Raw genomic sequence first — 57671 nt, 5'->3', positions numbered from 1 at the left:
GTTCTGAACTATAACAAGCAGAACGGAATAGTGTTTAGTAAACCTAAAACCTGATAAAATTTCTTCAGCCTAAACCGGATTTTTTTCAACTAGGCGAATCTGATCAGCCTTTGATGCTGATTTGTTGAAGTCTTTCGTAGTCAAGAATTTCTATTGTTTTACCAACTGTTGCTATCAGCTTATTCTCTTTAAACTTTTTGAGGATTCGCACAGCACTTTCTTCAGTCATACCCGAAAGTTCGGCTATTTCCCTCCGACTTAGATTGAGTTCAAAAGCATTTTTCCCAAAAACATTATCCGATAAGCATAGCAAAATATCAGCCAATCTACCATAAGACTGTTTTTGAGTCAAACAATAAAAACGCCCGTAAATTTGAGCAGCATGAGCGCTCTGAACGTTAAATACCTCGTTTGCAAACTCAGCATTTGTACGCATAATTCTTTTAAAAATGTTGATATCAATTAATTGAACCGTACTATCAACATAGGTTTGGGCTGAGTAGATAAATATGTTGTTTCCGTCCATCACTGAAGAAAGAGCCACAAATTTTCCCCCGGAAATGATCTTAAGGACAAGAATGTCATTGCAACCTTCAATATACGCTTTTACGAGTCCTTGCTTCAGGAAAATAACATGAGGGGATAGAGAACCCTGCTTACAAATAATTTCATTTTTTTTGTAGGAAAGCTCTACTTTGTTCTTTTCAATCAATTCTATTTCATCTGATGTAAGCTTTTCAAAACATAAACAACTACGACTGGCAATAGTACAACTATTCATAAAAAGGGGCTCAGTCATCTTCCTTAGTTATTTATAATTAATCGCTATTTCATCATTTTGACACTATCAAATGAGATGGTAAAAGTAGTAATTTCTGAGCTAATAACATGCTTAAAGAAAAATGGGTTTGAGTTCAATCATTTTCATAATTGATGTAGATCAACTTTATTTTTGTGTTAGATCATTCATTTCTATGGTGTTAAAACAATTATTCTGATATTGTTATATGGAATTAACTAATGACTTTTGTATTGTTAATTCATTAACAATAAAACTTATTGAAAATATGGAAACAAAATTTGATCTAACACTGGACTGCAAGGGACTTAGCTGCCCTATGCCTATGATGAAACTTGCAAAGACCATGAAGGAATTAAAGTCAGGTCAGGTCCTTGAAATGTTAGGAACTGACCCAGGAACCAAATCCGATTTGCCAAAATGGTGTGAGAAATCAGGCAACATCATGCTGCAAGAAGAAATGCTGGATGGAGGAGTATTCAGATATTTAATTAAAAAGAATTAGGAGGCAAAATGTCTGATACGTCAAAAGAAACGGGCATTTTTGGCCAGCTTTTCGGCACATTTTTTTCAAAACATTGGCCAGTATGGGTTGGCGGAATTACCCTTGGACTACTTAACATTATACTATTTTCAGTTCACAGTCCCTGGGGCGCAAGTGGTGGAATCAATAATTGGGGAGAAAATATTTATAAGGTATTGGGATTTTCTGCTTATTCAGAAGCAGCTTCAACCGGGACCAGTTTATTCGGAATGCTTTGTATCATGCTTGTATTAGGTTCATTTCTCGGAGCCTTATTCTCAAAAGAGTTTGCTTTTAGAATTCCACCAAAAGGAGAAATGGTAAAAGGATTCATTGGCGGTGGGCTTATGGCATTAGGAGCCACCATTGGCCTGGGTTGTACTATAGGATCTTTCTTCAGCGGTGTACCTGCGCTATCTGGTGGAGCCCTGATCTTTACCATCGGTCTCTTTGTTGGAGTTATTCTTGCACTAAAGTACCTCATGTGGGAAATGGAACATTACCCGCAGTTCAGTTCCGGAAAAAGCTATACTTTATTTGCCGTAAAACCCGGTAAAGGTTCCTGGCAGGTTTACATAGGCTGGATATTATTTGCTGCAGTATTACTACTAGCATGGTGGTACTCATCATTTAATCCGATAATGACCTGGTTCGTAATTATTGGTTTATTTATGGGGTTGATCTGCCAACGCTCACGCTTTTGTATCGTAAAAGCATTCAGAGATCCTTTCATGACAGGGGAATCAGATGGATCGGTTGGAGTTATGGCCGGATTGATCATCACCTTGATTGGTTTTACCGCCATCAAATATTTTGGCATCGGAATCAGCGGTGCAGAATTGCGTGCCCGCGAAATGGCGTGGGTGTTTCCACATTTCTGGGGCCGGGCATTATTGGGAGGTTTCATTTTTGGCCTGGGAATGACTGTTGCCGGGGGCTGTGCAGTTGGTACTTTATGGAGAGTCGGCGAAGGCCAGGTGAAATTATGGCTTGCAGCATTAGGATTTGTTCTGCTTTCTCCGCTATCAAACCGCTATATAGTACCTACAGTAAACGACCTTTTTCCACAGGAACTTCGATACAGGTCATTCCTGCCCGATTATATTGGTTATCCCGGAGCTGTAGCACTTGTCATCGGAATTATACTGCTTTGGTATTGGTTCGTAAAATGGAACGAGAAAACAGGAAAGTTTACCGCTTATTAAAATCCTTGCATTTATGAAAAGAACTTTTATAAACTATTTGATGCTGTTTGTGGCTATTACTTTTACCTCGTGCAGTGCTATTTATGAAAATGGAGAAGAATTGGCAGCTTCCATACAAAACAACATCGCTGAAATTTCAGCAGATGAACTGAGAACCAGGATTGAAAACGGGGAGGACTTTTTACTGATTGATGTGCGTCAATCAAACGATTACAAGAATGGTGCAATTCCGGGCGCATTGAACATTCCAAGAGGAGCTCTTGAAATAAGAATTCGTGATGATGAATTCTGGGAAGAAGAATTCCTCTATACTCCAGAGAATGATGCTGAGATCATTTTGTACTGTAAACTGGGCTATCGTGGTGCATTGTCTGCTTTTGCATTACAACAGCTTGGTTTTACCAATGTGAAAAACCTTCATGGTGGAATCCTGAATTGGGATCCCAATATTGACAATAACACACCTAAAACAGCCGGGGGTGGTGGCTGCGGCGAATAGTAAAATGACTTTATTGACGCTAAATAATTATTAATCAATTAAACTCTGATAACAATGAAAAAACTTGCGATTTATTTTTTGACCTTGATGCTAGCCACAGCTTTGCTATCCACAGGATGTAAGAAAGATGATGATGATCCATTCAATGCACAAAAAGCTTTGACAGACTACCTGGTAAGCCAACAACTTGACATTAACAAAATGCTGGATGGGTTTGTAATTGGCGCTCCTGCCGATGGAAACATGAGCGATTACCATTTGATTGATATCCGCTCGACCGAAGACTTTGCTCTTGGGCATATTACTGGTGCAGTGAATGTTCCTTTTACAGACATCCTAATTGAAGCAGCTAACGCAACCAAACCAATTGTAGTAGTTTGCTATACTGGTCAAACAGCTACCTATGCCGGAACATTACTCAGGTTATCTGGTTATGACACTGCCAAAGCCCTTAAATGGGGAATGAGCGGATGGAATCCTGTTTTTGCAAATAATGCTAAGGGTTGGAATGGTAAAACCGGAGACATTGCGGTGGGTAATGCAAACTGGACCACAGATTCGGCCCCAACCAATCTTACTTTCGAAAGCCCTACATTTACCTCCACCAGTACCGATCCAGCTGAAATTCTCCAGGCAAGAATAGCGCAGGTAGTTTCAGAGGGATTCAAAACGGTAACTCCCGATGATGTACTGACTAATCCCAATAGTTTCTTCATTAATAATTATTTTTCGGAAGCTCATTTCACGGGATTTGGCCATATTGACGGAGCTTACAGAATTAATCCAATGCTCGTTGGTGGTGGAGACAATGAAAAGGTTACCAACAACGATTCCTCTAAAAAAGTTGTAACTTATTGCTACACTGGTCAGACTTCGGCTGCTATCACATCGTATTTAAGAGTGATTGGATACGATGCTTACAGCATGGTATTCGGCATGAATAAACTCTACCATTCAAGCAGTGTATGGACGGCTAATCAATGGGGTGTAACTGACAATCCGAAAGAATTGCCTTACGTTACCGGTAACTAAGCAAAACCATTGAAGACTATGAAAAAAATTGCTTTAACACTTTCCATGCTGCTCATACTGGCAGCTGGAAAACTTGCTGCCCAAGGTTGTGGCGATGCCCCTTCAGATGAGGGAGTCCAGGTATTTGGTTTCCTGCAGGGACAATATGAAATGAAGTTCGAAGATGAAACGAAAAACAGTTTCACTTTCGAAAGAGCTCGTATTGGGGTTCAGGGTTTGATCCCATACGATTTTTCCTACTATTTTGTGGTTGAATACAGCCCCTTCATCTCAGCAAATCCATATTTGCTCGATGCTTTTATAACCTATGACCGCATTAAATGGGCGCGTGTTTCGGTAGGTTCATTCAAAACTCCTTTGGGATTGGAAATCAATACTCCATGTAATGGTTTGATCACAATTTACCGTTCAACTGCTTCATTGCAGATGGTTGCACCATTCCGTGATATGGGGATGGTAATTATGGGTGGTGATCAGAAAACCAAAATCCAGTATCAATTGGGTATTATGAATGGCAGCGGTTTGAAAACTTTTGATAAGAACAAAAAGAAAGACATCGTTGCAAGGGTGTTGTTCCGTCCGGTAGAATTCGTTCAGATTGGTGGGAATTTTCGTTACGGATACCCTTCATATAATAACAATGAAGATTCGCGAACCACTTATGGTGGAGAGATAAAGGCTAATTATAAAAATTTCACACTTATGGGCGAGTATATGATGGATGAAGGCGATTATAACCGCGATCTGGGCGGTGGCTGCGGTGGAGAACTGCTCAACCTGGGTGATCAAAGAAGTGGCGGTTGGGCTGCACTGGCCTATAAGACAAAATGGGACGTTGAGCCGGTTTTCAAATTCGACTTTTTCGACTCCGGCAATGCCCAGGAATATAAAGAGACCAATCTGACCTTTGGCTTTAATTATTACCTGAATGATTGGACAAGACTGCAGGCCAACTATATTTATCGTACCGAAGATCCAACTGAATTAAAGAACGACCGTTTTGTTGTTCAAATTCAGGCCAAATTTTAACTAAAATTTATAGACAATGAAAAGAATAGGCAAATATATAGGACTATTGTTGCTGATGCTGATGGCTTCCGGTGCCACAGCCCAATTTGATATTATTTCAGCAAAAGATGCCGTTAAACTGGTTGACGACAATAATGTGATCATCATTTCAACCCGTAAGGCTGAAGATTATGCAAAGGTACACCTCCAGAATGCAATTAATCTGGAAATGAAATCACTCTATGTTGAAGGACCGATTGAAGGACTCTTAAAAAGCGCTGCAGAAATGGCTAAGATATTTGGCCAGAACGGTGTTGACCCGTCAAAAACCATAATTATTTATGACAATGGTAAATACGTATATGCTACTTACATGTACTGGATTCTCGATTACCTGGGTTACACAAATGTTAAAGTTCTCGATGGCCATATGACAGGCTGGCGAGCTGCACGTGGTCCGGTAACAAAAACACCTTCCAGTAAATCAGCAATTACTGTGACCCCAAAACTGAGAACCGGGATTTTTTGCGACTACAACTATGTGAAAGGCAAATTGAATAATGCAGGGACAATGATCGTGGATGTTTCGAGCGAAAAAGAGTTCGGCGAAGGACATATTCCGGGAGCTATCAGCATGGAAAATAAACTGTTTTTCAACGAAGAATCATCAACCCTGAATTCGAAAGAAGCAATTGAAAAGGTACTTGCTGATCACAAAATTGACAAGAACAAAGAAATAATTCTGTATTGCGCTTCAAGTGCCCGTACCGGAACTGTGTATCTGGCAATGAAAGGACTGGGTTACAAAAATATGAAGATTTACGAAGGGGGATACAACGAATACAAAACCAATTAATCATAAATATAAAACGATGATTATGAAACGTTTAAATTGGTTACATGCGATTTTGATTCTTCCACTGCTTCTGGTTAGCTGTCAGCATATTGATAACACTGTGTATGGCTCAATTGATAAAATGGTTGCCGAAAAGAAAGTAGATGTAAGCTACGTTTCAGCCGAACAGTTGGAGGAATTGATCGCTACATCAACTCCAGGGCTTAAGATAATTGATGTTCGCGAACCTGAAGAATATGTTACGGGTCACATTCCCGGAGCCATTAACATTCCACGCGGAATACTTGAATTCTCAAGCCAGCTTACCAACCGCCGGGAAAAAATCTATTTATACAGCGATCTACACAACCGCTCAACCCTAGCTGTCCGAAATCTTGAATTGCTCAAGTTTGGTCGAGTATGTTTGCTTGAAGGCGGTCTGGACGCATGGAAAAATGCTTTCCCGGAAAAGATTGAAGAAGGCGGTGGCGCTGCTCAGACTGATGCCCCTGCCAAAAAAGCTTCATCAGGCGGATGTGGGGATTAAGAAAATTATATTCATTACCAATAAAGTAAAGCATTATGTCAAAAATGTGTATTGGATTATTCTCCGGAGGCCTTGACAGACTCATCTATGCCGGAGTGGTACTCAGCGGGGCTGCTGCTGATGATATGGATGTGGAAGTTTTTGTACACCTTCAGGCTGCACAATGGTTTGTTAAAGGCAATGAAGGACGCGAAACCTACCTAAGCGAAAATCCATCAAATAAAGCTGATTTTGTAAAAGCACTAAAGAGTGTAAACAGCCCTGAATGGCTCGAATATTTTCACATGGCTAAAGAAATGACCAATGTGAAAGTATATGTATGCAGCCTGGCCGGAAAAATCTGGGGTGGTTCAAAAGATGAAGATTTCATTGATATCGTGGATGGAATCATAGGCATCGGAGAATATATTGATGCAGCGAAAAGTGCTGATATTCATTTTCTTATTTAAAAATAATAAATCAAAACTAAAAGGAGATTTAACAATGACTTACGAAGAATTAAAAAACCTCAATATTGCAAAATCAGTAGATGCAAGAGGTACAGCATGCCCGGGACCACTACTTGCCGCAAAAAAAGCAATTGGTGAAATTGAAGATGGTGATATCATGGAAATACTTTCGGCTGATGCCGGAACAAAGAGAGATATCCCCAAATGGGCCGATAAGAAAGGCTATGAGTACCTCGGTGATATGGAAGAAGATGGCTATTTTAGGATTTACCTGAAAAAATGCTAAAGATGCCAGAGTCAACAACCAAAACTCCACCAAAAGTTCTGGTATTTTCCACCGAAAAAATTTCAGACCCCGCCATTGACCTGGCGGGGCTTCTGAAATTACATTACCCTCCCACGGTGTATGTAATAACGCTGCCTTGTTCAAGTGCAGTAAAACCTAAATGGATTATACATGCTTTCGAAAAAGGATATGACGGAGTGTTTATTGCTGCCGACGGCAGTGATTGTCCTTTTAGTGAAACCTGTACTGAGCGCACCTCAGATATAATAGCACAAACGCATAAGCTCATGAAAGAGAAAGGAATAGGTACAGCAAGGTTGAAAATGGCTGCTATATGTTCTGTATGTGCCGAACCATTTGCAAAACACATGAACAATTTTGTGGAAGAGTTGTCAAAAAACTGATTTATTTACCTAATCATTGAAAATTAATAACATGCCAGAAAATACCGTTCCTGCAAGTCAGTATGATGCACTTGTTATCGGAGGGGGTATTGCAGGCGAAGAAGCAGCACTTAATTTAGCCAACATGGGCTTTTATGTGGTGCTTGTCGAAAAAGATCTTTCGCTGGGTGGCAAAATGATACACCTAAGTAAAGTTTTCCCAACCCTCGACTGCTCAGCCTGTATCACAACTCCAAAAGTTTCAGAGACTGCACGACATTCCAACATTAAAATCTACACTTACAGCGAAGCCAAAGACATCAAGAAAGTTTCCAATAATCGCTTTTCAGTAAATATCATCAGAAAACCCCGATATGTAATAGAGGAGGAATGTACCGGTTGTGAAGCCTGCGAGAAAGTTTGCCCCGTAATTGTTGAGGATCAGTATCAATATGATCTTGTTGGTCGAAAGGCAGCTTATATTCCATTCAGCATTGCGAACCCGCGAATTGCAACCATTGACATAGACAATTGTATATTGTGTGGAGCATGCGAAAAAGCATGCCTCGCCGAAGCCATTGATTTTACTCAAAAGCCTGAAGTTATTCCTGTAGAGGTAAAATCTGTGATTCTTGCCACCGGTTACGATCTTTTTGATGCGCAAAAATTACCTAATTACGGGTTCAACAAGTATAAAAATGTTGTAACTGCCATGCAGATGGAAAGGCAGCTTGTACCCACCCGACCATTCAATGCCGTACTTAGGCCGGGAGATGGTAAAATGCCTTCAAATATTGCTTACGTGCTGTGTGCCGGTTCGCGCGATGCTACAGTGGGGAACCCAATATGCTCTCAGATATGCTGTATGTATTCTATCAAGCAGGCGCAATTGCTGATGGGTGCCTTGCCAATGGCCGATGTTACAATCTACTATCTGCATATCCGGGCTTTCGGCAAAGGATTCAATGAATTTTATATGCAGGCTCGTGGTATGGGTGTGGATTTTGTTAAAGGGAAAATTGCTAAAATCTCTGAGAAGGAAAATGGCAACCTGATTATCCGCTACGAAGATGTTTACAAAGGTAAAGTGAAAGAGAGCGAACACGATATGGTGGTTCTGTCAACGGGTATCATGGCAAATCAGGGAATCACTGGGATGTTTCCTGATCTGAATCTTGATACCGATCCTTATCACTATATCAAGCAAATTGATGAGCTGCGAAATCCAAGCAGAACCAGCATACCTGGGGTCTTTGTTGCAGGGGCAGTTTCCGGTCCAATGGATATCCCCGATTCTATTCTTTCAGCAGGAGCTGCATCATCCGAAACAGCAAGCTATATGAGGAGGTTACCATGAAACAAAAAGTAGGTGTTTATATCTGTCATTGCGGAGCTAACATTTCTGACTATATTGATGTTGAAAAAGTCAAAAAAGGCGTTGAAGATCATCCGGGTGTTGCATTGGTTCGCACCACCATGTTTGCATGCTCCGACTCGGCTCAGAAAGAAATTGAAAACGACATCAGAACCAACCAGCTCGACGCTATTGTTGTAGCTTCATGCTCACCCAAATTGCATTTGCAAACCTTCAGAAATGTTGCAATGCGAGGTGGGTTGAACCAATACAATTACGTTCAGGTAAATATCCGTGAGCAGGGATCGTGGGCTCATAGCGACACACCAGCCGCTGCTACTGAAAAAGCAATCCATCTTACAAAAGCAGGAATTGCGCGCGTTGCAGAATCAAGCGAGCTAACACCTCTCAAAATAAAAGCATTAAATAAGGTAGCAGTTGTAGGAGCCGGAGTTTCAGGATTAAGAGCTGCCATTGAACTTTCTGATATGGGGACAGAAGTTTACCTGATTGAACGTGAACATTTTGTAGGAGGAAGAACCTCACAGTGGGGTGAACTTTTTACGTCTGAACAAACAGGCGAAGAAATAGTAAAAAATCTTTTTAAAGACGTAGTAAACCACCAAAAAATAAGGCTGTTCACAGGTGCTGAGATCATCTCAAAGTCAGGCAGCGTTGGAAATTACAACCTTCAGATAAGAATTACACCACGATATGTTACCAAACCTTGTACACCTAATGCTTTTGATAAAGCTATTGAAGCATGCCCGGTTGAGGTTGACGATGAGTTTAATTTTGGCTTGAACAAGAGAAAAGCCATTTATAAGAACTATAAGTCCGAATTTCCGCAACTGCCTGCTATTGATATGGTAAGTTGTACCCGATGCGGCAAGTGCCAGGAATTGTGCGATAACATAGATCTAAACCAGAAAGAAGAAATTCAACAGATTACGGTTGGCTCTGTTTTGGTGAGCACAGGTTTTGATCCTTACGAACCCGCCGAAGGTGAATTTAGCTACAAAACCATTGATGCAGTTATCACCCTTCAGCAATTCAAGCGATTGATGGAACTGAATGATAAAAAACTCATTTATAATAATCAGGAGATAAAGACCATAGGCTTTATATATTGCGTGGGTAGTATGCAAATAAAGGGAGAAAATAAGTATTGCTCCCGTTATTGTTGTACCTCAGCCATTCATAGTTCTCTGAAAGTTTTCGAGAAGTTTAAGATCAAGTCCTATCATCTGAACCGTGGCATCCGAACTTACGGCAAGCAGGAAATACTTTATACTCAATCATCTTTAAACGGCGATGTTTACATAGAATTCGACCCAAAAAAAGAACCGGTTATCAGCAAAAACGGCAATGTAACAATCCTCAATGTGATTGATCTGCTTACCGCAAAGGAAGAGCTTGAGATACCTGTTGACCTCGTTGTGCTCGTAACAGGTATGGTTCCCCGTAAGAACAATTCAATCGCAGATATTCTTAAAATACCTATTGGCCGGGATAAATTCTTTAATGAAATCCATCCTAAACTACGCCCTGTGGAAACCGTGATTGATGGTGTTCTTATTGCTGGGGCAAGCCAATCGCCAAAAAATATAACAGAATCTCTAAAATCATCACTTGCTGCAGCTTCAAAGGCTAATTCACTGATCAGTAAAGGGGAAATTGAGCTTGAACCTACCCTCGCAATGGTTCATAAAAACGATTGCGTTTGGTGCGGTAAATGCGCAGAAGTGTGCCCGTTTGATGCAATTCAAAAAGTCAGTTTGAATGGCAAAGAGGTTGCCGAAATCAATGTTTCAAGCTGCAAAGGTTGTGGTATTTGTTTACCCGTATGCCCTGTTGATGCAATTGACCTGATAGGCTATACCAACCGTGAAATTGAAAGCATGATTGATGCTTTAATCGAATAATCAATTACTTAAAGCTCTAAAACATTAAAATCATGAGTGCTGAAAAAACAAGAACGATTGATGTAATCAAACAACAAAGGCAAGTGCCTGAGTTAGCAAAACAACGTCGTAAGGCTTTTGCAGATATGAGGAAAACGATTCGTACCGCTCTCGAAGACGAGCCTAAAACAATACCCGAACTTGCTGCTGCCACAGGCCTTCAGGTTGGTGATTTAACTTACTATCTGATGACAATGCGAAAATATGGCGAAGTTACGGTCGGGCAGGTTGACGATGATGACGAATATTTTTATTACGAACTGACAAAAAAGCAAACACATAATGACAAAAGTTAATCCCAACTTTTTAGCGGAACTAAAAAAATTCGGAGGAGTTGACTTCAGTGCCTGTTACAACTGCGGTAATTGTACAGCTATTTGTTCATTATCAACACCCGAGGAATCATTTCCCCGAATGATGGTAAGATCAAGTGTAGTAGGCCTCGAAGACAAGATTACAAGTTCCCTGGATCCCTGGTTATGCTATTACTGCGGTGAGTGTACCACACATTGTCCAAGAGAAGCCAATCCAGGCGAACTTATGATGGCACTCAGAAGATGGCTGACTGCGAAATATGATTGGACAGGTTTGTCTGGATTGCTTTACAAATACCTGCCCCTTACCATCCTGGCATTTGTTATCACTGCACTTGCAGTAATCGGGTTTGCATACAATCTGAATTTTGATGCAGAACGCATCATGCCTATCGGCCATCAGTTTGAATTCTTTGCCATTCTCTCTGTTTTTCTGGTAATTCTGGTTCCCAATCTGATCCGGATGTGGTATTTTCTGATTATCAAACCAGGACGAAAAGTCTCCCTTTCAACTTATTTCAAGAGTTTTGGTGAATTGATCGTGCACATGTTCACACAAAAGAGAACCCTCGGATGCGATGACAGCAAAACACGCTGGCTCGAACATCTCATCCTTGTTATCGGTTATCTCACACTGCTGTTCACAACAGTAGTACTTGATTGGTTTCATGCCGAGAACATCCTGTTAATCGTTTTCGGGTATCTTGTCAGTGCAACAGTATTCGTATTGACCTTCATCTTTATGAAAAGCCGTGTATTGAAAAATAAAGAAGTTAACAGGTTCTCACAGCCTTCTGACTGGTTATTTGTGACCTGGCTGTTTTTACTTGGATTTACAGCATTCACTGTCAGGTTTTTTATTGACCTCAACCTGCTTGAAAATAATTTCTGGGTTTATATACTTCATATGATCATCCTCGTGCAGTGGGCATTACTCATTGTACCGTTTGGAAAGTGGACGCATTTTCTATATCGCTCATTTGCGATGTATTTTGAGAAAATCCTACAAATAGAAAAAACAGTGGTTAAAAAATGACACCGCTTGCATTTTCATGTTTTTTGTGAAGCCTGGTAAGTACTTTGCCAGGCTTTATTTTGAAACCCAATAGCCAATGTATAAATGTTTCTCTTTGAAAATATGTACCTCAAAATATTTATTCGTTCGAATAAGTGTAACTCTAAAAGGGATTGGCTTGTGAACATGCTCCAGTGTGCAATCAGTAATATTGCAAGTCAGTTATTGAGTAAAACTTAGTCTTATTCGGCTTTGTTATTTCTATTCTGTGTTTACATTTTCTAGATGTATTCGCAAGCAAAATTACTAACACGAAGCTTTATGGCTTACTAGTAGTTCTACAAATTAACAGATCAGCACCCTCCCTCAACACTAACTACCTGCGTTTCGATAATTTTGGGTTGTGAGGCAGCAGGCTGTGAAGATGGTTTTGGTGTTGCTTTGAAAAACCTGTGATAATCGTAGCGCGCTTTTTCCTCGTGCGTAAACGCAGTTGATGGTTCAAATTTGCCAAGCACATTATCCTTTATGTAGCTATAATTGTTGGCCAAAACAAATACATTGCTGAAGCCTTCGCCATATAATAATAAGCCGGCAACAGACGATTGTGCCTCCCTACCTGAGAAAAGTAAAACCGGTTGATTGGTTTTCAATGATTTCATTGATTTTGTTTCAAGTAAATTCTCAAAAGGAATATTCACAGCACCAGGCAGACTTCCCTGGTTAAATTCTTCCCTTGGGCGAAGGTCAACGAGCAGGTAATTTTGTAACTGATCGTTTTCTATGATGCTGCGAAACTGGTGAGGCAACATCCATCTTTCAGAACCGCCTGCATTTGCAAGCACTTCGGTGTTGCTGGCTTTGTAGCCCGGTCCGGCAATATATTGCAAAAACATCACCAATAGTGTTACGCCAACAAAAATCAGTGCGCCGGTATTTAGCATTTTATGATCTGAATCGTTCATAATCGTTGATTTTAATTTTTAACATCCTCCACTTGCGGGCATTTCAATTTCCACAACTTTAATAACCGGAACCGGTGATTTATCTTCCATTTTGATCGCCTGGCCAGACTGAAAGTAATTCTTTGCATTTTCTCTGAACCGCACAGTATGCAACTCAAGGCAATCAGGCCGTTGTCTTTCAGGAACTACTTCCTCGATGAATACACTGTAAAGAAAGTTGTTCAGTCCGCCTTCAAGCACTTTTATGTTTTCATAACCTGCCCGTCTTGCAATTAACCAGGCTTCTTCAGCATGTGTATCAGAAAAAGAAAACAAAGCAATTTTGAGATCAGGATTTTCAAATACAGTTTCCCACTTGCGTTGCAGGATTTCGGCGAGCGGGATATTGATAGCGCCCGGAAGCGTAAATCTTTCAAATTCTGTAGGATCCCTTACATCCACAAGCAAAACGGGATATTTATCACCTTGCATAATGCTGAATGCAATCTCATCGGGGCACGTAAAATGTTGTTTTGAAGCCATTTCTGCAAGGATTTTATCAGCGCCTGTTTCTTTCCAGTTGCTTCGTGGCTGCGACGGCAGTATAAGCAGCACAAAACCGGCTAAAATCATAAGCATTGCCGGCATCATATGCGAGGGTCTAGCTTCACGCAAAACCCTGGGCGTATCATTTACACTGTCTTCAATTTTTTGCGTGATCACAAAAGCGAGCAAAGCCACCAGGATCAGTATCATTGCGAACCATTCGCGGCTCATGCCCAATGATTCGTAAACAAAGATTCCACCCAGGTTATTACCGAGATAAATTGCCTCGAATGTGTCGTAAAATTGCCCGAAAATAAAAATTCCAATAAACATACCGCCAATAAAGAACATGGCGTCAATTTTCCCGATAACGGCGGCTGTAAGACTGGTTCCCGGACAAAATCCGCCCAGGATAAAACCAAGGCCCATGATCACACCGCCAATAATTGCAGACCAAACAAACATTGGGTTGATGTAAAGCATGCTATAATCAATCCATCCGATGTAATTAAAAAGCAAGAGGCCGGTCATGGCGGTAGTGGCTGCGGTAAAAAACACACGTAACACAACAAAGTCGTAGCCATAAAACACACCGGCCAGTTTCCGCGATGATGAAAATCCTGCCTGTTCGAGCACATAACCAAACCCAAGCCCGATTACGAAAGCGAAGAAGAGGTTTAAATCAGGGTTGACGAATCCTTGAGGAATGAGTGGTCCCATAATATTATTCCTTTCTATTTAAGCCAAAGTTTACGGAAAAAATATGCAAACACATATCCTGACCCGAAAATGGCCATCATGGTTACGAACCCTGCGGTGGACAATATTGTCATCCCTGTAAGTGCTGCGCCACTTGTACATCCGCGTCCGAACTGGGCTCCTAGCCCAAACAACAATCCACCAAGAGTAGCAAAAATCAATCTTGTTCCTGAACTGATCTTGGGGCCTTTTTCTACTTTAAATCCCAATCTTCCGGCCATGGAGCCAGAAAAGAATGCGCCGGCCAGAACACCAAGGGTGAGGTAAACCAGCCAGTTTTTCATTGGACCTGGCCCTTCGCGAAAATATTCGGCATAGAAGGGATGCTCGGCAGCATATTCGGGTGAAGCAGTGGCCACGGTTTGAATAACCACGCTTTTTGCTGCGCCGCTTGCCCCCAGGCCACGCCCGGTTACAAAGAATGCCGCCAATAGAACCAATCCCAGCAGAAATCCAGCCAGGTAAGGGTTCATGTAGGGTTTAGGTTTGGTTTCCATATCTTGTTTTGTGTTGCAGTGTTTCAGTGATGCAGTGATACTGTAATGGAGCGGATATTGGTTAATTGGTTAATTGGTTGAATGGTCAATTGTTTATTCGTTTGTTCTTTGAATTTTGGTCTTAGGTCTTGGAACTTGGGTCTTGGGTCTTGTAACTTACTTCAGCATCCCCCTTGAACAGTTACCGTTTCAAACTCTTTTGCTTTTTGCTGTCCTGGTGCTGGCAAGCCTTGCTTCACTATCGGCAATTCCTGGATTAGCTTTTCAGTAAATGTGCGCGTTGGTCTTGGTTCGGTTCGGGCCATAACTTCATGGATAAACCCGTTGGCGCCATAGGAGAGGGATCGGGCATCGTAACCCAACATGCGCAGGTAAGCGGCAACATAGGTGCTGTGCTGTCCTGAGTAACAGTAAACAACAATTTGTTTATCCAACGGAAGCGTATTCAGTTGTGTATCGCGGCTGAGGGATTTCTTGGGTTCATATTGGATTGCACCCTGAAGATGGCCGTTGCTGGTGTATTTATCTTCGGGCCAGTAGCAGACTGTATAATAATCACCCGGATTTGCCGAAAGTTCTTTCAATGAAATATTATAATCTTTGGGATCGTGTTTTAAGACCTCAGCCGCACGCTCCAAAGCAACTTCAAAGCCAGAGGTTCCTGAAGATAGAATACCTGGATAATCTCCTGCTTTGTTTTTAGGATTGGAAGTGGTTTCGAGTTTCCCAACCAGGTGGCTGCTGATGTTAGCAAGCCAGAATTTTTCTGATATACCGCGATCCCAACCACTCATTCCAAACCGGATTGCTGAAACATTATCGTAACCCAGTATACGCAGTACACCACAAACATACCCGGAGATATTCAGGTCGTTGCAAACCAAAAAGATGCTTTTGAAGGCCTTGGGATTAATACTGTGGGTAAAATAATCCAGGATGTTTCCAGCCTGAACATTCACCGCATGCTCTATATGGCCTTCGCTGAATTCTTCAGGCGTGCGCAGGTCAATGATTTGAATGTTTTCCTCACGCATAGCCCACACATTCTGCGCATCCGTGATGGAGGGGATTTCGGGGCTGTTGATGTAGTTGCCGTTTTTTTCGAACCATTCGAGCAGAAGCCTGGTCTTTTCGGTTGATGCAATTGGCTCACTGGCTGCATTATCATTGCTGCCGCAGGAAAAAAACATCCCCGCAATGAACGCAATCCCAAATAATGTTGTTAGAATCTTCAGTTTCATATTGTTAATTGTCTATGCAAATAATCATTCCCTTAAAGATTGCAATATATCATTTTCACACCAACTCCTCCTTTACCTCAGCCTCAGCCTCATCTTCCAACTCCTCCCATCCTGTAATCATGGCTTTCAGGTTCGAAGTTACCGTATGCCCAGTGGTGATCAGATACAAATGAACAACCAGGAAAGCAATGAGCAGAAAGGCGCCTAAAGTATGCAGCAAGGCAATAATTTCAAGGCTTTCTATATTGGAAGATTTTATCATACCCGATTGTGGATAGCGATAAAACATAAATAGTAGCCCGGAAACAACCATCACCGGGATTATCAAAATCTTAAGCCCCAGGTAAACCAGTCTTTGCAATGGGTTCAACTTACTCAGAACCGTTTTTTTGGTTGGGTGCGGCGCATTACGGAATATTCCGGTTATGTAATATTCCAACTGTGCTCTCAGATTTTTTGTGGTTGGAAGGTATTGCTTCCATTCGCCGGTGGTGATGTGCCAGAAAATTGCAAAAATGATGAGCACGATAAATGCCCAGGCAGCTTTGTTGTGCAAATCAACAGCGGAATCAAAACCAAACAGTGTATAGCTGCTGTGAATTTCGAAACCGGTGAGGGCCAGAAACATGATCAGGAACGATTGCGTCCAGTGCCAGAAGCGTTCAAAACCTTTGTAAACGTAAGCTCTTTTTGTGTTTTCCATTTTTTTTGTGATGCCGTGTTACAGTGATGCAGTTATACAGTGTTGTAGTGTTGCTGTAAAAACAGAATTAGTGGTCTATTTTACTTTATCTTCTTTTCTCTTGTGAGTGATAAATCGTACTGAGCCATGCATGATAACTCCAAGAAGTGAAAGAATTATCAGCAATTGCCCGAAAGTTTCAATGCCGGCGTTGTAATCGCGTCCGGGCATATAAAAATCGGTAAGATTTTTCAGCCTTCCATCATAGCGCGTATGGCAGTCTTTGCATTGCAGGGATTCAGAAGCAAGTGAAACCATGTGGTTCACAGGTAAAAACATTTCGGTTGGAATAAAATCATGTTTTCCGCTGTAAGGTAATTCAGCATATTCCATTCCTCTTTTCAATGATTCTTCCCAGTCAAGGTCAATCCATAAGGCTCCCTTGCCGGGTTCTGCATCCCATAGTTTTGGTTGGATGATGGTTAGGTTCTCGGTATCATAAGGTTGTGTTCCCCTGTGAACTTTGGTGGGATAAATCTTACTATTACGATCGCGGTATTCGCCAAAGAGCGTATTGATCTTCAAAGGCAGATCGTTTAAATCAATTTTCTCCATACAAAGGTGATGATCAGCAGTTCCGTTATGCCAGACGTATTCAGGCTCGACCATACGCTGCCAGGTGAAATCGCCTTTGATAGATGTAAAAAGTTCGTTGCCCAGTGAGTCAAGCTCCTGGTAAGGCAAACCTTCTTTCCTTCGTGTGGCTGTTGACCAATCCCATGACATTTTGGTGGCATTTACTTTTGCGTAAACCGGGATATGGCAGGTTTGGCAAGCTACCTTTACCGTGTGTTCGTTAAGTTTACTACTTGTGTGTGGAACGGCGGTATGGCACTGCTCGCAGGTGGCTCGCTGCGTGTTCGAAGAGGAAACGCCGTAATACCTGCCCAGCATCTGATGGTTCTCAGCTGGATGACAGGCTACGCATTGCATGTTCATTCCATCTACGCCCATGTGCACATCAATAGTTCGATCCGCAGTGAGCAGCGCCATTTCAAGATCGCCGTGCTTAACATTGTTGCCTCCCCCGCCATGAAAATGACAATAACCACAATTGGTTCGGGAAGGCTTACCCACATTGGCTAAAATATTCTTGAAATCTGGGCCATCAGGTCCCATCACCGGGTAACCGGCTCCACCCTTTGCTTTCTCGTAAGTGCCGGTATTGTCGTGACAAACAAGGCAGTCAATATTGAATTCGTTGGTGAAATCGAAGCTTTTATCTTTCCAGCCATAGCCGATATGACAGCGGTTGCAGGAACCTTCATTGGAGGCAATGCCAGTGCAAAAATTGTTGATCAATGACTTTTTACCTAGGTAAGTAACGCCTTTACCCGGAATAAATGCCTCGCGTTCCCACTTCCAGTGGGCATTGCCCAACACTTCTTTTCCACGCTCGGTGTGGCAGCTAAGGCAGGCAGCAGTTATCAGATGCGGATTGGTAAATTCTTGCTGTAAGATCTCATGCTTTCCATGATCCACGCCCGGTTGTAGTATCGCGGAGTATTCTTCACGTAACGATTCCAATTTTGAATTGTCAGTATTGGCTTCGCGCAACACCACAGTGATGATGATGAGCGGTGCAATTACGGCAAGAAGGAAAGTGATAATGGTTCGAAAATTCTGCATGGCCTTGTTAATGTATGGTGCGATAAAAATAGGCAATAATATCTATTTTGGCCTGTTGAAAAGACAAGATTTATACCTTGTCAATTCGTATGCAAAAATATACATAAGAATCTACATGTCCTGTATAAAGTGTAAAAATTCAGAATGGTATAAGTGCCGCTCAATTCACTGGATAAGAATTAATTATATGGGTTTCATTATTTAGAATGCATCTAAATTGCATTGATGTTAAAACTAATGCAAAAAAGTTGATCATAGCTGATCAATAATGCCATTAAAATACTGAGAACCGAAAAATAAAAGAACCTCCGGGCTACTCCATTCCTGGAAGCTACCCGGAGGTCTAATTCCATGTTCAACAAAACTTACTGTACCATCAACTTGCGTCGCACACTGTATTCATTTCCTTGTATTACGGCAATGTAAATTCCGGACGGCAGATTGCCCAGGCTTAGCTGCACCCTCATTTTACCGGCAATGTTTTGCCTGCTTACTTCGTTCCCAGCGAGGTTTATAATACTGAGATTTGTAAAGCCATGATTCTGTTTTAGAAAATCTACAAAAACCAGGTCGCGGGTTATTGTCGGGTAGATGTTCACAAGGCTTTCGGCAAATATGTCATCGTCAATTCCAAAAGGTCCGCCACCAGCCATCAGGAATTGGGCTCCGGCAGCATCTGCATTGGTTCCCAATGCATACCAACTTAGCTTCAAATCGCCATACTCACGGTCAAGTTCGCCGGGAAGCTGGAATTGCGCTTCGAATTTACCGTCGGAAACCGCACCATCAACAGTAAGGATCACATCATCACGTCGCATTAAAATGAACGGGTCACCCTGGTTGCCCAACGTTGTGTCAGGATAAGCCCTTTCATAAAGCGTGAGATTTATGGTTCCTCCAAATCCTGAAATTACATTTCCATCATGGTCTATGACCGATCCTTTGATTACAACTCCCTGGGCTGGAGCCAATGTGTCAGCAAAAATCTGATAAGCGATCCCAATAACAGAATCAATTACCGTAATTTGTTCGGGAAGCGAAAGTTGGGTTGCCGGATCGCCAAGCAAGGCATGACGGCGGTTTTGCACATGCGACATTTCATTCTTAGCCTGCTTCATAACATTGCCGACTCTTGCAGGACCCGAATTGGTATGAATGAAGTTGGTGAGAGCATTATTGAATGAAAGATTTGGGCTTGCATAAACAGGGGCAGTGGGTGCAATAACCGCAATGGCTCCCTGTTCTTCCCGTAACATAAGATCGTTGCCCTGATAAAGTATTCCCGGATCAGAAATATTCACATACTTTGAACCCATCACAATAAACAGCGGAAGTTTGTCATGGTTATCCAGCGCGGAAATATCCTCGGCGGTCAGAACCCTTTCGGCAGCTAATCCTTCGGGGCCTGAGTGGCCAATATAATTAAATACCAGCGTGCCCTGGTTCAGAGCTTGTTTGATTGCTTCGTTCGCTTCGGGATAGCGAGGTCCATCAGGGGTCTGCTGTAGCTCAAACTGATCAAGATAAATCTTTTTTTGATTAAAAACCGGGTTGGATTGCTCCACAGTTTCGCCAACTGCTTCAGTTGCATTCATGTGCAGGCCGGTATCGCCATCATCTGCCACCAGGGTATAAACATTTCGCCACTGCCCGTATTTTTGATCATTGGTGGAGTAATGAATAATCTTGTCAACCATTGCTTTCGCTTCTACTGCATTGGTTGCCGGAAGCCGGCCTATGGCCACATCAAGCGGTTCGGAATTCATGTTCATATCCCAATCGCCATTGCCATCCTGCAAGGTGGCAAAGAAGTCGTCGGTGTTATAGCTTAAAATCGGATCGAGTGAATTAAGTGATTGGTACACCGGCACAAGGTTACTATTGGGTGTAATACGGTTCCTGTAATCATACGACCCCATCCCGAACATGAGCACATACTGCAGGCTTTCATTTTTTTCAGCAGCTTTATCATAAAAGAACCGGATCATATCACGGATTGCTGTTACATCCTGCTTTCCCGATGAAAACTCATTGTAGATCATTTTTACATCAATGGCGTGAACCGTAAGGCCTGAATGAGTAATGTGAAAAGTTGCTAATTGCTGTGCTTCAGTCAGCAGCGAAGGATGTGAAATGATAAGCATATCAGCGGCAGGAAGCCCTCGAATATTCTGATTTGGGATAGCGATCATTTCAACCGGGGCCATAAATTCACGCGGGCTGGTTGCAACAAATTCATAAAGTTCTTCAACTGGGATCACAAAAGACAATGATCTGGTTTCGGGAGAAAAAGTTGCATCAACCCTGGATGCGTTGTTATGGTCGGTGATGTCCCAAACCATAAGATCATCAGTGGCATCGGCAATAGTATACTCTCCAATAAGCCCTGAACCAACAACCAGGGGATCACGGAAATGGAACTGCTCACCTGCCATTTTCATTTCCCGGCGAAAATTGATGCTGATATAATCCAGCCAGCCTTTTGATTCCGGTGCAGTAGATTCATAATCAACGGAGAATAGCAGGTCAGGACTGAGATCATCAGAAGTAATGGTCTTGCTTGCAGATCTTATGTGGCCCAAAGGTAATGAAGCAGCCAGGTTGAGCGAATCAATCCACAGATCGTTGAGCATTAAATTAAAAGTGGATAAATCATCTGAAAGTGCAGCGACCTGCCACTTGATAGTAAGCGGTGTTAGTGGGTTAACATTAATAAGGCTGAAATTGAATTGTTGGGGATTGGCATCAGTAAATTCTTCTCCCAACCACTGTCGGCCCGAGTTCAACGGGTTCACAATTTCAGCTTCATGAAAAACATAGTCAGGATAGGTAAGGATTTTGTCGGTAGGGGTAAGTGATGATTGGTTTATCGTGTCAATTCGTTTTCCAGGCGAATCGGCAATAGTGAAATAATAAATGGTTGTATCGGCAAAATGATTAAGTTGGTGTTCGTAAAGTTGTGAGGTTTCATCATACTTAAGGGTAGTTGTGCTGCCACCATAAAATAAAATGTAATCGAAGAAGTTGAATACACCATTCTGCTGCCCGTTAACATATATGGCTATTTCTTCGAAATCCTGTGCCAAAGGGGCAGAAGCAGCATGTGGTAACATTCCTCCCCCATTTCCATACATTTTAATATTAACGGGGTTCAGAGTTGACATGTTAATGCCTAGTGAATTAAGATGTGAGAATGTGAGCCTGTAAATACCCGGCTCAACAGTTTTGATCTGGTACCAATCGCCTTCTGAAAGCAATGAAGGGCTCTGTGTGTAGGCCAGCAAAGTGAAAAATAATGCTGTGACTGTGACGAGGAACTTTTTCATGACATTAAGTATTTTGTTAATGGTAAGAACAATAAAAATTAACGCTGTAGGCTTTTACGATGACTGATTGCAGAGGATTTTAAAAAAAAATCTGAGCATTAACCCTGAGGTTTACAGTGGACAAATTTATCATTTATTTCCATCTGTTAAAAGAATGGTTTAGTTTTGTTACTGAAATAACACCCGGAACACAATGGTCAAGAGCATTCCAAATATTTTAACATTGCTGAATCTATTTAGTGGTTGTATTGCCATCGTACTTGTATTTAACGGGGCCTACACGCATGCATCATGGCTGATAGTGATAGCCGCGGTTTTTGATTTCCTTGATGGAACCGCTGCACGCTTGCTTAATGCCCGCAGTGAGCTTGGCAAGCAACTCGATTCGCTGGCGGATATGGTATCTTTTGGAGTGGCACCGGCAAGTATCATGTATGCTTTAATGGTGAACACAATGGGATATGCTGTTGGGGGATACGTGAATTTAAACGCAGTTCCGGCTTTCTTTATTGCGCTGTTTTCAGCCCTGCGCCTGGCGAAATTTAATATTGACGCTTCGCAAACCTATTCATTTCGCGGACTACCAACACCGGCCAATGCCTTATTCATCAGCGCATTGCCTTTTATACATTTACATGCCATATCAAAAGGCAGTTTTCATGCAATGCTTGGCAGTTGGTTTGATAGTTATTATGTGCTCCTTGGCTTGACTTTATTACTGAGCTTTCTCCTGGTTTCAAACCTGCCGCTGATGGGTTTAAAACTCAAATCAGTAAGCTGGAAGGAAAACCATTATAAATACATTTTTCTGATCCTTTCGGTAATTATGGGCATTTTGGTTGGCTTTTCGGCTGCGCCCTTTATACTGTTGCTTTACATTTTTCTATCGGTTGCGGAATATTACCATATGAAATTTGAAGCTGAAGAGGATGAATAGCTTTGAACCAGACTGGGTTGTTTTTACCGCGAAGGCGCAAGGTGGGTTCCGATGCTATCGCTTCCAGCGATAGTATCGGTAATAGATCCCGACAATAGTTATCGGCTAACGATAGCATCCGTCGCGGCGGATACTATCGTGAAGTTGGATCTACAGTTTGCACTCTTTTCCGAAAAAGCTGCTTAGCAAATCGCAAAGCTCCTCCGGCGCATCAGCATGCACCCAGTGGGCGGCGCCTTCAATGGTTTCAATGGTGGCATTGGGGAAATATTCAAAGATCAGGTGTTCATCCTTTTCTGTTATATAATCCGATTCTGAACCTCGCACAAACATGGTTGGGCCGGGATAAGCGCCATTGAAAACAATTCCCTTGGCGATCTGATCCATGTTGGCGGCAATATCACTGATATTGATGCGCCATGCCAGGCGCCCGCGGTTCAAACGATGCAGGTTTTTAAGAATGAACCAACGGATACGTTCGCTTGCGATATGTGATTTTAGTTTCTCTTCCACATCCTTCCTGTAATCCACCTCATCAAAATTCACCGATTCCATGGCTGAAATAATATCTTCATGAATGCTGCGGGTGGAATACGCCCTCGGACTAATATCAACAATCACAAGCTTCTGAACCATGTAAGGATGCTCGATGGCAAAATTCATAGCCACCTTGCCCCCCATACTGTGGCCGATGATCATGGCTTTTTCAAGCCCGTGTTCATTCATGAATTCCCTGAGATCGTCCACCATAGCGTAATAGTTAAAGGTGGAACTGTGAGGCGAATGACCGTGATTACGCAGATCGGGAACATATACCTCATATTTTTCGGCCAATCGTTTGGCATGTGTGACCCAATTATCGGAAATGCCAAACAAACCGTGGAGGATGATGACCGGCTCGCCAGATCCAAATTTTCTGAAGAAGAGTTTCAAAATTATGGAGATTTATGAGTTTGAACAGTAGAACAATAGAACATTAGAACAAAGAACATTTGAATCATAGAATTTTGAAGTGTTACAACGATCTTAAAACTGATCGCAACAAGCCCTACGCGGAACATCAAACCCGGAACATCGAACGCCAAACTTCGAACTTCAATACTTCAACCTTTCAAGATACAGTTGCACCGTGTTTTCCAACCCGAGGTAGAGAGCGTCGGAAATGAGGGCGTGGCCGATGGAAACCTCCATCAAGCCGGTTATATTGTCTTTAAAATATCGTAGGTTGTTGAGGTTAAGGTCGTGTCCGGCATTGAGGCCAAGTCCGGCTTCGGCAGCCGCTTTAGCGGCTTCAATGAATGGTTTGATGGCTGCTTCCCTGTCTTTTTCATAATTGGCTGCATAAGGCTCGGTATAAAGTTCCACGCGATCGGTGCCTGTTTTTGCCGCCCGGAAAATCATTTCCGTATCAGTTTCAATAAACAGCGAGGTGCGTATTCCGGCATCATGAAACCTTTTAACCACTTCTTTCAAAAACGCTTCGTGCTTAATGGTATCCCAGCCTGCACTTGAAGTCAGCGCTTCCGGCGGATCGGGAACCAGGGTAACCTGATGCGGTTTAACCACTAGCACCATTTTGATAAAATCTTCTGACGGATAGCCCTCGATGTTGAACTCGGTGGTTACTACTTTTTTCAGTTCATATACATCGCTGCGGCGGATATGGCGCTCATCGGGCCGGGGATGTACGGTGATTCCCTGCGCGCCAAATCGTTCAATGTTTTTTGCAGTTTCAATTACATCCGGTACATTGCCACCCCGCGCATTGCGCAAAGTAGCAATTTTATTGATGTTTACACTCAAACGGGTCATTCGTTTTTTCTTGCAAAGGTAGGAATTTGTTGGGCGCTGTTGCTGGTTGAGAATGGAAGAACCGTATGGCAGAAAATAAATTAATCGCTGTGAGAGTTAAAAGATCAAAGATGTATTTTCCAGTTGTAAAAAAACTTTCTACCAAGCTCGGATTAAAGAAGTTGCCAAAAAATCTTTCACTGCTACAACCACCGAACCATTCACCGGAAACCCCGCCACGAACTGTTTTCATTGTAATCTTCAACAACCGCTGTTGTATTTTTAACGTTGAAACCGCTTATCAGTGAGGTTATTTCCTGGTTAAGCATTTCGAGCCCATTGTTGATCAAATCCTTGCGGTAGCCGGAATCGCCAAGGTTAATAACCATTTCAGAAGAGACAATCCGCCCCAGCACCTGGCCAAGTTCCACCATTTTGCGTTGCGGGAGATTGGTATCCAGATCAAAATCAAGGAGCTTTTTAAAGAAAGCAGCCGATTTCGCAGTTAGGTCAAAGTCTTTCAGGAAGTGGTAAAGGTTACTTTCCTTAGCTTTTTTCATCATTTTTAGAAGGCTGCCCGTAATTTGTGTGTACAATATATCATTAGGGCCCTCAAAGATCTGGAAGGGGCGGCTGTCAATGATACCTCTTCCGGCAATGTGATCGAGTTTAAAGGCGCTGGCGCCAAACAACTGTGTGGCCGATTGAGCAGATTCCTGCATGATATCGGTGACCACGCATTTCACTGAATTGGATTCGAACCCAATCATTGAAAGATCGTTATTGATATCGGCCGTTTTACAGCTGTGGGCACACATGGCTGCACATATTGTATAATATGACTGAAGCTTGGCGAGCCGCTGCTGAACCTGATCATGGCTGAAAAGCGATTTTCCGCCAATGTATCGCTGTTTCACATGAGCCATGCTTTCATCAAGCATTCGTTTTACGAATCCGATAGCCATGCCAGGAATATGCAGCCTGCTGCGGTGCAAGAGATCGAGCATCATTTTCAGGCCGGTGGTTTCAGGGATCAGTTTATGGGTTTTGGGTAGTGTTACATCAATGCGGTTTCGTCCGTAAGGAATCTGATAGAGTCCGAGGTTCGAAAACACTTCTTCAACAATGATTTGTTGTCCCGGGCTTGTTTCATCGCAGATAAAGAAATCAATATCTCTTTTAAGCTCGCCCGAAGGCAGGCGTTCACGAGCTGTGAGCAGCCAGTATTCTGCCCAGCCTGTCAACCCGGCCCAGTGTTTCAGACCCCTGAGCTTATACTTGCCATTCACTTCAGTAAAATGTGTTTGCATATTCAGAGCATCACTTCCGAACCCTGGTTCGGTAATCATTAAGCCACCCATGTTCTGGTGGTTCAGGAACCTGTCAAAGATGGGTTGCTTGATTTCTTCCTGACCGTATTTGCCAACAGGTTGAAGGAATAAGGCCATGTTGATACCCAACGTAAGCGATAATGCAAGCGATTCATATGCAGTGGCTTCAAGCAGTGCAATGGTTTCTTCCATTTTGCTTCCCCGGCCACCGTACGCTACAGGAATTGCCACCGATAGAGGATTCAGACTCATGATCTCACGCAGTACAAAAGGGGGCATTCCACGTTTGAGCGCTATCTGGTCAATGCTGGCCCTTACATGGAACACATTCTTCATGCGCTCTTTTATATCGCATAAAAATTTTTCAAAAGGTATGTCCTGTATATTCGTTGTGTTCATTGGTGTTCTTAGATTCATTTTTATGCAGCACGAGTGCGTAAAAGCTTATTCTTGATGGGTTTTTATCATTTATTAAACATTTGTAGCTGCATATTGTTGCCTGTCATCTTTTCATAATAAGCTTCAGAAACTTTCCGGATCAAATTCCTGACAGCACCCTGGCATATCAGAAAAACTATTTGTGTAAACCAAATCGTTTCCGGTATGTTAAGTAGCTTGTATTTAGCCAATATGCTTATAATTATAAATAAGCAATATTATCGGCACTACTTCAAATGAACCAGAAAAACCAAAACAATGAATTATACGATTGCAGTCCCGCAAAAATCAATCAGCGGGGTTTTACCCATAAGACTGGTTGGAGAGTTTTTTCTCTACTCAAAAATGTGGGTGTTTTTCTTCTTGTTGCTGGCAATGATTCAGTCAGGCCAGCTAAAAGCACAGCGCACCCTCACCACCAAGGCCGGCGCTACCATCCACGCTTTTTCGGCTGAAGACGGCATTCCTGGTGCCAATTTTTCAAATGCAATTGTTACTGAAGATGGCTACATCTGGCTAAGTACAACATCAGGAATTGTTAGAATGAGCGGAAATGAAATTGAAGACTTTGGTTCGGAATACGGAATACCATTGATGCGGCAACTTCATTACGATCGCAAACAAAATACGTTATGGTTCACTGATGCTGAATCCCTTATAAAATATGACCACCAGGAAATAGTTCGCTACGATGCAAGAGATGGATTTATAATGCCAGGCGGGGCACGTAAGGAAGCAATTGCAATGCTCAGCGACAGCCGGAACCGCTTGTGGATAGGTTCGTTAACACCCCAGCTCAACACACCCAATAACGGTGGTTTGGTACTTTTTGAAGATGGAGAGTTCAAAACCATATCAAAAGAGATGCTTCCGCTGCATAATGTGGCCGGAATCAAGGAGGCTTCTGACGGCTCGTTGTGGTTCACATCCTATGGATATCATGCCAATGGGTTTAACAATAATTACGCATGGTTAGCACAGTACAAAGACAATTCGTTTCAGGTTTTTGACACTTTATGCCCTTGTATGAATGTTAACCTGACTTTTAAGCAACCAAAAGGTTTGACACCGGCAATTGTTGAAGACAAACAAGGGAACCTTTGGTTTCATTGTACCGGAAGAACCAATACTACAAACCGGAGTTTTGATAAACACGGATTATTTGTGTTCAGGAACGATGCATTTGAGCCGGTTCAGGAGGTCAACAGCCAACAGGAAAATGGCATCCGGATATTTGAGCAATTTTATGATAAAAGCCGGGATGAACTGTATGTTGCATTTACCAGGAATGAAGGTTTTCCCGTCAATCAAATCAATGATATACTGATGGTTTTGCGCAATGGTAAATGGCAGCAGGAAGTTGTAGTGGAGCCTGAAACACTGATAAGCATGCTTGAAGATGAATATGATACCGATAAGATTTTGCCAATTCAGTTTTTTATGAACACGCTTGCCAACGATAAACTGACGGCAAGTTTACTGATTGTTGACCTGCCAACCGGGCGGTGGTTCAGCGTTGTGTTCGTAAAAGAGGGAGGTGAATGGAAGTGGATGGATACCTTGCCTGGCATACTTATCATGAACCCAGAGGAGAATACATACTTCACCGCACAGCAGGAGCCGGATAATGTTGGAATTTATATTCCGCCTTTTTCAAGATTGCTCAGCCAATCCGACGGCTTGACGAAATTACCAACCGAAGGAGGTCAGCTATTCACCGATGATGAAGGAAATGTTTGGATTACCTACGGCAACCGCTGGGATGTTTCAACCAAAACCTGGAACTCAGCAGGCCTGAACATGTGGGATGGTGAACGGCTACATAGCTTTACTACCGATGATGGTCTTAGTTCCAATGCGGTTTTTGATCCTATTCAGTCTACTGACGGTTCGCTATGGTTCCCATCTGATAATGGAGTAAATCGCTTAACAAAGGAAGCTGGGAATTACAGGATTAGCAATTTTTTTACCGAAACCAAAGAAGCTTTCCGTGTATCTGATGCTGTTGAAAAAACCAGCGGCGAAATATTCTTTTACCAGACTTACGTTAATCCCGGAACCGCTGAGCAGCCAGGTTTCAAACAATTCTTTGGTCGGTTTAATGGCCGGTTTATTGAACCATTTGCCCCACCCTTTCCTGACAGTGTGCTAAAATTGCCTTTTCAGGCATTTGAAATGTTCGCCGACAGGGATAATCGGCTGTGGATATATGCACGATTTGCAGGCTCAGACAATGAACTTGCTTCGGCAGCAACAATTATCAGGGTACTTGAAGATGACTCGTGGTTTGACCCTACCGAAGAGTGGCAGGTGCCTGATACCCGTTTGTTCTATGTTGGAGAACTCAGCAATGGTATTTATTATATTGTGAACGGGGGATATTACAAATTTGATTTTGACCTCAAAAGATTTGTTGATCTCTCTGACAGTATTGCACCTGGTGTTGATTTCAGAATACTTCAGCAGGTAATGACCTTTAACATGAAGTTCGATATTCAAGGTAAGGAGCATCTATATATCCGCTTGCGCGAAAGAGGCCTGGTAATATTGGATGAGACCAGCCTTACTTATCTCGACCGCCGTAACGGATTGCCTAGCCTGCAATTGCTCTATCCCAATATTGACCGCAACGGCGATGTGCTTTTCACCGTCCCAAACGGAGGTGTAATATTTAACGGCAAGGAGTTCATTTATATCAGAGACAATGCCGTTAAAGATGGAAGTCCCCGGGCCATTGCCCGCGATAAACATCAAAACATGCTTATCCTGTACCAGGGACTGGGTATCTCAGTGACTAAACTGGATACCATGCAATACCCGGTTCGATTATCTTCGGTATGGGTAGGTGACGAGCGTTTTTTCGAAGGGCAAACGGTAAAGCTCGAAGCGAACCAAAACAACATTGAATTCCACTTTGCGACCCTCAATTTTACAAATCCGGAAAACGTACAATTCACATACCTCCTCGAAGGTTATGATCAGGATTGGAGCCGACCCACAAAAATCAACTTCATGGAGTACAGAAACCTGCCTGCAGGCAATTACACGTTCCGCCTGAAAGGTATTAGCCCGGGCAATGTTTTCTCCGAAGAAGCAGTATTTCATTTTACTATTGCCCCGCCCTGGTGGCAAACCACGGCAGCTTACATTCTATACACCATTTTATTGGTAGCGCTCATTTATTTCACTAACCGGATTCAACGCCAGCGGGCTGTTGCCAGGGAACGCGAGCGGGCAAGAGAAAAAGAACTGGTACAAGCCAGGGAAATCGAAAAAGCTTACACCGAACTTAAGGCAACCCAGGCGCAACTCATTCAATCAGAAAAGATGGCCTCACTTGGAGAACTTACCGCCGGTATTGCCCATGAAATTCAGAATCCGCTCAACTTTGTCAACAATTTTGCGGAAGTGAGTGGTGAGTTAATTGATGAGGCTAATCAGGAGTTGGCAGTTGGCAATGGGCAGTTGGCAAAAGAAATCCTGACAGACATCCGGCAAAACCTCGAAAAGATAAATCACCACGGCAAACGTGCTGATGCAATCGTAAAAGGCATGTTGCAGCATAGCAGAAGCGGCAACGGCAAAAAAGAAAGTACTGATATCAATGCCCAGGCTGATGAATATTTGCGACTGAGTTATCACGGTTTACGAGCCAAAGACAAATCATTCAATGCAAGTTTTATATCCAACTTCGATCCGAACCTTCCAAAAGTTGAGGTTATTACGCAGGATATTGGCAGGGTGCTGCTGAATTTGATCAATAACGCTTTTTATGCGGTGATTGAAAAATCGAAATCCATTCCGGCAGAGACGCAAAGCATTGGGTCTCTAAACGTATATAAACCCACCGTAACCGTTTCAACTAAAAACCTTGGTGATCAGATTGAAATCTCAGTAAAAGACAATGGCAATGGCATTCCTGAAGAAATCAAAAACAAAATCTTCCAGCCATTTTTTACTACGAAACCCACCGGGCAGGGAACAGGATTGGGATTGTCATTGAGTTATGATATTGTGAAGACGCATGGCGGGGAATTGAAGGTTGAGACGAACCAGGGCGAAGGGTCAACTTTTATAATAGTCTTACCGGTATAATTATATACACACTCAATTTTCGCAAAATGCCGGATAAAAACCAGAACATAGAAGAAGCCCCCAAGGTATTTGAAACCTTTTGGGTAAGTTACCTTAAAGGAGGACTGGAGACTTTTTCATCTACCCGCCCCATTGAAGAACATCGCCAAAATACATAAGTCATGAAAAATCTCTTTTATGTATGGCTCTTTTTGCCGCTGATAGCCAACGCTCAGTCTAACCTGCCATCGCAAACAGCTGACTCCCTCTGGCAGGTATGGCAGGATGAAACGCAATCAGACTCCATAAGACTGAAAGCGCTGGATACTTTCATCTGGAGGAAATACCTCTTTACCCAACCCGACAGCGCATTTTACTACGCACAATTGGAATTCGAATATGCCAAATCCAGGGGCTTGAAAATACATATGGCCGACGCCCTCAATACACAAGGTATTTCATTCGCCATAAGGGGCAATTCCGAAAGGGCCATTGATTATTTTATCAGAAGTTTGAAAATAAAGGAGGAAATTGAAGATCAGATGGGAGTGGCCAATTTGTTGAACAACATTGGAATTATCTATGAAGATCTGGGAGATTACACAAGGGCCATTGACAATTATATGCAGAGCCTGGACATTCAGGAAGAGATTGGCAATATGAAAGGTATGGCCAATGCGCTGAACAATATTGGCAACAGTTTCTACAACCAAAATGATTTCATCAAAGCCATTGATTACCATACACGCAGCTTAAATCTCAAAGAAAAAATCGGCGATAACAAAGGAATCTCAGAATCTCTGAACAACCTCGGACTTGTTTATCAAAAACAAGGTGACCTGACCAAAGCTTTGGATGCCTTTACCCGCAGTTTAGAAATAAAAGAGGAATTCGGAGACAAACAAGGCATGGCAAATTCATTGAATAATATCGGTTTTCTTTATCTGGAGCAAAGCAATTACAACAGCGCTCTTTTGTTTAGCCGGCGTGCTCTAAACATGGCAAAGGAAGTAGGCGCAGTATCTCAAACCCGCGATGCTGCAAAATCACTTTGGGAAATACAAAAAAATTCAGGCAATTACAAACAAGGTTTGGAGATGTATGAGCTGTATATACAGATGCGCGATAGCATCCTGAGCGAAGAAAACGTGAAAGAGGTCATCCGGCAGGAGTATCAATACGCTTATGAAAAACAAGCAGTGGCCGATAGCGTGTCCAATGCCAGGGCGGCGGAGCTAAAAAACGCACAAATCGCCCAACAACAAGCCGAACTAAAAGCTAAAAGGAATCAGCAATACGGTTTGTTCATTGGTCTTGCGCTGATGGTCATTATTGCCGGAAATGCTTATTATCGGTTCCAATCCAAAAAGAAAGCCAATGTTGTATTGCACAAAACATTGTCTGATCTCAAGTCCACCCAGGCCCAACTCATCCAATCTGAAAAGATGGCCAGCCTCGGTGAACTCACCGCAGGGATTGCCCATGAGATTCAGAATCCGTTGAACTTTGTGAACAATTTTGCGGAAGTGAGTAGTGAAATGATTGATGAGGCTAACCAGGAGTTGGCAGTTGGCAATGGGCAGTTCGCAAAAGAAATCCTGACAGACATCCGGCAAAACCTCGAAAAAATCAACCATCACGGCAAACGTGCCGATGCCATTGTAAAAGGAATGTTACAACATTCACGAACCAGTAATGGCGTAAAAGAACCAACCGATATCAATGCATTGGCCGATGAATATTTGCGGTTGAGTTATCACGGTTTACGGGCAAGAGACAAATCATTTAACGCAGATTTTAAAACTGACTTTGATGAAACCCTTCCTAAAATCAGCGTCATCCAGCAGAATATTGGACGAGTTTTGCTGAATTTGATTAACAACGCTTTTTATGCTGTTTCGGAGAAAAACCTGTCAGGTTTGGAAGAAAATTACAAACCCGCCGTAACCATCTCCACCAAAAATCTCGGCGATCAGATTGAAATCTCGGTAAAAGATAATGGAAACGGCATTCCTGAAGAAATCAAAAACAAAATCTTCCAGCCGTTTTTTACAACAAAGCCCACCGGGCAGGGAACCGGGCTGGGCTTAAGCCTGAGTTATGATATTGTAAAGGCGCATGGTGGGGTACTTAATTTCAGTACATCGCCTGGCGGTACCATTTTTAAAATCCTGTTGAACAAATAGCGCCAGGACTCCATTCATAAGTATAAACTATAAAAAGGTTAAGGTATTGAAAACGAATTACAATTATTGGCTTTGGCTTTTCAGTCTGTTTTATTTCCTTGCTGACCCGGTTGAGGCACAGCAGCAGAAAAACCTTCGCTTTGAGCGGTTCACCATTGAGCAGGGGCTTTCATCTGACCGCATCCGCGACATTGCACAAGACCACTTAGGCTACATCTGGGTGGCTACCGAATCCGGAGTTAGCCGTTACGACGGTTATGACTTTAGGGTATATCGCAACATTCCTGGCGTATTAACCACAATCAGCGATAATTTCTCAAATGTAGTTTATGCGGATAAATATGGAAAGATCTGGGTTGGTACAAACTCGGGGTTGAATCTCTACAACCCTGTTGGGGATTCATTTGAAAGAATATTCCACGAACCCGGAAACGATTCCTCTCTGCCTGGCAATGTAATTCACGAAATATTTGAATCAAAAAGCGGCGATTTATGGCTGGGTACGAACAACGGGCTTGCACTTTATGACCGTAAAAACCACTCTTTTGTAAGTCAATGGAATAAAAACGGCGAACGTGTTGACCTGCGGGGAGTTGAAGTCGTATCAATAACCGAGGATGCTTATGGGACACTTTGGATCGGTTGCGGCAACAAAGGTCTGATAACTTACAGTCCGGCAGAGCAAAACATCCGTTTTTTCGATCAGGAACCCATCCCAGGTGTTTCGTTTCCATCATCCAATATTTCGAAAGTACTGGCAGATTCATTTGGTAATATCTGGATCGGGTTTTTGTCAAACGACATTCAGGAAATCACCATTGGTAACACAACGGTTGCCGTAATTGATGGATTAGGGAGGTTAAACACGGAAACAAATAACTTCACATTATTCAGGTATGATCCGGTAGCCCAGCCCGGATTATGGAACAAGGTGTCAGATATTCATGAAACACGCGACGGCACCCTTTGGGTTTCAACCTATTTAAATAATTCTCTTTGCGGCCTTCATCGTTTTGACAGGCAAACGGAACTATTCACCAAGCACTCATTTGACCCCCAAAATCCTTCAAGTTTATCATGGGCATATTCCACAGCGGTGTATGAAGACCGTTTTAGTAATTTGTGGGTGGGAACATCCAGAGGCCTAAATAAAGCAGATCTGGATAAATGGCAAATGGAAACCTTCAGTTTCAGGCCAGACGCACCTAATCTCTTGCTGGACAATTATTATGGAATCGAAGAAATATATGACGGTGTGTTTTGGATTGGTCTGGATGTGACAGGAATCATCGAATGGAACCGGAATACGGGAGAAAAAACACATTTTAGTCCGCTTAATCCATTTTCTGAAGGTGCTGAATTGGACATTTCGGCAGGCGCAGCACATATTATCAAGAAAGATCATTCCGGAGAAATCTGGATTGGACACGGCGTTAATGGTGTTGCCCGTGCCAATCTGCATACAAAACGAAGCGTAAGATATGTTTCGAATGCAGATAATTCAGGTGCCTTAAGCGGTAATTTTGTTACCGGTATATTGGTGGATCGAATGAATACGGTCTGGATAACTACCACCGATGGTTTGAACAGGTATAACCGTGCTGATGATACCTTTACTAGATGGACTACGCATAACAGTGAAATTGGCAGCAACAATCTGAATACGATTTTTGAAGATAGCCGCGGCATCATTTGGCTTGGAACCAGAGAGCATATTTACGACCCAAAACCTACCCGTTCAGATGGCCTGATTAGATTTGACCCGGCCGGTGAATCCTTCACCACATACCGACATGATCCGAAAAAAATAACCAGCCTCAGTAATGATGCAGTTAATTCAATCGGAGAAGACGAAAATGGCATGCTTTGGATTGGTACGAACAATGGACTCAACCGCTTTAATGTAAATGATGAAACCTTTGAACATTATCATGTGAAAGACGGGTTGCCGGACCCGATTGTGATCGGTTTGCTGTTTGATAATGAGGGAACTATTTGGCTGAGCACATTAAAAGGCTTATCCCGGTTTAACCCTGAAACAAAAGTCTTTCGCAACTACGACAAAAGCGATGGGGTGCAGGCAAACCGCTTCAATGATTTTTCATATTTCAAGACCAAAGAGGGGGAACTGATTTTCGGCGGGGTTGCTGGCGCAAATTATTTTAATCCCTCCGAAATCTTTGAAAATTCAAAGGAACCTGTTGTTCACCTTACCAATTTTGGGGTGAATAACAGCCCGTTTGCGTTGAAAGAACCGTTGCAGGAAATCGGGGAAACAGAACTTAATTGGTATGAAAATTCTGTGGGATTTGAATTTACCGCAATCAATTTCCGTTCTCCGGAACTTACTGTGTATGAATATACTCTTCAGGGATATGACGACGGGTGGATATCGGCCGGCACCCGCCGTTTTGCAAACTATACCAATCTACCCCCAGGTAAATATACTTTTCATGTTCGCGCAGTGAATGCGGAAGGCATCGTGAGCAAGGTCAATGCAACAATGGCAATACGGATACGACCACCCTTTTGGAAAACCTGGTGGGCGTATGGGTTTTACTTAATCCTGTTCGTTGCAGGAATTCATGCTATTGACCGGTATCAAAGAAAGCGACTGATTCAGAAAGAGAGAGAGGAAGCGCGGGAAAAAGAGCTCGAACAAGCCAGGGAGATAGAGAAAGCCTACACCGAACTCAAATCCACCCAGGCTCAGCTCATCCAATCCGAGAAAATGGCCTCCCTGGGGGAGCTTACTGCCGGTATTGCGCATGAAATTCAAAATCCACTGAACTTTGTGAACAACTTTGCAGAAGTGAGTGGTGAGATGATTGACGAGATGAAAGAGGAGTTGGAGGAGGGGAGTAAGCAGTTGGCAGTTGGCAGCAGGCAATCAGGGGAAGAGAAATTGGAATTGGTGAAAGAAATTGCAGAGAACATCAAACAAAACCTGGAAAAAATAAACCACCACGGCAAGCGCGCTGACGCCATTGTGAAAGGAATGCTGCAACACAGCCGTAGCAGTAATGGCGCAAAAGAACCCACCGATATCAATGCCCTGGCTGATGAATACCTGCGTCTTTCCTATCATGGTTTGCGAGCAAAAGACAAATCATTTAACGCAGATTTTAAAACAGATTTTGATCCCACTTTACCAAAAGCTGAAGTTATTCCACAGGACATCGGCCGGGTTTTGCATAACATTATAAACAATGCCTTTTACGCAGTTTCTGAACGGGGAAAGCAAAATGAAAACGGTTACAATCCAGAAGTTGAAGTAAGCACAAAAAACCTGAACGATAAAATCGAAATCAGGGTAAGAGACAATGGAAATGGAATTCCAAAAGATGTTTTAGATAAAATCTTCCAACCCTTCTTCACAACAAAACCATCCGGGCAGGGAACGGGGCTCGGATTAAGTTTGAGCTACGATATTGTGAAGGCGCATGGCGGGGAACTGCTGGTGGAGTCAAAAGCAGGCGAAGAAACAGAGTTTATGATTCTATTACCAATGATGTAGACAAAATGGCAAAAAAGTTTTTTTTAATCATATTTATTTTATCAGGACTGATTTTGGGGTTGCCGGTTCAGGGCTCTGACCAGTATGCATACAACCTTGCCGATACAGTCCGGGTCAAACACGCTATTGAGCTTTCCCACCATCATTACGAAGATTTTGAATACGATAGCAGTTTGTATTATGCAACGCATGCTTTGGAGCTATCTCATCATCTGCTCAATTTGAATGGCGTTGAATCCGATGAACATCTCTTCAACAGAATTAAAGCATTGAAAGTACAAAGTTACGTGGCTTATGCTTGGGCAACAATAGGAATTGATTTTCAGGCTGCAGAGGATTCGCTGGAAGCAGCACTCAATTTAGTCGGAGAAAACGGCTTTGTTCTTGAACAAGCTTCCATTTATTCGGGGATGGGTAGTATTTACGACCGCAAAGGACAGAATGATAAAGCTTTACAATACTTTCATCAGGCATTGGAATTATATCAGAAGTCAGGCGACACAACCAATTATTTGGATCAACTGATCAACATAGGACTTGTATTAAGGATGTCAGGCAACTATGGCGAATCGTTGGAATACTTGATGGAATCGCTGAAAATCGGACGACAGCTCAATGATAGCGGCGCCATTGTTGAGTCATTGCTTGCCATGGGGTTTGTGTATGCTTTTGTCGAACAATGGGACGATGCCCTCAGGTGTCAGCGGGAAGCGCTGGCAATATACCAACAGGCGAATAACCCGTGGGGCATCGCTAGGATCCACAACGATATGGGAGTAACTTACAACCTGGCCGGGGAACAGGATTCCGCGCTGGTACATCACGAGGCAGCACTGGAAATCAGGCTCAAATCAAACGACTCGTACAATACCTTTGCAAGTTACGCCTACATTGGCGACATTTTCGCAGACAAAGGAAATATTTCAAAAGCCATTGAATATTATGAAAACGCCATTCCATACGGAAATGAAGCTGGGTATAAGATTACTTTAGTGGACGCGCACCTGAGACTCGGAAAATATTGTCTTTTGCTGCCTGATGAGGAAAAGTCGCTCGCTAATTTCAACATTGCGCTGCAATTGAGCCGGGAAATCGGCGATCCAACAGGCCAGTCAAGAGCTGCCATGGGATTAGCCAAAATTAGATTAGCCAGAAATGAAGTCGGTGGTGCCATTACAATGCTAAAGTCAGCGGAAAAAACGGCTCCGGAATCAAACCTGCAATACAGGAAAGAGCTTTACAAAGAAATTTCAGAAACCTATTATAAGCTTGGAGACTATAAAAATGCCTATCTAAACAGCAAGATCTATTCGGCGGTAAAAGATTCGGTGAGCGCCGCCGAAAACCTCGAAAAAATCACCCGGCTAACCAATATACTGGAATTTGAAAATGAAATGGCGCTGAAGAAAGAAAGCAATGAAAAAATGATGGCTCTTAAGCAGGCGGAGGTCAACCGCGAACGTTTTACACGCAACATTTTCCTGGCCGGGATGTTACTAGCTGTAGTGCTGGTTGTCATCACCTTCATCAGATTTATTGAAAAGAAAAAATTAAGTAGAAAATTGAATGAAACTCTGAGCAACCTGAGGGCAACCCAGGCCCAGCTCATCCACGCTGAAAAAATGGCTTCCCTCGGAGAACTTACCGCCGGTATTGCCCATGAGATACAGAACCCCTTGAATTTTGTGAACAATTTTGCGGAAGTAAGTAGTGAGATGATTGACGAAATGAATCAAGAGTTGGCAGTTGGTAATAAGCAGTCGGCAGTTGATTTGTCAAAGGAAATCAAACAAAACCTCGAAAAAATAAATCACCATGGCAGACGAGCCGATGCCATCGTGAAAGGTATGTTGCAGCACAGCAGAGCCAGCACAGGACAGAAAGAATTGACAGATATCAACTCCCTGGCTGATGAATATCTGCGGTTAAGCTATCATGGCTTGCGCGCAAAAGACAAATCTTTCAACGCAAGTTTTAAAACCGATTTTGATTCTAATCTGCCGAAAGTTAATGTTATTACACAGGACATCGGCAGGGTGCTGCTGAATCTGATCAATAACGCCTTTTACGCTTGTGCTGAACAGGGTCGAGGCGAAAACCCGACGGGTTTGGAATATAAACCCACCATCACCGTTTCCACTAAAAGCCAAGGTGATCAGTTCAGAATTTCCGTAAAAGACAATGGTGGTGGTATTCCGGAAGAAATCAAAGACAAGATCTTCCAGCCCTTCTTCACTACAAAACCAACCGGACAAGGAACAGGCCTGGGATTAAGCATGTGTTACGACATCATCACAAAGGGGCATGGCGGTGATTTAAAGGTTGAATCCCCGCCTGCCTGCGAGGCAGGAAAAGCCGGAGAGGGAGCTGAGTTTATCATTTTACTGCCAATTAAAAAAATTTGAAATGTCAATGAACCGGATCATATCAGCCATATTGATAACTGTGACCATGCTCCTGAGCTTTATGGGCTGCAAGTCCAATCCCGGGGAAGACAGGGAGGAGACTGTCATTCACCGTGATTCGGTGTTGGCGCCGGTTGTGGTTAAAGCAGGTAAACCGGAAAAGCATTATCTTGAAAGCCTTCCTTCACCAAAGAAAACCTCGATGGCAGAATCCAGGCCCGCGGTTAATAATCCGGCAAACTTTTTCATACACATGAAAAACTTTGATACGGAAGATGGATTGGCCATGAGCAGTGTACTTTGCGGATTTAAGGATCAAAACGGCTTATTCTGGTTCGGAACTTCCGGTAATGGTGTGAGTAGGTACGATGGGAAAACCTTCACAAGCTTTAACTCATCAAACGGATTGATACACAACCTGATCAACTGCATTACCGAGGATAGTTATGGCAATATCTGGTTCGGAACCTTAGGAGGGGTCAGCGTTTACGATGGCAGGTCATTTACCAATTATACAACACAACAGGGACTTCCCGATAACGATATCAATAAAATAATGGAAGACCGGGATGGTAACATCTGGATGGGAACACAAAACGGACTGAGCCTGCTGCAAGTTTCGGAAAATGTTGAAGTGCACAATAATTTTATCAACTTTAATCAGGAGGACGGCCTGGAAGGCGATGCTGTATTTGACATCCATCAGGATAAAAACGGCAGTTTGTGGTTTGCCGCAAAAAAGGGAGTGTACAAATATGATCCCGATAAAACCAAAACTTTTGTCAATGTGCTCGAAATAGCCGGATTAAAAGAACGAGCGGTTACGACCCTGGTCGAAGATCATGATGCTATTTTGTGGTTCGGGACAGAGGAGGGCATCATCAGGTTTGACCCTTCGGGAAAATCAGAGCCAGTGACCTTTTCAGTTGATGATGGACTGGTGAACAATAACATCCGGAGCAGCCTGGTGGATATGTTTGGAAACATCTGGTTCGGCACCTTCGGGGGCGTTTCGGGTTACAACAAGAAAGACGGCTCATTCATTAACCTTACAACCGCGCAGGGATTGTCAAATAACATTGTTTGCAGCATTATTGAAGACGAAGCCGGCAGCCTGTGGTTCGGTACCCTGGGAGGTGGACTTTGTCGTTATGATGGCCAGAGCATCATGAGCTATACCGTTAAGCAAGGTTTGCCCGGAACGGTGATCTATGCCGTAGCTGAAGACCACCAGGGAAATCTTTGGCTTGGATCAAACGACGCCGGGATCACAAAATATACACCACCTAATGAGTTCGCGAAAAATTCATTTTTTTCAAATTATAAATCCGTACAAGGCTTGCCCAACAATTATATACTTGCTATGATAGCCGACCGCAATGGCGTTCTTTGGCTGGGTTCAACAACGGGCATGTACAAATTCGACGGTCACACAGTTTACACCTACACAAGCGCACAGGGGCTGAAAACTGATCATACAGTGTGTTTTGCTGAAAACCGCCACGGCCATCTTTGGATTGGAACCTACCAGGGAGGTGCAAGCAAGTTTGATGGCAAATCGTTCACAAATTATACCACCGATGAGGGTTTGATCCACAACACAGTTTGGGCAATCATGGAAGACCAGGCTGGAAATATCTGGTTTGCTACCCGTGGCGGCTTAAGTATATTTACAGGGGAAAGCTTTATCAATTTTACCACCGGGCAGGGACTGCCCGACAACAAGCTCTCATCTGTAATTGAAGATCGTCATGGAAATATCCTTATCGGGACATGGGGCAGCGGCATTGCAGTTATCCGGAAAGAAATCGCAGAATCTCTTATCACTCAAAATTCAATGGAACCGGGTACAGCGTTTTTTGAAAATTATTCGACCAACAATGGCATCTCCAACAATGTAGTGTATAATATCCTGGAGGACAGCACCGGCAATATATTCATCGGATCGAATGAAGGTATAACTGTGTTGAAAGGCGGACTGGATACTTCGGGAAAAACTCTCGCAAACAACGGCCTTGAAAATTACAATCAGAAAGCAGGGTTTCCCATCAAGGATATCAGCAATAACAACAGCATGTTTTTGGATAGCCGTGGAATACTTTGGGGAGGAACAGGCGATAAACTGGTTAGGTTTGATTACAACAAGGTACATACAAGCCAGGAAGCCTCCTGGATCTTGATCCGGAATGTTAAGGTCAATAACGAGTACATCAGTTGGCACATGCTGCAAAAAGATCGGAAGAAAACAGAACAGACAGCAAGCTCCGACAATTTTGTTTCCCCCGATCAAAATGACGAACTGCTTGTATTTGGAAAAATCTTAAGCACCAGCGCTCGTGATTCACTTTCCAGAAAATTCCGGTCGCTGCGGTTCGACAGTATTTCACCTTTTTATGCAGTTCCCCTGCATCTGACTTTGCCTTACGCGTTTAATCACATTGGTTTCGATTTCGTGGGCGTGGAAACCCGCAGGCCGTTTTTAGTTCGATACCAATACAAATTGGAAGGTTATGACAAGGACTGGAGTCCTCCTGACACCAAATCCACAGCCGAATATGGAAATCTTTCTGCCGGTGAATATACGTTTTTGGTCAAGGCACAAAGTCCTGATGGTGTGTGGAGCGAGCCGGTTGCTTACAATTTTAAAGTCTTGCCGCCCTGGTACCTCTCCTGGCCTGCTTACCTCTTTTACAGCTTACTGCTGTTTTTTATATTATACCTGGCAGACCGGATTCAGCGCCGCCGGGTGATTGCGATGGAAAGACAAAGGGCAATGCAACGCGAACTGGAACAAGCAAAGGAAATTGAAAAATCGTTTCATGAACTGAAAATAGCGCAGGCCCAGCTTATTCAGTCCGAAAGAATGGCTTCGTTGGGAGAACTGGCTGCCGGTATTGCCCATGAAATACAAAATCCGCTGAACTTCGTCAATAACTTCTCAGAAGTGAGCGCCGATCTATTAAGGGAAATGAATGAGGAAATTGAAAAGGGCAATACAGATGAAGTAAAAGAGATCACTGCTGATCTGATCCAAAACCTTGAGATCATTTCACAACATGGCAAAAGAGCAAGCAGCATTGTCAAGGGCATGCTCGAACATTCCCGCACCAGCAAAGGCGAAAAACGCCCTGTTGATATCAATGCACTGGCCGACGAATTTTTACGGCTCTCATATCACGGCCTCCGTGTGAGGGACAAATCATTTAATGCAAACTTCAGGCTTGATGCTGATGAAAGTTTGCCAAGGGTGAATGTGGTGCCCCAGGATATGGGAAGGGTGTTGCTGAATTTGATCAATAATGCGTTTTACGCTTGTGCTGAGCGAAGCCGAGGTGAAACACTGACGGATTCAAAAACCCTGTCGGGTTTGGATTACAAACCCACGGTTATTGTTTCCACCAAAAACCTTGAAAATAATATTGAGGTCCGAATAAAAGACAACGGCAACGGCATTCCGGAAGAAATAAAAAATAAGATATTCCAGCCATTTTTCACAACCAAACCTACAGGTGAAGGAACAGGCCTGGGGTTGTCATTAAGTCATGATATTATCAAAGCCCACGGCGGGAAATTGAAAGTAGCATCCAAAATGGGCGAAGGCACTGAATTTTTAATTGTTTTACCAAAATAACCAATCAAATGAAAATACTTGTTGTTGACGACGAAAAAGACATACAAATGCTCTTTGAACAGCGGTTCAGAAAAGAAATAAGAAACCAGGAAATAGAATTTGTGTTTGCTTTTTCAGGCGAAGAAGCGCTCGAACACATGAACAACCTCAATCATGAATTCGTTCTGATCCTTTCTGATATAAACATGCCCGGCATGAGCGGCCTCGACTTGCTGAAAAAAATTAAGGCTAAATATTCCCAGCCACCACCGGTGGTTATGATGATCACGGCCTATGGCGATGCAGAAAATCATAACACCGCCAACTCGCTGGGTGCAGATGATTTTCTAACAAAGCCTCTTGATTTTGGTTTATTAAAGGAGAAGTTTAAACAAATGCAGTAATGGCTAAGATTCTTGTAGTAGATGATGAGGTGGACTTGGAAGTGTTGATCAAACAGAAATTCCGTCAGAAAATCCGTGAACAGCAATACGAATTCCTTTTTGCAACCAATGGCCGGCATGCGCTGGAGCAACTTGAGCTGCACAAGGATGTTGAACTGGTGCTGAGCGACATAAACATGCCCGAAATGGACGGTCTTACCCTGTTGGGAAAGCTCAATGAAAAAAAGCTGCTGCTGAAATCGGTGGTGGTTTCAGCATACGGAGATATGGAAAATATACGCACGGCCATGAACCGCGGGGCTTTTGACTTCGTTACCAAACCTGTAAATTTTACGGATCTGGAACTGACCATCGAAAAAACCCTCCTGCATGTCAGGCAAATGAAAGATACTTTGAAGGCCATCAGGGAAAACAATATTTTGAAAATGTACGTGGCCGAAGATGTGCTGAATTTTATGGGCGGCGGTGAAATCGAAGCCCGGCTCATGAACAACGAAACTGTTGAAGCCACCGTGGCATTCATTGATATTTGCGGGTTTACAAGGATCAGCGAACAGGAAACACCCGACACTGTAGTTAAACTTCTTAATAGCTATTTCGATCTGATCACCAAGGAAATCATTGCACAAAACGGTGCAATTGATAAATTCATCGGCGATTGTGTTTTGGCTGTTTTTCGTGGCGACCACCACCTCGACCGCGCCCTGGATGCCTGCATTTCGGTTCGCGATAAAATTAATGAACTGCCAGCAGCTGGCAGTAATCAATTTGTGCCTAAGGTTTCGATAGGGTTAAACAGTGGTGAGATGGTAAGCGGCAACATCGGCTCTGCCACGCTTCGCCGCCTCGATTATACCGTGATTGGCGACACGGTGAACACCGCGCAGCGCTTGCAATCCAAAGCCGAACCCGGGCAAATCGTCATCAGCGAAAAAAGTTATGAGCAGATCAATCAGTTCTTCAATTGCCGGAAAATCGGTGAGGTGAACATGAAAAACAAGTCGGCACCCATAACCATTTATGAAGTAATCAGTTAAAAAATGAAATCATATCACCTGCTTGAATCCATTGGCAATACGCCTTTGGTAAAGCTACAGAAAATCAACCCTTTTTCTCATATTGAGATTTACGTTAAACTTGAATTTTTCAATCCCGGAGGCAGCATCAAGGACAGGATCGTAAGGCATATTATTGAAGATGCTGAAGCCAGGGGTTTGCTAAAGCCAGGCGGAACCATTGTCGAAAATACTTCCGGGAATACCGGGGCAGCAGTGGCCATGATTGCCGCCATCAAAGGTTACAAAGCAATTCTTACCATGCCCGACAAAGTAAGCAAAGAAAAACAGGATGCTCTGAAAGCGTTCGGTGCAGAGATTATTGTGACCCCAACATCCGCGCCGCCCAATTCTCCCGATCATTATGTGAACACGGCAAAACGTATTGCAGCCGAAACGCCCAACAGTTTCCGGGTCAACCAATATGATAACCAAAAAAATCCGGAAGCTCATTACCAAACTACCGGCCCCGAAATCTGGGAACAAACCGGCGGCAGGGTTACGCATTTTGTGAGTGGCGGCAGCACAGGCGGCACAATTAGCGGGGTAGGCAAATTCCTGAAAGAGAAAAATCCTCAGGTGAAAGTAATTATGCCCGATCCTGTTGGTTCAATTTATTATGAGTATTTCAAGACAGGCAAAATCAATACCGATGGCAGTTGCACTTACCAGGTTGAAGGCGTGGGCGAAGATCACCTGGCCGAAGCCATGGATTTTTCACTGGTAGATGAAATGTATCAGTTCACCGATCAGGTTGCGTTTTCAACGGCCCGCAAACTAGCCCACGAAGAAGGCATTTTCGGCAGCGGCACTGGCGGCGCTAATGTGTGGGCTGCCTTAAAACATGCCGCCACATTGAAAGAGCCTGCCGTAATCGTCACCATGATCCCCGACAGCGGTGCGAAATATTTATCCAAGTTTTACAACAATGAGTGGATGCACAAAAACGGCTACAAACTGGATTAAATAACAATAATGATAGTATAAAATAAGGCGTTCAAAACTTGTGAGTTACTAGTTTTTTTTTCATTCTGAGCGCAGCGAAGAATCTGCTTTTCAACTATAGAGAGTTCCTTCACTCCGTTCAGGATGACAAGATTTAACCTTTTGAAATAGCCTCCATCAACCTTATCCTTTTAGTGCACAAATAATAAAGCATTTTAAAATGAAATTCTCAACCAAAGCAATCCATGTAGGGCAAAAGCCCGATCCTTCTACCGGGGCTATTATCCCACCTGTTTACCTTACCTCAACCTATGTGCAGGAAGCGCCCGACAAACACAAAGGCTACGATTACACCCGCGCCGGCAATCCCAATTTTACGAACCTTGAGCAAACCCTTGCCGCGCTTGAAAACGGGAAATATGCCACTGTTTTTTCATCCGGGATCGGCGCAACAACCGCTATTCTCTCAACCCTGCAACAGGGTGATGTTGTAGCAGCGGGCAGCGATCTTTATGGCGGAACTTTCCGCCTCTTCAACCAGGTTTTCAGGCAGTTTGGTGTGAACCTTATCACAGTCAATACACAGGATCTGAACCAGGTGGAAGAAGTGCTGAAAAAATCTCCCAAAATGATTTTCCTGGAATCGCCCAGCAATCCATTGCTCAGAATATCTGATATTGCCGCCATTGCTGAAATGGCAAAAAAGCACGGCGTTCTTACAGTTGTTGACAACACCTTTGCGACCCCATATTTTCAGAACCCGCTGAACCTGGGCGCTGACATAGTGATGCACAGCACCACCAAATACATTGGCGGCCATTCGGATGTTGTTGGTGGCGTGGCAATCACCAACAACAAGGAAATGAAAACCAAACTGGATTTTGCCCGCAAAGCCATTGGTTTGAACCCCAGCCCTTTTGATGCATGGCTCACAAGTAAAGGCTTGAAAACGCTGGGTGTACGCATGGAACGCCACGCACATAACGCCATGCAGGTAGCTGAGTTTTTTCAGAACCATCAGTTGGTAGCCCGGGTGTATTATCCCGGCCTCGAAACCCATCCGTATCATGACATTGCCCGCAGGCAAATGAGCGGTTTCAGCGGGATAGTTTCTGTTGAATTCAAGCTCAGCATTGAGCAAACCATACAACTTATCTCATCGTTTAACTACTTCTCACTGGCCGAAAGCCTTGGCGGTGTTGAATCTTTGGTAGATCACCCTGCCAGCATGACCCATGCCTCCATCTCAAAAGAAGAGAGAGAAAAAAACGGCCTCAGCGACGGCTTGGTAAGGTTCTCGGTTGGCATTGAAGATGTGGAAGACCTGATCAGCGATCTTGAGAAACATTTGGCGCGTTTTGCCTGAGCGACCCGAATAATCACTTCTAAGCATATCCATCTTTTCAATAAGGCGATTCAATTTCCTGAAAAGCTTTCATAATGACAGACAGCAAAATTCTCTAAATACGTATTCTTCGGTTTGAACCGAAATATTCATATTAAATTTTCGGTTTGTATTCCCGGAATTCGGTAAAGCGGGCTGTTTTAAAATAGTACCGTTTTATTTCTCAAACTCCTTTGTCTGTTGCTCCAGCACTTTCTGAACCGCCATAAAAACCTCTGAGCGGATTTTTTCCGGGGTATCATTCACCCTGAAAGTATCAATCCAGAAGCTCACGGTAACATCAAGGCAGCCAGGCGAAATTCCGGAAATATTTGCTGTGGTCTTTCGCCTTCGCCTTATAACGCCCTCTACAGTGTTCACTGCTCCCTCAATCATCTTAATGGATTTATTATAATCTGATCCATCAGGCAATCCCACCATAAAATCATATCGTAAAAAGCCGTCAATGGTGTAGTTGATCAGCGGGGTTTTCAGGATTAAGGCATTTGGAACAAAAACATCTTTGCCATCAAGTGTTTTAAGCTGAGTATCGCGCATGTTTAAGGTAACTACTTTGCCTTTTATGACTCCCGATTCAACAAAGTCGCCTATCCTGAAAGGACGTTTGAAGGCCATGATGATACCTGCCAAAAAGTTTTCGCCAATATCGCGTAAGGTAAAACCAATAATAAATGCAGTAAGGCCGGCGCCGGCAAGAATACCGGCAATTACCCCTCCCAATCCAATAATCTTTAATGAGAACAGTATGCCAATTAATATAATCACAAACCTGATCATGGTAGCCAGGAAATCAGCCAGCAAAGGATCTTCCATCTGCCTTTTAAGTTTCCTGTCTGAGATGCTGCGAATCTTCCGTGATACGAACCATGCCAGGATCAGCACCAGCAAAGCCAGCAATAGTCTGGGGGTTATCACAACCAATTTGTCGTAATACTGAAATAATTCCTCGCGTATGTCATTGAAAAACGTCTGCATAAATGTATTGCCTGGGATGATTGTATTCAGTTCATAAACAAAATTTTGCCAAATAAGCATGTTATTCAGCTAGTCAGCTTACATAAGAACAAGCATAACGTTTACCTTGTTTAGTAGGTACTGCTATCTTATAGCTAATGATTGTCAGATTATAAATGCTTCTGACTGAACTATTATGTTCAAAACAAGAATTATTCGAAAACTACCTGGATTGTTTAAGGCAATAGTTTTAGAACCGGTTTGGAAATCAAGCCGGTTTTTGATTTATCTTTGATTCTGCACAGAAATCATCCGAACATTGAGCAGAACAGCTTGTTATAAAGATAATCCAGGTACTGTGGCTGTAGCTTTCAGCAAGGGAAAAGAAGGATCGCACTATGGAAATTACCTCACCTTAAATCACTCTTACCGAAAACAGCAGGTATTTTGAAACCAGTAAAGATGGATGGGCACAACTTCGCTGCAAAGCTGCCCTATCAGTATGGGCAGCAAACAATTGATTATGAAATCCACAATTTTTGAGCAACGCAGCCTGGGTGTCAACTTCTGGCCTGGTCAGGAACCCACCATACGGGTTTGGGCTCCGAAGGCAGAGAAAATTTCATTGCAGGTTGTGGGGAAAAACAATATTCCGCTTCACCAGGAAGAATATGGTTACTGGCAGGCAAGTTGTCCGGGTGTAAAACCTGGCGATCGTTACCTGATCAATGTCAACGACGAAAATACTTTCCCTAATCCGGCCTCCCTGTCGCAGCCTGATGGTGTGCATGAGCCTTCTGAATGCATGGATCTGAACGAGATCAGAAAAATCCGGGATGAACAATGGACAGGAATACCTCTTCAGGATCTGATAATTTATGAATTACATGTAGGCACCTTTACGCCTGAAGGAACTTTTATGGCCCTTCAGCAAAAGCTTGACTATTTAGCAGATTTGGGCATCAATGCCATCGAAATTATGCCGGTGGCAGCTTTTCCCGGTTCGCGCAACTGGGGCTATGATGGCGTTTTCCCTTTCGCTGTGCAGAAATCTTATGGCGGCGCCATCGAGTTTGCAAACTTGATCAAGGCCTGCCATCAGAAAGAAATTGCCGTTATACTGGATGTGGTATACAACCATCTTGGCCCCGAAGGCAATTATTTGAAAGCATTCGGCCCTTATTTTACTGATAGGTACAAAACACCCTGGGGTACAGCCGTTAACTTTGACGATGCCTGCTGCGATGGGGTCAGGCATTACTTTCTTGAAAACGCTTTGATATGGCTGCGTGATTTTCACGTTGATGGACTGCGTCTTGACGCTGTTCATGCCATAAAGGATTTTAGCCCAAAACATTTCTTGCAGGAATTAAGCGAAGAAGTGTTGAAACTAAACGAAAAAGCCGATACACAGCACTTCCTCATTGCCGAGAGTGATCTTAACGATATCCGTTTCATTGATTCACTTAGTCAGGGCGGTTATGGCCTGGATGCCCAGTGGTGCGATGAATGGCATCATGCAATCCACGCCCTGATGACGGGTGAGCGCCAGGGCTATTATGCCGATTTTGGCAGTTTAGAGCAAGTTGTTAAGGCTTTCAACCATGGCTGGGTGTATGATGGCAAGTTTTCTCCTCATCACAAAAAAAGGTTTGGAACATCTACGTCCGGCCAACCCGGTCATCGTTTCGTGATCTTTATCCAAAATCATGATCACGTTGGGAACCGCATGAAAGGCGAAAGGTTCAGTACACTTCTTGACTTTGAGAGCCTGAAGCTGGCCGCCGGAGCCATGTTTGCGAGTCCGTTTGTTCCCATGCTTTTTATGGGCGAAGAATATGCCGAGGATAGCCCCTTTCAGTATTTTATCAGCCATGAAGATAAGGAGTTGTTAGCGCTTGTGTGGGAAAGCCGAAAAGAAGAATTCCGGGAATTTATGAATGATGCCGAACCGCCAGATCCGGCTGCAGTAGAAACCTTTGAGCGCTCGAAACTAAAATGGGATTTTCAGGAGGATGAGTCAAAACGAAAAATACTGGCTTATTATAAGAAACTCATTGCGTTGCGTAAAGAAGAGCCCTTATTGCGACCCGGAAACCGCGATCGCATACTTGCCACAGAGGTTCCTGATAAGCAAGTCATAATGCTTGTGCGTGAAAACAACAACGAGCGCCTTATTGCACTGATGAACTTCAATATTCATGAAGTAACGATTGAGATTCCTGTATTCAAGTCTGACAGCGCCCAGGTACTGATCTGCTCGGCTCATGAGATGTGGGGTGGCAAGGTCAATAATTATACGACCCCATTAACTAAAACAGGGCAGGCATTTACGGCCAATGTTACAGGAAAATCCTTCATTTTAATCCGCCTAACTTAATTTCAAAAACATGTACAATCTAATCTCTACCTACCGTATACAATTCCACAAGGACTATGGCCTGAAAGACCTTGAGAAACAAATTAAATACCTGGCTTTGCTTGGGGTTGGAACCATTTATGCTTCAATCAACGCGTTAGAAATTTTCGTCAACTTTGGCGTTGGATTATTTTTCAGCAAATAAAGTTTAAAATGAAGGCATTATTCATTTTTGTCAGAAAGTAACCTTATAAAACAAATTTTTATGGAAAATATAGCAGCCCGGGAATTAATAGTGAGCAAGCCGGTAACCTTAACCGAAATACCCACCAATATAGAAACTGCCTATTCGAAGAAGGAAAAGAAAAAGTCGCTAAAAAAAATTGCTAAAAAGCTCAGTGAGCTTCAGGATACGATGTATGCCCACAACCGTTATGGTGTGCTGGTTTGCATACAGGGTATGGATACATCCGGCAAAGACAGCCTGATCAGGGAAGTGTTCAGCAAGTGCAATCCTCGTGGAGTAGTAGTTCACAGCTTTAAGACGCCTTCCCGGAATGAGCTTCAACACGATTATTTATGGAGGCACTATATTGCCTTGCCTGAAAAAGGAAAGTATGCAATCTTCAACCGCAGCCATTATGAAAACGTGCTTGTAACAAGGGTAAACCCGAAGTACTTACTTTTCGAGAATATTCCCGGAATAGAAAAGGTAAAGGATGTACCTGCCGATTTTTGGGAAAAACGATATAACCAGATCAGGAATTTTGAACAGCACATTACACAAAATGGAATTATTGTCTTTAAATTTTTTCTGCATTTAAGTAAAGAAGAGCAAAGGCAGAGATTGTTGAGAAGACTTGAGAAAGAAAATAAAAACTGGAAGTTCGAACCCAGCGATTTAACGGAAAGAAAATTGTGGGATGAATATATCAAGTATAACGAGGAAGCAATCAACAAAACATCATTGCCGCATGCACCCTGGCATATTATCCCTGCCGACGATAAGAAATTAGCAAGATACCTGGTGGCAAAAGTTATTTATGAAAAAATGGCTCAACACACTGATATTACTGAACCACAGCTGGATAGCAACATTCTTGAAAATATTGAGATGTACAAAGCAAAGCTGGCCAGCAATGTTCTTTAACTAAAATTTATTCTAAATCTATACTATTTCAATCATGGATATGGAAAATGCCACGCAGAATAAACAAAGCTGGCATGCAATAGAAGCCGGCGATGCGCTCCAAAAACTACAATCCGACCAGGAAAAAGGGTTGAATGATAACGAAGCAAAAGAACGCCTTGAGAAATATGGGAAAAATGAAATCCCCAAAGGAAAAAAACGTAGCTGGTGGTTTCGCCTGCTGATGCAATTTCACAATATACTCATCTATGTTTTAATTGCCGCTGCAATCATTACAGCGTTGATGGAACATTGGATTGATATGTGGGTGATATTGGCAGTAGTCATCATCAATGCCCTTATTGGGTTCGTACAGGAAGGAAAGGCCGAGAAAGCTCTGGAAAGCATCCGCGAAATGCTTTCCCTAGAAGCAATTGTAATAAGGGATGGGGAAAACAAAACCATTGAAGCTGAAAATCTGGTTCCCGGCGACATGGTAAGGCTTAAATCAGGGGATAAAATCCCTGCCGATATCCGGATCGTGCAATCAAGGGATTTCAGGGTAGAGGAATCCCCACTGACCGGCGAATCATCCGCTGTTGAAAAAACATCTGAACCGGTAGATGAAAATGCCATTCCTAGCGATAGAACTTCGATGGCATTTTCAGGAACTGTAGTAACTTATGGTAAAGCCTCAGGTGTAGTAACCGCAACCGGGTCAAATACTGAAATCGGTAAAATAAATGAAATGATTTCGGGTGTTGAAAAAATAACCACCCCTTTGTTACAGCAGATTGAAAAATTTGGCAAATGGCTGTCGATAATAATCCTGGGGGTTACAGCGGCATTCTTTGCATTCGGGTATTTTTTCCGCGATTACAGCTTAAACAACCTCTTCCTTGCCGCCATCGGCCTGATAGTAGCCTCAATCCCGGAAGGTTTGCCGGCTATTATGACCATCACCCTCGCCATGGGTGTGCAGCGCATGGCCAAACGCAATGCCATTATCAGGCGCTTGCCATCGGTTGAAACCCTGGGTGCGGTGAACGTAATCTGCTCTGACAAAACAGGAACCCTTACACGCAACGAGATGATGGCCCGAACCATTATTACTGCCGAAAAGGAATACCATGTGGAAGGCACGGGTTATGAACCCGAAGGCAAATTCATGCACAACAACAAGGAAGTTGGTCCGGAAGAGGAAAAGGTTTTATGGCAATTGTTGAGAACCGTTCGAACCAGTAATAATTCTGAGATCGGCAAGGATGATGAAGGCAAATGGAAGCTGACCGGTACACCCACTGAGGGCGCTACGCTTACAATGAGTTATAAAGCCGGTTTGAAAGATTTCAAGCCCGAACGCATTGACAGCATTCCGTTTGAATCGGATCATAAATATATGGCCACACTAAACAAGGTAGATGATGATGTGATCATTTTCATGACCGGCGCCCCGGAACGGCTGCTTGAAATGTGCAGCAAACAATATACTGCTGATGGCGAACAAGATATTGACAACGACTACTGGGAGAAAAAGATGGTAGAAGTGGCAGCAAAAGGACAGCGGCTTCTGGCAGCGGCTTTCAATGTAACGGACAAAAACAGGAAAGAGCTGGAAAAGGATGACCTTGAGAGCAATAAGGTTTTTCTTGGTTTGATAGGTATCATTGACCCTCCCCGCGAAGAAGCCATTGAAGCGATCAAAGAATGTAAAGCAGCAGGGGTGGAAGTTAAAATGATCACTGGCGATCATGCTATCACGGCCAAAGCCATCGGCAAGGAAATTGGCATAGGCGACGGTGACAAAGTAATTACCGGCAAGGAACTGGAAGAAAAAAGCGATGACCAACTCAGGGAGGTTGTGAAAGAATATGATGTGTATGCACGAACCAGTCCCGAACATAAACTGCGGCTTGTAACAGCCCTACAGGAAAATGGCAAACTCGTTGCCATGACCGGCGATGGCGTGAACGACGCCCCGGCACTGAAAAAGGCAAACATTGGCATTGCCATGGGCATAAAAGGAACAGAAGTTACGAAAGATGCTTCAGAAATGGTACTGGCCGATGATAATTTCGCTTCCATTGTAAACGCTATCGAAGAAGGCCGGACTGTGTATGATAATATCCGCAAAGCGCTTTTATTCATCCTGCCAACCAATGGCGCTGAAGCGCTGGTTCTGATGTCGGCTATCGTGCTTGGCATCATCATGCCTATTACCCCTGCCCAAATTTTGTGGGTAAATATGGTGACTGCCATTACGCTTGCCCTTGCGCTTTCCTTCGAACCTATGGAAGACAAGGTAATGGAACGACATCCACGAAAATCAGATGAGCCGATCCTCGGCAAATTGTTTATTTGGCGGATCTCCTTTGTTTCAATACTAATTGGCGGTCTGACCCTGGTCGTTTTCAACCTGATGCGCAACAGCGGCCTCGACGATGTTGCTGCACGAACTATCGCTGTGAACACTCTTGTAGCCGGACAGTTGTTTTACCTTTTCAATTGCCGGTCCATCAAATCGCCCAGCCTGGGGAAGGATTTCTTCAACAACAGATATGCATTCATCGCCACAGGCGCGCTCATCCTCCTGCAAATGCTGTTTGTGTATGCTCCTTTTATGAACACTTTCTTCAACACCTCCCCCATTGGCGCCGCTTACTGGCTTTATCCACTTGGAGCAGGGCTTGCAGTGTTTGTATTGGTTGAGATTGAGAAGTGGGTGATTGGGAAGATAACAAAAGATAGCAGCAGGTAATAATTCCAAGTGGTGCCTTCGACAAGCTCAGGCACCGGCAACATCCTTCTTCAACTTAGTTCCGCCGCCAGCCAACCCGTGGAAAACGCCAACTGCAAATTAAATCCCCCTGTGGTTCCGTCAAGGTCAACGACTTCGCCAGCAAAATACAGGTTGGGGGCCAGTTTTGATTCCATTGTTTTTGGATTGATCTCGGTAAGGTTCACACCACCTGAAGTAATGATAGCTTCTTTAAACCCCGGATGACCTGTAACTTCAAACCTGAAGTCTTTCATCAGCAGCAATATTTTTCGACGTTCCTTTGCTGTTACCTGGTGGCAGAGTTTGTTGCCATCCATTTCAAGTTGTTCAAGAAAAACGGGGATTAATTTGGCCGGTAACCAAAGCCTGAAAATATTTTCAAGCTGTTTTTTGCCATGTTCATTGATATCGCGCAAAAGACGGACATCCAGTTTCTTTTCATCAAGCGCCGGTTTCAGATCAATGCCAATTACGACTTTGTGATTCTTGTATAACTCTTCCACAACATGTCGGCTGAGTGTGAGAATGATTGGCCCGCTGAGGCCGTAATGCGCAAACATCAGTTCGCCAAATTCTTCAGCAGCCTTTTTTCCGTTGACCCAAACCACGGCATTCACGTTTTTCAATCCAAGTCCCTGAAGTTTCTCGGCAATATCGCCTTTGGTAACCAGGGGTACAAGCGCCGGTCTTACTTCATTGATGGTATGACCCACCTGTTTTGCCAACGCATAACCATCACCGGTGGAGCCGGTTGCAGGATAAGATTTGCCACCAGTGCAGATGATAACTCTTTTGCCAAAAAACTCTTTACTGATTCCATTCACCAAAGTTCGAACTCCAACAACTGCATTTTCTTCAATGAGCAATCCACTGACTCTGGCTTCATACATGGTTTCGATATTCTTTTTGCCCATCCAGCTTATAAGGGCGTTCACCACATCGGCTGCCAGGTTGCTTACAGGAAAAACCCGGTCTCCGCGTTCGGTGGTGGTTTCCACGCCCTGGTCGTGCATGATCTTCAGAATATCTTCAGTAAAGAACGCATCAAAAGCATGTTGTAAAAACCGGCCCTGCGGGAAAATATTTTTATAAAAAACAGATTTCGGGGAATTGTTGGTGATGTTGCAACGCCCTTTGCCGGTTATCAGCAGCTTGCGCCCCGCCCTCCGCATTTTTTCCAGTAAAACTACCTTTGCGCCCTGCTGTGCGGCATGGCCTGCCGCAATCAAGCCAGCCGCGCCGGCGCCAATCACAATTACATCATAGGTGGTTTGTCTATTTTTCTCAGGCATCAAGATGTTCTTTTGTTCTTTTATACTATTGTTCAATTGTTCTACTGTTCTATTGTTCTATTATTTGTTCGAGGTTCAATGTTCAAAGTTCCGGGTTAAGAGAGATTCGACTAAATGTGGACTGCTGCTGCCGCTGCCTACTGCCGCTTTTTTCCGGGTTCATAATTCGAATGTTCTACTGTTCCATTGTTCTACTGTTCCTTTTCTAAAAGCCCCATCCCCGCCTTCACCCCATCCGCTGCACTCGAAATGATCCCTCCCGCATAGCCGCTGCCTTCGCCTATCAGATAAAGGTTCTCAAAACCTAAACATAATCCGCCTGCTTCCCGGATAACCTGAATGGGCGATGAGGTTTTGCTTTCGAGGCCTATAAGATTGCCGGTTTCAAAACCTTTCATTTTTCTGGAAAAATCAATCAGGCCGGCGCGCATTGCTTTGACTACATTTTTGGGCAGGAGTTCCCACAAAGGCGCTGGTTTCAATCCCAGCGGGAAGCTGCTTTCAAGGTTAGATTTGCGGCTCTTCCCTTCAATAAAATCATTGATGCTGCAGGCTGGCGCAGCATAGCCTTTAGAATATTGAAAAAAATGCTTTTCAAGATTTCCAAGCCAGTCAAGGGCTTCAAAAGGTGTGAGTTCTTTTCCGGCAAGCTCATCGGGGTGTATGCCTGCAACGCAGGCGGCATTGGCAAAACGGCCATCGCGTTTAAAATAGCTCATGCCGTTTACAATGTTTGATCCGGCATAAGCCGTTGCCGGAACAACCATGCCTCCCGGGCACATACAAAAAGAATAAACCTGGTGCTTACCATCCGCCTGGGAAGTCAGCCGGTATTCTGCAGCTTTCACTCCCGGTAATTTTGCCTTGCCCCATTGCGCCAGGTTGATGATTTCCTGCGGGTGTTCCATGCGGCTGCCAATGGCGAAATTCTTGGTTCGGAAAGCAACACCACGGCGCATAAGCATGCGGTAAGTCTCGTAAGCCGAATGGCCGGGGGCGATAAATAATGCATCAAGCGGAATTACTCCCGCTGAAGTGATTGCTTCGGTTACTTTGCCATCTTTCACCCGAATATCTTCAAGCATAGTTTCAAACATCATTTTCCCACCAAGGTTTTCATACTCGGTTCGCAGGTACTTAACAATTTTCTTCAGGTTGTCGGTTCCAAGGTGAGGATAAGTCATATAAGCAATTTCATCAGGTGCACCGGCCTGGATATAGCTCGAAAGAATGAACTGACGTTCCAGGGAAATATGTTTGGATCGCGAAGTAAGCTTGCCATCCGAGAAAGTTCCCGCACCGCCTTCGCCGAAAGCATAATTGTTTATTGGATCAAAATCAGCATTGCGCTCGAAACTTAAAATGCTGCGGCTCCTTTTCAATACTTCCGAACCGCGCTCAATCAATGTGGTGTTGAACCCCGCCTTTTGCAACACAAACGCGCAGAAAAACCCAGCCGGGCCGCTGCCCACCACCAGAATTTCTTTTTGCCATTTGCGGTAAGGGATTTTAAGTGATTCAACGCGGGGTATTTCTCCTCCTTTGAGTTCATCAGAAACTACTGCTACTTGCAGCAGCCAGTGTATACGGCTTCTGTTCCTGGCATCCAGGCTTTTGCCTTCAACCTGGAAAGAAAACTTTCTGATCCCGAGATTGTTGCCAATGATCTTACGCAATGACTCTTCGTTGTAGTCTGTAGCAACTTTAACAGTTATTTGTTTGAAACCCATAGTCAATAGAAATAAGTTGCAAAGTTAAGTGAAGGGTGAGTGTTAAATTTAAAAAACATCAAGTCCGGGTGAAATAGCATGATTATTCTGAAATACAGGAGATAAGTCGCCCGCCTCTGGCGGGTTTAAGATTTGCGTGGGCTAATTTTTTCTACCAATAACGGAGGCTGTCTCAAAACTTGGGAGTTTGCTTTTTTGTCATTTTGATCCGCCGCGGCGGAGAAGAATCTAGCATACAGACAAATGAGATCCTTCACTTCGTTCAGGATGACAAGATTTAACGTTTTGAGACATCCTCTCCGCCAGGAACAAAATATTGGTAGAAGGCTGCATGTGGTTCAAAAGTGTTAGGTTTGCATAATAAAACCCAAATACACCTCAATGATCGCCAAAGACCTGATTTCAGATGCCATTTTGCCGGTAAGACCGGACGACACTTTTATACAGGCCCTAAGCTGGATGGATGAGTTCAGGGTTGCACATTTGCCGGTGGTGGATGGTTCGGAATATATTGGCCTGCTTTCAGAAGATGACATCTATGGCAATAGCCACTTTGAGGAAGCCATCGGTTCGCATGCGTTAACCCTTCCAAAACCTTACGTTGACGAGCTTCGTCATGTTTTTGAAGTATTAAATTTGTTTTCCGAGCATAAACTCACCCTGCTTCCGGTGCTGGATGATAAAAACCAGTATGTTGGTGTGATAACATTAGAAGGGCTGATGCAAAGTTTTGCCTCAATAGCTTCGATTCAAAATCCAGGTTCAGTGATTGTGCTGGAGCGGAACTATACTGATTATTCCTTATCCGAGATCACCCAGATCATTGAATCAAACGATGCCACCATCCTCAGCATGTTTATCACCTCGGTTCCTGAAAGCACCCTGATGGAAATTTCCATTAAGATCAACCGCATGGAACTTGGCCCGATACTGCAAACCTTTAACCGTTACAACTATATTATTAAAGCCACTTACGGAGAAGCTTCCTATTACGACGACCTGAAAGACCGTTATGATCAACTGATGACTTATCTGAACGTTTGAACCGAACTTCCGTAATCATGCTGTTCAGTCTACGCTATCTCAGGGTAAATCCTGCAAATAATTTCCCCTTTTCAACCCTGCTCCTGTCGTTCATTATTGCTTTTAGTATCAATGCAGATGCTTTGAGTAATGAACCGCAAGAAACTCAGGAAGCGTCATATATTACTGTGGGAACCATCAGTCTGGTTGGAAATAAGATTACGCAACCGGGCATTATTTACCGCGAAATCTTATTCCGCAGCAATGATTCAATTTCTTCCGATAACTGGTCGGAATTCCTGATCCAAAGCAGGCAAAACCTGCTTAACACATCACTTTTCAATTTTGTTGAAATTGAAACATCAGTACGCGAAGGCAACGCAAATATTATTGATATCACTTTCCGCTTT

General features: G+C 43.3%; 44 protein-coding genes (1 of these 44 only partly in view). 30 read left to right on the top strand and 14 right to left on the bottom strand.

The window, feature by feature from the left end; translation table 11 throughout:
* Positions 1 to 103: 103 nt before the first annotated feature.
* Positions 104 to 799: a Crp/Fnr family transcriptional regulator gene (locus tag IH597_05320; GenBank protein ID MBE0661871.1), complete on the bottom strand. Its 696-nt coding sequence runs from the start codon at positions 797 to 799 to the stop codon at positions 104 to 106.
* A 268-nt stretch (positions 800 to 1067) separates the two neighbouring features.
* On the opposite strand from IH597_05320, the gene IH597_05315 reads away from it, so the two are divergent.
* The 14 genes from IH597_05315 to IH597_05250 are packed head-to-tail and all read left to right on the top strand — an operon-like array spanning position 1068 to position 12234.
* Positions 1068 to 1304, top strand: coding sequence for a sulfurtransferase TusA family protein (locus IH597_05315; GenBank protein MBE0661870.1), 237 nt, complete (start codon positions 1068 to 1070; stop codon positions 1302 to 1304).
* An 8-nt stretch (positions 1305 to 1312) separates the two neighbouring features.
* Positions 1313 to 2527, top strand: a complete 1215-nt coding sequence (locus tag IH597_05310; GenBank protein ID MBE0661869.1) for a YeeE/YedE family protein — start codon at positions 1313 to 1315, stop codon at positions 2525 to 2527.
* A 13-nt stretch (positions 2528 to 2540) separates the two neighbouring features.
* Entirely contained in the window at positions 2541 to 3026 is a 486-nt protein-coding gene (locus tag IH597_05305; GenBank protein MBE0661868.1) for a hypothetical protein, read from the top strand.
* Between the two features lie 54 nt (positions 3027 to 3080).
* Positions 3081 to 4058, top strand: a complete 978-nt coding sequence (locus tag IH597_05300; protein ID MBE0661867.1) for a hypothetical protein — start codon at positions 3081 to 3083, stop codon at positions 4056 to 4058.
* 18 nt (positions 4059 to 4076) lie between these two features.
* A complete protein-coding gene (locus IH597_05295; protein MBE0661866.1) occupies positions 4077 to 5087 on the top strand; it encodes a hypothetical protein in 1011 nt (336 codons plus the stop codon).
* A 16-nt stretch (positions 5088 to 5103) separates the two neighbouring features.
* Complete coding sequence (locus IH597_05290; protein ID MBE0661865.1) at positions 5104 to 5922, top strand: sulfurtransferase; 819 nt, start codon at positions 5104 to 5106, stop codon at positions 5920 to 5922.
* Between the two features lie 22 nt (positions 5923 to 5944).
* Positions 5945 to 6448: a hypothetical protein gene (locus IH597_05285; protein MBE0661864.1), complete on the top strand. Its 504-nt coding sequence runs from the start codon at positions 5945 to 5947 to the stop codon at positions 6446 to 6448.
* A gap of 35 nt (positions 6449 to 6483) precedes the next feature.
* Positions 6484 to 6897 carry a DsrE family protein gene (locus IH597_05280; GenBank protein ID MBE0661863.1) on the top strand — a complete coding sequence of 138 codons (414 nt, stop codon included), beginning with the start codon at positions 6484 to 6486 and terminating at the stop codon, positions 6895 to 6897.
* A gap of 34 nt (positions 6898 to 6931) precedes the next feature.
* On the top strand, positions 6932 to 7183 hold the full coding sequence (locus IH597_05275; GenBank protein MBE0661862.1) for a sulfurtransferase TusA family protein: 252 nt from the start codon (positions 6932 to 6934) through the stop codon (positions 7181 to 7183).
* Between the two features lie 2 nt (positions 7184 to 7185).
* Positions 7186 to 7587 carry a hydrogenase iron-sulfur subunit gene (locus IH597_05270; protein ID MBE0661861.1) on the top strand — a complete coding sequence of 134 codons (402 nt, stop codon included), beginning with the start codon at positions 7186 to 7188 and terminating at the stop codon, positions 7585 to 7587.
* Positions 7588 to 7618: 31 nt separating this feature from the next.
* The gene (locus tag IH597_05265) at positions 7619 to 8923 is read left to right on the top strand and encodes a CoB--CoM heterodisulfide reductase iron-sulfur subunit A family protein (protein MBE0661860.1); all 1305 of its coding nucleotides are present in this window, start codon (positions 7619 to 7621) and stop codon (positions 8921 to 8923) included.
* Positions 8920 to 10845, top strand: a complete 1926-nt coding sequence (locus IH597_05260; protein MBE0661859.1) for a CoB--CoM heterodisulfide reductase iron-sulfur subunit A family protein — start codon at positions 8920 to 8922, stop codon at positions 10843 to 10845. Before IH597_05265 ends, IH597_05260 begins: the two co-directional genes overlap by 4 nt.
* Positions 10846 to 10877: 32 nt before the next feature.
* On the top strand, positions 10878 to 11180 hold the full coding sequence (locus tag IH597_05255) for a hypothetical protein (protein ID MBE0661858.1): 303 nt from the start codon (positions 10878 to 10880) through the stop codon (positions 11178 to 11180).
* A complete protein-coding gene (locus tag IH597_05250; protein MBE0661857.1) occupies positions 11167 to 12234 on the top strand; it encodes a hypothetical protein in 1068 nt (355 codons plus the stop codon). The genes IH597_05255 and IH597_05250 overlap by 14 nt, the downstream gene beginning before the upstream one ends.
* 332 nt (positions 12235 to 12566) lie before the next feature.
* Here IH597_05250 and IH597_05245 read toward each other — a convergent pair whose 3' ends face one another.
* The 7 genes from IH597_05245 to porU form a co-directional block, all read right to left on the bottom strand.
* Positions 12567 to 13178, bottom strand: coding sequence for a rhodanese-like domain-containing protein (locus tag IH597_05245; protein MBE0661856.1), 612 nt, complete (start codon positions 13176 to 13178; stop codon positions 12567 to 12569).
* A gap of 18 nt (positions 13179 to 13196) precedes the next feature.
* Positions 13197 to 14423, bottom strand: coding sequence for a YeeE/YedE family protein (locus IH597_05240; protein ID MBE0661855.1), 1227 nt, complete (start codon positions 14421 to 14423; stop codon positions 13197 to 13199).
* 14 nt (positions 14424 to 14437) lie between these two features.
* A complete protein-coding gene (locus tag IH597_05235; GenBank protein ID MBE0661854.1) occupies positions 14438 to 14959 on the bottom strand; it encodes a YeeE/YedE family protein in 522 nt (173 codons plus the stop codon).
* A gap of 161 nt (positions 14960 to 15120) precedes the next feature.
* Positions 15121 to 16200 carry a rhodanese-like domain-containing protein gene (locus IH597_05230; GenBank protein MBE0661853.1) on the bottom strand — a complete coding sequence of 360 codons (1080 nt, stop codon included), beginning with the start codon at positions 16198 to 16200 and terminating at the stop codon, positions 15121 to 15123.
* Between the two features lie 55 nt (positions 16201 to 16255).
* Positions 16256 to 16903: a cytochrome b/b6 domain-containing protein gene (locus IH597_05225; GenBank protein ID MBE0661852.1), complete on the bottom strand. Its 648-nt coding sequence runs from the start codon at positions 16901 to 16903 to the stop codon at positions 16256 to 16258.
* Positions 16904 to 16978: 75 nt separating this feature from the next.
* The gene (locus tag IH597_05220; protein MBE0661851.1) at positions 16979 to 18571 is read right to left on the bottom strand and encodes a tetrathionate reductase family octaheme c-type cytochrome; all 1593 of its coding nucleotides are present in this window, start codon (positions 18569 to 18571) and stop codon (positions 16979 to 16981) included.
* A gap of 365 nt (positions 18572 to 18936) precedes the next feature.
* Positions 18937 to 21897 (bottom strand): type IX secretion system sortase PorU, encoded by a 2961-nt coding sequence (gene porU / locus IH597_05215; GenBank protein MBE0661850.1) that lies wholly within the window; start codon positions 21895 to 21897, stop codon positions 18937 to 18939.
* A 193-nt stretch (positions 21898 to 22090) separates the two neighbouring features.
* On the opposite strand from porU, the gene pssA reads away from it, so the two are divergent.
* Positions 22091 to 22834 (top strand): CDP-diacylglycerol--serine O-phosphatidyltransferase, encoded by a 744-nt coding sequence (pssA, locus tag IH597_05210; protein ID MBE0661849.1) that lies wholly within the window; start codon positions 22091 to 22093, stop codon positions 22832 to 22834.
* A 150-nt stretch (positions 22835 to 22984) separates the two neighbouring features.
* Here pssA and IH597_05205 read toward each other — a convergent pair whose 3' ends face one another.
* From IH597_05205 to IH597_05195, 3 genes are all read right to left on the bottom strand, one after another.
* Positions 22985 to 23767, bottom strand: a complete 783-nt coding sequence (locus IH597_05205) for an alpha/beta fold hydrolase (GenBank protein MBE0661848.1) — start codon at positions 23765 to 23767, stop codon at positions 22985 to 22987.
* 162 nt (positions 23768 to 23929) lie between these two features.
* Positions 23930 to 24646: a pyridoxine 5'-phosphate synthase gene (locus IH597_05200; protein ID MBE0661847.1), complete on the bottom strand. Its 717-nt coding sequence runs from the start codon at positions 24644 to 24646 to the stop codon at positions 23930 to 23932.
* Positions 24647 to 24846: 200 nt separating this feature from the next.
* Positions 24847 to 26355, bottom strand: coding sequence for an acyl-CoA/acyl-ACP dehydrogenase (locus IH597_05195; GenBank protein MBE0661846.1), 1509 nt, complete (start codon positions 26353 to 26355; stop codon positions 24847 to 24849).
* Positions 26356 to 29406: 3051 nt separating this feature from the next.
* Between IH597_05195 and IH597_05190 the strand changes: the two genes are divergently transcribed.
* The 9 genes from IH597_05190 (at position 29407) to IH597_05150 (ending at position 45956) form a co-directional block, all read left to right on the top strand.
* Positions 29407 to 30489, top strand: a complete 1083-nt coding sequence (locus IH597_05190; GenBank protein MBE0661845.1) for a two-component sensor histidine kinase — start codon at positions 29407 to 29409, stop codon at positions 30487 to 30489.
* 161 nt (positions 30490 to 30650) lie between these two features.
* Positions 30651 to 32654 carry a tetratricopeptide repeat protein gene (locus IH597_05185; GenBank protein MBE0661844.1) on the top strand — a complete coding sequence of 668 codons (2004 nt, stop codon included), beginning with the start codon at positions 30651 to 30653 and terminating at the stop codon, positions 32652 to 32654.
* A 46-nt stretch (positions 32655 to 32700) separates the two neighbouring features.
* On the top strand, positions 32701 to 36171 hold the full coding sequence (locus IH597_05180) for a hypothetical protein (protein ID MBE0661843.1): 3471 nt from the start codon (positions 32701 to 32703) through the stop codon (positions 36169 to 36171).
* Between the two features lie 5 nt (positions 36172 to 36176).
* Positions 36177 to 38576: a tetratricopeptide repeat protein gene (locus tag IH597_05175; protein MBE0661842.1), complete on the top strand. Its 2400-nt coding sequence runs from the start codon at positions 36177 to 36179 to the stop codon at positions 38574 to 38576.
* 7 nt (positions 38577 to 38583) lie between these two features.
* Entirely contained in the window at positions 38584 to 42207 is a 3624-nt protein-coding gene (locus tag IH597_05170; protein MBE0661841.1) for a hypothetical protein, read from the top strand.
* An 8-nt stretch (positions 42208 to 42215) separates the two neighbouring features.
* Positions 42216 to 42590 carry a response regulator gene (locus IH597_05165; protein MBE0661840.1) on the top strand — a complete coding sequence of 125 codons (375 nt, stop codon included), beginning with the start codon at positions 42216 to 42218 and terminating at the stop codon, positions 42588 to 42590.
* Positions 42590 to 43627 (top strand): response regulator, encoded by a 1038-nt coding sequence (locus IH597_05160; GenBank protein MBE0661839.1) that lies wholly within the window; start codon positions 42590 to 42592, stop codon positions 43625 to 43627. The genes IH597_05165 and IH597_05160 overlap by 1 nt, the downstream gene beginning before the upstream one ends.
* 3 nt (positions 43628 to 43630) lie before the next feature.
* Positions 43631 to 44611 (top strand): cysteine synthase family protein, encoded by a 981-nt coding sequence (locus tag IH597_05155; GenBank protein ID MBE0661838.1) that lies wholly within the window; start codon positions 43631 to 43633, stop codon positions 44609 to 44611.
* Between the two features lie 199 nt (positions 44612 to 44810).
* Positions 44811 to 45956 carry a PLP-dependent transferase gene (locus tag IH597_05150; protein ID MBE0661837.1) on the top strand — a complete coding sequence of 382 codons (1146 nt, stop codon included), beginning with the start codon at positions 44811 to 44813 and terminating at the stop codon, positions 45954 to 45956.
* A gap of 195 nt (positions 45957 to 46151) precedes the next feature.
* Here the strand turns inward: IH597_05150 and IH597_05145 are convergent, their stop codons facing one another.
* The gene (locus tag IH597_05145; GenBank protein ID MBE0661836.1) at positions 46152 to 46970 is read right to left on the bottom strand and encodes a mechanosensitive ion channel; all 819 of its coding nucleotides are present in this window, start codon (positions 46968 to 46970) and stop codon (positions 46152 to 46154) included.
* 502 nt (positions 46971 to 47472) lie between these two features.
* Between IH597_05145 and treZ the strand changes: the two genes are divergently transcribed.
* From treZ to IH597_05125, 4 genes are read left to right on the top strand one after another with little or no spacing between them, the layout of a single operon-like run.
* Complete coding sequence (treZ, locus tag IH597_05140) at positions 47473 to 49329, top strand: malto-oligosyltrehalose trehalohydrolase (GenBank protein MBE0661835.1); 1857 nt, start codon at positions 47473 to 47475, stop codon at positions 49327 to 49329.
* A 10-nt stretch (positions 49330 to 49339) separates the two neighbouring features.
* Positions 49340 to 49513 (top strand): hypothetical protein, encoded by a 174-nt coding sequence (locus tag IH597_05135; GenBank protein ID MBE0661834.1) that lies wholly within the window; start codon positions 49340 to 49342, stop codon positions 49511 to 49513.
* 60 nt (positions 49514 to 49573) lie between these two features.
* Positions 49574 to 50458, top strand: coding sequence for a polyphosphate kinase 2 family protein (locus IH597_05130; GenBank protein ID MBE0661833.1), 885 nt, complete (start codon positions 49574 to 49576; stop codon positions 50456 to 50458).
* 40 nt (positions 50459 to 50498) lie between these two features.
* Positions 50499 to 53195: a cation-transporting P-type ATPase gene (locus IH597_05125; protein MBE0661832.1), complete on the top strand. Its 2697-nt coding sequence runs from the start codon at positions 50499 to 50501 to the stop codon at positions 53193 to 53195.
* Between the two features lie 50 nt (positions 53196 to 53245).
* Here IH597_05125 and IH597_05120 read toward each other — a convergent pair whose 3' ends face one another.
* Positions 53246 to 54508, bottom strand: coding sequence for an NAD(P)/FAD-dependent oxidoreductase (locus IH597_05120; protein ID MBE0661831.1), 1263 nt, complete (start codon positions 54506 to 54508; stop codon positions 53246 to 53248).
* Positions 54509 to 54699: 191 nt separating this feature from the next.
* Positions 54700 to 56238: an NAD(P)/FAD-dependent oxidoreductase gene (locus IH597_05115; protein ID MBE0661830.1), complete on the bottom strand. Its 1539-nt coding sequence runs from the start codon at positions 56236 to 56238 to the stop codon at positions 54700 to 54702.
* A 381-nt stretch (positions 56239 to 56619) separates the two neighbouring features.
* Between IH597_05115 and IH597_05110 the strand changes: the two genes are divergently transcribed.
* Positions 56620 to 57282: a CBS domain-containing protein gene (locus IH597_05110; GenBank protein ID MBE0661829.1), complete on the top strand. Its 663-nt coding sequence runs from the start codon at positions 56620 to 56622 to the stop codon at positions 57280 to 57282.
* A 17-nt stretch (positions 57283 to 57299) separates the two neighbouring features.
* Positions 57300 to 57671 carry the 5' end (the start) of a hypothetical protein gene (locus tag IH597_05105; GenBank protein MBE0661828.1) on the top strand. Its footprint extends 1101 nt past the window's final position, so only the first 372 of its 1473 coding nucleotides appear in the window; it begins with the start codon at positions 57300 to 57302; its stop codon lies beyond the right edge, outside the window.

The sequence above is a fragment of the Bacteroidales bacterium genome (genome assembly GCA_014860575.1).
GTDB lineage: Bacteria > Bacteroidota > Bacteroidia > Bacteroidales > JAAYJT01 > JAAYJT01.
This window is presented reverse-complemented; position numbering and strand designations above follow the sequence as displayed.

Excerpts from the sequence above, each read along its gene's own strand:
- IH597_05310 (MBE0661869.1), top strand. The coding sequence starts at position 1,313 with ATGTCTGATACGTCAAAAGAAACGGGCATTTTTGGCCAGCTTTTCGGC.
- IH597_05155 (MBE0661838.1), top strand. The coding sequence starts at position 43,631 with ATGAAATCATATCACCTGCTTGAATCCATTGGCAATACGCCTTTGGTA.
- IH597_05175 (MBE0661842.1), top strand. The coding sequence starts at position 36,177 with ATGGCAAAAAAGTTTTTTTTAATCATATTTATTTTATCAGGACTGATT.
- IH597_05195 (MBE0661846.1), bottom strand. The coding sequence starts at position 26,355 with ATGAACACAACGAATATACAGGACATACCTTTTGAAAAATTTTTATGC.
- IH597_05235 (MBE0661854.1), bottom strand. The coding sequence starts at position 14,959 with ATGGAAACCAAACCTAAACCCTACATGAACCCTTACCTGGCTGGATTT.
- IH597_05295 (MBE0661866.1), top strand. The coding sequence starts at position 4,077 with ATGAAAAAAATTGCTTTAACACTTTCCATGCTGCTCATACTGGCAGCT.
- IH597_05200 (MBE0661847.1), bottom strand. The coding sequence starts at position 24,646 with ATGACCCGTTTGAGTGTAAACATCAATAAAATTGCTACTTTGCGCAAT.
- IH597_05135 (MBE0661834.1), top strand. The coding sequence starts at position 49,340 with ATGTACAATCTAATCTCTACCTACCGTATACAATTCCACAAGGACTAT.
- IH597_05225 (MBE0661852.1), bottom strand. The coding sequence starts at position 16,903 with ATGGAAAACACAAAAAGAGCTTACGTTTACAAAGGTTTTGAACGCTTC.
- IH597_05290 (MBE0661865.1), top strand. The coding sequence starts at position 5,104 with ATGAAAAGAATAGGCAAATATATAGGACTATTGTTGCTGATGCTGATG.
- IH597_05145 (MBE0661836.1), bottom strand. The coding sequence starts at position 46,970 with ATGCAGACGTTTTTCAATGACATACGCGAGGAATTATTTCAGTATTAC.
- IH597_05185 (MBE0661844.1), top strand. The coding sequence starts at position 30,651 with ATGAAAAATCTCTTTTATGTATGGCTCTTTTTGCCGCTGATAGCCAAC.
- IH597_05130 (MBE0661833.1), top strand. The coding sequence starts at position 49,574 with ATGGAAAATATAGCAGCCCGGGAATTAATAGTGAGCAAGCCGGTAACC.
- IH597_05270 (MBE0661861.1), top strand. The coding sequence starts at position 7,186 with ATGCCAGAGTCAACAACCAAAACTCCACCAAAAGTTCTGGTATTTTCC.
- IH597_05285 (MBE0661864.1), top strand. The coding sequence starts at position 5,945 with ATGAAACGTTTAAATTGGTTACATGCGATTTTGATTCTTCCACTGCTT.
- IH597_05300 (MBE0661867.1), top strand. The coding sequence starts at position 3,081 with ATGAAAAAACTTGCGATTTATTTTTTGACCTTGATGCTAGCCACAGCT.
- IH597_05315 (MBE0661870.1), top strand. The coding sequence starts at position 1,068 with ATGGAAACAAAATTTGATCTAACACTGGACTGCAAGGGACTTAGCTGC.
- IH597_05150 (MBE0661837.1), top strand. The coding sequence starts at position 44,811 with ATGAAATTCTCAACCAAAGCAATCCATGTAGGGCAAAAGCCCGATCCT.
- IH597_05190 (MBE0661845.1), top strand. The coding sequence starts at position 29,407 with ATGGAGTACAGAAACCTGCCTGCAGGCAATTACACGTTCCGCCTGAAA.
- IH597_05255 (MBE0661858.1), top strand. The coding sequence starts at position 10,878 with ATGAGTGCTGAAAAAACAAGAACGATTGATGTAATCAAACAACAAAGG.
- IH597_05110 (MBE0661829.1), top strand. The coding sequence starts at position 56,620 with ATGATCGCCAAAGACCTGATTTCAGATGCCATTTTGCCGGTAAGACCG.
- IH597_05320 (MBE0661871.1), bottom strand. The coding sequence starts at position 799 with ATGACTGAGCCCCTTTTTATGAATAGTTGTACTATTGCCAGTCGTAGT.
- IH597_05160 (MBE0661839.1), top strand. The coding sequence starts at position 42,590 with ATGGCTAAGATTCTTGTAGTAGATGATGAGGTGGACTTGGAAGTGTTG.
- IH597_05125 (MBE0661832.1), top strand. The coding sequence starts at position 50,499 with ATGGAAAATGCCACGCAGAATAAACAAAGCTGGCATGCAATAGAAGCC.
- IH597_05250 (MBE0661857.1), top strand. The coding sequence starts at position 11,167 with ATGACAAAAGTTAATCCCAACTTTTTAGCGGAACTAAAAAAATTCGGA.
- IH597_05280 (MBE0661863.1), top strand. The coding sequence starts at position 6,484 with ATGTCAAAAATGTGTATTGGATTATTCTCCGGAGGCCTTGACAGACTC.
- pssA (MBE0661849.1), top strand. The coding sequence starts at position 22,091 with ATGGTCAAGAGCATTCCAAATATTTTAACATTGCTGAATCTATTTAGT.
- IH597_05305 (MBE0661868.1), top strand. The coding sequence starts at position 2,541 with ATGAAAAGAACTTTTATAAACTATTTGATGCTGTTTGTGGCTATTACT.
- IH597_05245 (MBE0661856.1), bottom strand. The coding sequence starts at position 13,178 with ATGAACGATTCAGATCATAAAATGCTAAATACCGGCGCACTGATTTTT.
- IH597_05120 (MBE0661831.1), bottom strand. The coding sequence starts at position 54,508 with ATGCCTGAGAAAAATAGACAAACCACCTATGATGTAATTGTGATTGGC.
- IH597_05260 (MBE0661859.1), top strand. The coding sequence starts at position 8,920 with ATGAAACAAAAAGTAGGTGTTTATATCTGTCATTGCGGAGCTAACATT.
- IH597_05240 (MBE0661855.1), bottom strand. The coding sequence starts at position 14,423 with ATGGGACCACTCATTCCTCAAGGATTCGTCAACCCTGATTTAAACCTC.
- IH597_05275 (MBE0661862.1), top strand. The coding sequence starts at position 6,932 with ATGACTTACGAAGAATTAAAAAACCTCAATATTGCAAAATCAGTAGAT.
- IH597_05170 (MBE0661841.1), top strand. The coding sequence starts at position 38,584 with ATGAACCGGATCATATCAGCCATATTGATAACTGTGACCATGCTCCTG.
- porU (MBE0661850.1), bottom strand. The coding sequence starts at position 21,897 with ATGAAAAAGTTCCTCGTCACAGTCACAGCATTATTTTTCACTTTGCTG.
- treZ (MBE0661835.1), top strand. The coding sequence starts at position 47,473 with ATGAAATCCACAATTTTTGAGCAACGCAGCCTGGGTGTCAACTTCTGG.
- IH597_05265 (MBE0661860.1), top strand. The coding sequence starts at position 7,619 with ATGCCAGAAAATACCGTTCCTGCAAGTCAGTATGATGCACTTGTTATC.
- IH597_05115 (MBE0661830.1), bottom strand. The coding sequence starts at position 56,238 with ATGGGTTTCAAACAAATAACTGTTAAAGTTGCTACAGACTACAACGAA.
- IH597_05230 (MBE0661853.1), bottom strand. The coding sequence starts at position 16,200 with ATGAAACTGAAGATTCTAACAACATTATTTGGGATTGCGTTCATTGCG.
- IH597_05165 (MBE0661840.1), top strand. The coding sequence starts at position 42,216 with ATGAAAATACTTGTTGTTGACGACGAAAAAGACATACAAATGCTCTTT.
- IH597_05220 (MBE0661851.1), bottom strand. The coding sequence starts at position 18,571 with ATGCAGAATTTTCGAACCATTATCACTTTCCTTCTTGCCGTAATTGCA.